This window comes from Micromonospora alfalfae, assembly GCF_022230925.1.
Lineage (GTDB): Bacteria > Actinomycetota > Actinomycetes > Mycobacteriales > Micromonosporaceae > Micromonospora > Micromonospora alfalfae.
Genome location: NZ_JAKKFH010000021.1, coordinates 57672 through 115342, shown reverse-complemented (window position 1 = coordinate 115342; position 57671 = coordinate 57672). Strand labels below are relative to the sequence as shown.

General features: G+C 70.2%; 50 protein-coding genes (2 of these 50 cut by a window edge). 25 read left to right on the top strand and 25 right to left on the bottom strand.

Features of this window, described 5'->3' with window-relative positions:
- The 4 genes from MED01_RS17785 to MED01_RS17770 all read right to left on the bottom strand — a co-directional run.
- Positions 1-509 carry the beginning of an ATP-binding protein gene (locus MED01_RS17785; protein WP_238669692.1) on the bottom strand. 2146 nt of this gene lie to the left of the window's left edge, so only the first 509 of its 2655 coding nucleotides appear in the window; its start codon is at positions 507-509; its stop codon lies beyond the left edge, outside the window.
- Between the two features lie 133 nt (positions 510-642).
- The gene (locus MED01_RS17780) at positions 643-1791 is read right to left on the bottom strand and encodes an acyl-CoA dehydrogenase family protein (protein WP_238669691.1); all 1149 of its coding nucleotides are present in this window, start codon (positions 1789-1791) and stop codon (positions 643-645) included.
- Between the two features lie 78 nt (positions 1792-1869).
- Complete coding sequence (locus MED01_RS17775) at positions 1870-3402, bottom strand: acyl-CoA carboxylase subunit beta (RefSeq protein ID WP_238669690.1); 1533 nt, start codon at positions 3400-3402, stop codon at positions 1870-1872.
- Between the two features lie 166 nt (positions 3403-3568).
- Entirely contained in the window at positions 3569-4387 is an 819-nt protein-coding gene (locus tag MED01_RS17770) for a basic amino acid ABC transporter substrate-binding protein (RefSeq protein WP_238669689.1), read from the bottom strand.
- Between the two features lie 451 nt (positions 4388-4838).
- Here MED01_RS17770 and MED01_RS17765 point away from each other — a divergent pair, with 451 nt between their 5' ends.
- The 9 genes from MED01_RS17765 to MED01_RS17725 all read left to right on the top strand — a co-directional run bounded on the left by MED01_RS17765 (position 4839) and on the right by MED01_RS17725 (position 18841).
- Positions 4839-7898 (top strand): amino acid adenylation domain-containing protein, encoded by a 3060-nt coding sequence (locus tag MED01_RS17765; protein ID WP_238669688.1) that lies wholly within the window; start codon positions 4839-4841, stop codon positions 7896-7898.
- Between the two features lie 28 nt (positions 7899-7926).
- Complete coding sequence (locus MED01_RS17760) at positions 7927-9480, top strand: B12-binding domain-containing radical SAM protein (RefSeq protein WP_238669687.1); 1554 nt, start codon at positions 7927-7929, stop codon at positions 9478-9480.
- 16 nt (positions 9481-9496) lie between these two features.
- Positions 9497-11071, top strand: a complete 1575-nt coding sequence (locus MED01_RS17755; protein ID WP_238669686.1) for a B12-binding domain-containing radical SAM protein — start codon at positions 9497-9499, stop codon at positions 11069-11071.
- Positions 11072-11082: 11 nt separating this feature from the next.
- Positions 11083-12345: an MFS transporter gene (locus MED01_RS17750; RefSeq protein ID WP_238669685.1), complete on the top strand. Its 1263-nt coding sequence runs from the start codon at positions 11083-11085 to the stop codon at positions 12343-12345.
- A gap of 56 nt (positions 12346-12401) precedes the next feature.
- Complete coding sequence (locus tag MED01_RS36140) at positions 12402-14603, top strand: ATP-grasp domain-containing protein (protein ID WP_238669684.1); 2202 nt, start codon at positions 12402-12404, stop codon at positions 14601-14603.
- Positions 14604-14663: 60 nt separating this feature from the next.
- Entirely contained in the window at positions 14664-15980 is a 1317-nt protein-coding gene (gene lysA / locus MED01_RS17740) for a diaminopimelate decarboxylase (protein WP_238669683.1), read from the top strand.
- Positions 15980-17221: a GNAT family N-acetyltransferase gene (locus MED01_RS17735; protein ID WP_238669682.1), complete on the top strand. Its 1242-nt coding sequence runs from the start codon at positions 15980-15982 to the stop codon at positions 17219-17221. The genes lysA and MED01_RS17735 overlap by 1 nt, the downstream gene beginning before the upstream one ends.
- Entirely contained in the window at positions 17178-18161 is a 984-nt protein-coding gene (locus MED01_RS17730) for an aldo/keto reductase (protein ID WP_238669681.1), read from the top strand. Before MED01_RS17735 ends, MED01_RS17730 begins: the two co-directional genes overlap by 44 nt.
- A 119-nt stretch (positions 18162-18280) precedes the next feature.
- Positions 18281-18841 carry a snapalysin family zinc-dependent metalloprotease gene (locus MED01_RS17725; RefSeq protein WP_238669680.1) on the top strand — a complete coding sequence of 187 codons (561 nt, stop codon included), beginning with the start codon at positions 18281-18283 and terminating at the stop codon, positions 18839-18841.
- Positions 18842-18914: 73 nt separating this feature from the next.
- Here MED01_RS17725 and MED01_RS17720 read toward each other — a convergent pair whose 3' ends face one another.
- From MED01_RS17720 to MED01_RS17700, 5 genes are all read right to left on the bottom strand, one after another.
- On the bottom strand, positions 18915-19835 hold the full coding sequence (locus tag MED01_RS17720) for a hydroxymethylglutaryl-CoA lyase (protein ID WP_238669679.1): 921 nt from the start codon (positions 19833-19835) through the stop codon (positions 18915-18917).
- A 142-nt stretch (positions 19836-19977) separates the two neighbouring features.
- A complete protein-coding gene (locus MED01_RS17715) occupies positions 19978-21345 on the bottom strand; it encodes an acetyl-CoA carboxylase biotin carboxylase subunit (protein ID WP_238669678.1) in 1368 nt (455 codons plus the stop codon).
- Between the two features lie 71 nt (positions 21346-21416).
- A complete protein-coding gene (locus MED01_RS17710; RefSeq protein ID WP_238669677.1) occupies positions 21417-22016 on the bottom strand; it encodes a TetR/AcrR family transcriptional regulator in 600 nt (199 codons plus the stop codon).
- A gap of 100 nt (positions 22017-22116) precedes the next feature.
- On the bottom strand, positions 22117-24996 hold the full coding sequence (locus MED01_RS17705) for a hypothetical protein (protein WP_238669676.1): 2880 nt from the start codon (positions 24994-24996) through the stop codon (positions 22117-22119).
- Between the two features lie 2 nt (positions 24997-24998).
- Positions 24999-26786, bottom strand: coding sequence for an HSP90 family protein (locus tag MED01_RS17700; protein WP_238669675.1), 1788 nt, complete (start codon positions 26784-26786; stop codon positions 24999-25001).
- A 120-nt stretch (positions 26787-26906) separates the two neighbouring features.
- Between MED01_RS17700 and MED01_RS17695 the strand changes: the two genes are divergently transcribed.
- Entirely contained in the window at positions 26907-28130 is a 1224-nt protein-coding gene (locus tag MED01_RS17695; protein WP_238669674.1) for an MFS transporter, read from the top strand.
- Here the strand turns inward: MED01_RS17695 and MED01_RS17690 are convergent.
- Positions 28127-29284, bottom strand: a complete 1158-nt coding sequence (locus MED01_RS17690) for an FAD-dependent oxidoreductase (protein ID WP_238669673.1) — start codon at positions 29282-29284, stop codon at positions 28127-28129. The two genes, MED01_RS17695 and MED01_RS17690, sit on opposite strands and share 4 nt — an antisense overlap.
- Before the next feature lie 106 nt (positions 29285-29390).
- On the opposite strand from MED01_RS17690, the gene MED01_RS17685 reads away from it, so the two are divergent.
- From MED01_RS17685 to MED01_RS17675, 3 genes are all read left to right on the top strand, one after another.
- Positions 29391-29963: a TetR/AcrR family transcriptional regulator gene (locus MED01_RS17685; RefSeq protein ID WP_238669672.1), complete on the top strand. Its 573-nt coding sequence runs from the start codon at positions 29391-29393 to the stop codon at positions 29961-29963.
- A 70-nt stretch (positions 29964-30033) separates the two neighbouring features.
- Positions 30034-30582: a SigE family RNA polymerase sigma factor gene (locus tag MED01_RS17680; protein ID WP_238669671.1), complete on the top strand. Its 549-nt coding sequence runs from the start codon at positions 30034-30036 to the stop codon at positions 30580-30582.
- Complete coding sequence (locus MED01_RS17675) at positions 30579-31772, top strand: hypothetical protein (RefSeq protein ID WP_238669670.1); 1194 nt, start codon at positions 30579-30581, stop codon at positions 31770-31772. Before MED01_RS17680 ends, MED01_RS17675 begins: the two co-directional genes overlap by 4 nt.
- 112 nt (positions 31773-31884) lie before the next feature.
- Here MED01_RS17675 and MED01_RS17670 read toward each other — a convergent pair whose 3' ends face one another.
- The 6 genes from MED01_RS17670 to MED01_RS17645 form a co-directional block, all read right to left on the bottom strand.
- The gene (locus MED01_RS17670) at positions 31885-32787 is read right to left on the bottom strand and encodes a sulfurtransferase (RefSeq protein WP_238669669.1); all 903 of its coding nucleotides are present in this window, start codon (positions 32785-32787) and stop codon (positions 31885-31887) included.
- Positions 32788-32806: 19 nt separating this feature from the next.
- A complete protein-coding gene (locus MED01_RS17665) occupies positions 32807-33253 on the bottom strand; it encodes an imidazolonepropionase-like domain-containing protein (protein WP_238669668.1) in 447 nt (148 codons plus the stop codon).
- Positions 33254-33255: 2 nt separating this feature from the next.
- Positions 33256-34023 (bottom strand): SGNH/GDSL hydrolase family protein, encoded by a 768-nt coding sequence (locus tag MED01_RS17660; protein WP_112583954.1) that lies wholly within the window; start codon positions 34021-34023, stop codon positions 33256-33258.
- A 172-nt stretch (positions 34024-34195) separates the two neighbouring features.
- On the bottom strand, positions 34196-35329 hold the full coding sequence (locus MED01_RS17655) for a TolB-like translocation protein (protein WP_238669667.1): 1134 nt from the start codon (positions 35327-35329) through the stop codon (positions 34196-34198).
- A gap of 217 nt (positions 35330-35546) precedes the next feature.
- Positions 35547-36740, bottom strand: a complete 1194-nt coding sequence (locus MED01_RS17650; RefSeq protein ID WP_238669666.1) for a TolB family protein — start codon at positions 36738-36740, stop codon at positions 35547-35549.
- Entirely contained in the window at positions 36737-37267 is a 531-nt protein-coding gene (locus MED01_RS17645) for a SigE family RNA polymerase sigma factor (protein ID WP_238669665.1), read from the bottom strand. The genes MED01_RS17650 and MED01_RS17645 overlap by 4 nt, the downstream gene beginning before the upstream one ends.
- Before the next feature lie 141 nt (positions 37268-37408).
- Between MED01_RS17645 and MED01_RS17640 the strand changes: the two genes are divergently transcribed.
- Genes MED01_RS17640 through MED01_RS17625 form a run of 4 tightly spaced genes read left to right on the top strand, consistent with a single transcriptional unit; the run spans position 37409 to position 40787 of the window.
- Positions 37409-39178 carry a proline--tRNA ligase gene (locus MED01_RS17640; protein ID WP_238669664.1) on the top strand — a complete coding sequence of 590 codons (1770 nt, stop codon included), beginning with the start codon at positions 37409-37411 and terminating at the stop codon, positions 39176-39178.
- A 57-nt stretch (positions 39179-39235) separates the two neighbouring features.
- A complete protein-coding gene (locus MED01_RS17635; RefSeq protein WP_110564859.1) occupies positions 39236-39661 on the top strand; it encodes a CBS domain-containing protein in 426 nt (141 codons plus the stop codon).
- A gap of 35 nt (positions 39662-39696) precedes the next feature.
- On the top strand, positions 39697-40125 hold the full coding sequence (locus MED01_RS17630) for a SufE family protein (RefSeq protein WP_238669663.1): 429 nt from the start codon (positions 39697-39699) through the stop codon (positions 40123-40125).
- Positions 40126-40145: 20 nt separating this feature from the next.
- Positions 40146-40787 (top strand): DsbA family oxidoreductase, encoded by a 642-nt coding sequence (locus MED01_RS17625; protein ID WP_238669662.1) that lies wholly within the window; start codon positions 40146-40148, stop codon positions 40785-40787.
- Between the two features lie 74 nt (positions 40788-40861).
- Here MED01_RS17625 and MED01_RS17620 read toward each other — a convergent pair whose 3' ends face one another.
- The 6 genes from MED01_RS17620 to MED01_RS17595 form a co-directional block, all read right to left on the bottom strand.
- The gene (locus MED01_RS17620; protein WP_238669661.1) at positions 40862-41410 is read right to left on the bottom strand and encodes a YbaK/EbsC family protein; all 549 of its coding nucleotides are present in this window, start codon (positions 41408-41410) and stop codon (positions 40862-40864) included.
- A 95-nt stretch (positions 41411-41505) separates the two neighbouring features.
- Entirely contained in the window at positions 41506-41700 is a 195-nt protein-coding gene (locus MED01_RS17615; protein ID WP_238669660.1) for a hypothetical protein, read from the bottom strand.
- A 37-nt stretch (positions 41701-41737) separates the two neighbouring features.
- A complete protein-coding gene (locus MED01_RS17610) occupies positions 41738-42520 on the bottom strand; it encodes an SDR family oxidoreductase (RefSeq protein ID WP_238669659.1) in 783 nt (260 codons plus the stop codon).
- A gap of 95 nt (positions 42521-42615) precedes the next feature.
- The gene (locus MED01_RS17605; RefSeq protein WP_238669658.1) at positions 42616-43269 is read right to left on the bottom strand and encodes a GAP family protein; all 654 of its coding nucleotides are present in this window, start codon (positions 43267-43269) and stop codon (positions 42616-42618) included.
- A gap of 51 nt (positions 43270-43320) precedes the next feature.
- Positions 43321-44709: an MFS transporter gene (locus tag MED01_RS17600; protein ID WP_238669657.1), complete on the bottom strand. Its 1389-nt coding sequence runs from the start codon at positions 44707-44709 to the stop codon at positions 43321-43323.
- Positions 44710-44768: 59 nt separating this feature from the next.
- On the bottom strand, positions 44769-45029 hold the full coding sequence (locus MED01_RS17595) for a hypothetical protein (protein WP_238669656.1): 261 nt from the start codon (positions 45027-45029) through the stop codon (positions 44769-44771).
- A 218-nt stretch (positions 45030-45247) separates the two neighbouring features.
- Here MED01_RS17595 and MED01_RS17590 point away from each other — a divergent pair, with 218 nt between their 5' ends.
- Positions 45248-49714: a cation-translocating P-type ATPase gene (locus tag MED01_RS17590; RefSeq protein ID WP_238669759.1), complete on the top strand. Its 4467-nt coding sequence runs from the start codon at positions 45248-45250 to the stop codon at positions 49712-49714.
- A 209-nt stretch (positions 49715-49923) separates the two neighbouring features.
- A complete protein-coding gene (locus tag MED01_RS17585) occupies positions 49924-50721 on the top strand; it encodes a hypothetical protein (RefSeq protein ID WP_238669655.1) in 798 nt (265 codons plus the stop codon).
- 186 nt (positions 50722-50907) lie between these two features.
- On the opposite strand, the gene MED01_RS17580 is transcribed toward MED01_RS17585, so the two are convergent.
- Both MED01_RS17580 and MED01_RS17575 read right to left on the bottom strand, forming a co-directional pair.
- Positions 50908-51234, bottom strand: coding sequence for a zinc finger domain-containing protein (locus MED01_RS17580; protein WP_238669654.1), 327 nt, complete (start codon positions 51232-51234; stop codon positions 50908-50910).
- Positions 51235-51280: 46 nt separating this feature from the next.
- The gene (locus MED01_RS17575) at positions 51281-52489 is read right to left on the bottom strand and encodes a DUF418 domain-containing protein (protein WP_238669653.1); all 1209 of its coding nucleotides are present in this window, start codon (positions 52487-52489) and stop codon (positions 51281-51283) included.
- 109 nt (positions 52490-52598) lie between these two features.
- Here MED01_RS17575 and MED01_RS17570 point away from each other — a divergent pair, with 109 nt between their 5' ends.
- The 6 genes from MED01_RS17570 to MED01_RS17545 all read left to right on the top strand — a co-directional run bounded on the left by MED01_RS17570 (position 52599) and on the right by MED01_RS17545 (position 56861).
- Positions 52599-53357 (top strand): TetR/AcrR family transcriptional regulator, encoded by a 759-nt coding sequence (locus MED01_RS17570; protein ID WP_238669652.1) that lies wholly within the window; start codon positions 52599-52601, stop codon positions 53355-53357.
- Between the two features lie 97 nt (positions 53358-53454).
- Positions 53455-54255, top strand: coding sequence for an MBL fold metallo-hydrolase (locus MED01_RS17565; protein ID WP_238669651.1), 801 nt, complete (start codon positions 53455-53457; stop codon positions 54253-54255).
- Positions 54256-54674: 419 nt separating this feature from the next.
- Complete coding sequence (locus MED01_RS17560; RefSeq protein WP_238669650.1) at positions 54675-54974, top strand: hypothetical protein; 300 nt, start codon at positions 54675-54677, stop codon at positions 54972-54974.
- Between the two features lie 67 nt (positions 54975-55041).
- Positions 55042-55248: a tyrosine-type recombinase/integrase gene (locus MED01_RS17555; RefSeq protein WP_238669649.1), complete on the top strand. Its 207-nt coding sequence runs from the start codon at positions 55042-55044 to the stop codon at positions 55246-55248.
- A gap of 30 nt (positions 55249-55278) precedes the next feature.
- Entirely contained in the window at positions 55279-55749 is a 471-nt protein-coding gene (locus tag MED01_RS17550) for a hypothetical protein (RefSeq protein WP_238669648.1), read from the top strand.
- Between the two features lie 551 nt (positions 55750-56300).
- A complete protein-coding gene (locus MED01_RS17545) occupies positions 56301-56861 on the top strand; it encodes a tyrosine-type recombinase/integrase (protein WP_238669647.1) in 561 nt (186 codons plus the stop codon).
- 341 nt (positions 56862-57202) lie between these two features.
- Here the strand turns inward: MED01_RS17545 and MED01_RS17540 are convergent, their stop codons facing one another.
- Positions 57203-57671: the 3' portion of a hypothetical protein gene (locus MED01_RS17540; protein WP_238669646.1), read on the bottom strand. 326 nt of this gene lie beyond the right edge of the window; 469 of the gene's 795 nt are visible here — the last part of the coding sequence; the start codon falls outside the window, past its right edge; the stop codon is at positions 57203-57205.

Sequence of the window (57671 nt, the reverse complement as noted above, 5' to 3'; positions counted from 1 at the left end):
GCCACCAGGTGCGCCACAGATGTCGCCAGGGCGGTCTTGCCGACGCCGGCCAACCCGACGAGGCTCACCAACCGGGGCCCCCGCTCCGCGGTCAGCATTCCGGCCAGCTCGGTGAGGTCGCGTTCCCGGCCGATCAACGCGACCGGCGGCGGGAGCGCTACCGACGGGTCGGCGGGTGCGGCCGCCGAGGCGGCGTTGCCGCCGACCGGGAACGCCGTCGAGGTGGCGTCCGACGAGGCCGATTCGACACCGGCGCCGCGGGCCGCGGCCAGGAACGCCGCCCGACTGGTGCCGGTCAGCGCCAGCGCACCGGCGAGCAGCTCGACAGTGGTGCGTTGTGGCCGGATCGACCGGCCACGTTCCAGGTCACGCACCGTACGCACACCCACCCCGGCCCGGGACGCCAGCTCGGCCTGGGTGAGGCCGGCTGCGCGTCGATGCCCGCGGAGCAGCTCCGGCAGAGTGGTACGCCCAGCCGGGCTCCGCGACCAGTCATGATCCGGAGTCATGGGCACGAAGAGTACGGATGGACTCCGACCGTCGGCAGTCGAACGTCGGGCTACTGACGCCCACTCGCCGAAACCCGACAGCCGTACGGGCAGTCCGTCCGGGACGACCGGCCGATCAGTTCGGCTGGACCACTCAGAGGCCCAGATCCCGAGCGATGATCATGCGCTGCACCTCACTCGTGCCCTCGCCGATCTCCAGGATCTTGGAGTCCCGCCAGAACCGGGCCACCGGGTACTCGTTCATGAAGCCGTACCCGCCGTGGATCTGGGTGGCCTCCCGGGCGTTGTCCACGGCGATGGTGCTGGCGTGCAGTTTGGCGATGGCGGCCTGCCGCTTGAACGGCTCGCCGGCCAGCATCCGTGCGGCGGCGTCGTAGTACGCCAGGCGAGCGGTATGTGCCTTCAGCTCCATGTCGGCGATCTTGAACTGGATGGCCTGGTTGGCGCCGATCGGCTGACCGAAGGCGTGCCGCTCCTTCGCGTACTTGATCGACTCGTCGACGCAGCCTTGGGCGAGGCCGACGGCGAGAGCGGCGATCGCGATCCGGCCCTCGTCGAGGATCCGCAGGAACTGTGCGAAACCCCGACCCCGGGCACCGAGCAGGTTGGCGGCCGGCACCCGGCAGTCGTCGAAGGTCAGCTCGTGGGTGTCCGAGGCGGTCCAGCCCACCTTTGAGTAACCGGGCGCGACGGCGAACCCGGGCGTGCCGGTGGGCACGATGATCGTCGACAGCTCCTTGGAGCCGTCCGGGTTCGTGCCGGTCACCGCTGTGACAGTGACCATGGCCGTGATGTCGGTCCCCGAGTTGGTGATGAACGCCTTCGAACCGTTGATCACCCACTCGTCGCCGTCCAGCACCGCCCGGGTCTGTGTGCCGGCGGCGTCCGAGCCGGTGCCCGGCTCGGTGAGACCGAAGCCGGCCAGTGCCTCGCCGCTGAGCAGCCGAGGCAGCCAGGTCGCCTTCTGCTCCTCGGTGCCGAAGCGGTAGATCGGCATCGCGCCCAGCGAGACCGCCGCCTCCAACGTGATGGCCACGCTGGAGTCGACCCGGGCCAACTCCTCCAGGGCCAGGCAGAGCGCGAAGTAGTCGCCACCCATGCCGCCGTGCTCCTCGGCGAAGGGCAGGCCGAACAGGCCCATCTTGCCCATCTGCCGGATCACCTCGTACGGGAAGGTGTGCTGCTCGTAGTGCTCGGCGATGACCGGGGCGATCACCTCGCGGGCGAATTCCCGCACGCTCTCGCGCAGCGCCGCTTGTTCGTCGGTGAGCCGGAAGTCCATCTCATCCTCCTGTAAGGACGGTCCGCCTCGGCGCTCGTGACGCCGGGAGCGGGTCGCTGTGCGGGCCTGAGTCGGTGATCAGACCGGGGTGACGCCGTGCCGACGGCGGGAGAAGTGCCGATCCTTGGTACGCGCCGCCGCGAAGCGACGGACCAGCTCGGTGCGCAGGTCGTGCGGCTCGACGATGGCGTCCACCACCAACTCGCTGGCCAGCCGGACGACGTCGATGTCCTGCTCGTACTCGGCCCGTTTGGCGGCGACGAAGGCCGCCCGCTCGTCCTCGTCCGCGATGGCGGCAATCTTGTTGGCGTAGACCGCGTTCACTGCCGCCTCGGCGCCCATCACGGCGATCTTCGCGGTCGGCAGCGCGATAGTGGCGTCCGGCTCGAACCCGGGGCCGGCCATCGCGTAGAGACCGGCGCCGTACGCCTTGCGGACCACCACGCAGATCTTCGGAACTGTCGCCTCGGAGATCGCGGTGATCATCTTTGCGCCGTGTCGGATGATGCCCTGCTTCTCCACAGCGCTGCCGACCATGAAGCCGGGCACGTCACTGAGGAACAGCAGCGGCACGTTGAACGCGTCGCAGAGCTGCACGAACCGGGTTGCCTTGTCTGCCGAGTCGACGAAGAGCACGCCGCCCTTGAACATCGAGTTGTTGCCGACCACGCCGACGACCTGCCCGTCGAGACGGCCGAAGCCGATGGTCAACTCCTTGGCCCAGAGCGCCTGGATCTCGAAGAAGGAACCCTCGTCGAGCAGGCCCTTGACGTACCGTCGCATGTCGAACGCCTGCCGCTCGCTGGCCGGCACCAGCGCGGCCAGGTCGGCCTTCGCTGGCGCGGCGACCGCCGGTGCGGTCGGCGGCGCTTGCGTCCAGTTCGCCGGCAGGTACGACAGGTAGGTCTTCACGACGTCGAGCGCGTCGGCCTCGGTCTTGCAGAGGAAGTGCCCCACGCCGGATTCGGCGGTGTGCACCTTCGCCCCGCCCATCGCCTCCAGGGTGGTCTTCTCGCCGGTGACCATCTCGACCATCCGGTCGGAGCCGAGGTACATGCTGGCGTTGCCGTCGACGAGCGCCACCACGTCGCAGAACGCCGGGATGTACGCCCCACCGGCGGCGCTCGGGCCGAACAGCGCGCAGACCTGCGGGATCGAGCCCGAGGCGCGGACCTGGTTCCAGAAGATCTTGCCGGCGCCACGACGGCCGGGGAAGAGATCGACCTGGTCGGTGATCCGGGCACCGGCCGAGTCGACGAGGTAGACCATCGGCACGCCGGCGCCGTACGCCCGCTCGATGATCCTGATGATCTTCTCGACGGTGCGGGCGCCCCAGCTGCCGGCCTTGACCGTGGAGTCGTTGGCCATCAGGCAGACCTGTCGGCCGTCGATGGTGGCGGTGCCGGTCACCACGCCGTCGGCGGGCAACCCTTCGGCCATCGTGTTGGCGTAGAGGCCGTCCTCGACGAACGAGCCCTCGTCGACCAAAAGCGCGACCCGCTCACGGGCGAAGAGCTTGCCCTTGGCCGCGTTGGCCGCGTGGTACTTGTCCGCGCCGCCGGACCTGGCCCGCTTGCGCAGTTGCTCCAGTGCCTCACCGTCGAGCGTCACGCCGACCCCCTACTGCCGCCACCCCGGCCGGTTACCGTGCGGGCACGCCAACCGCCTAAACGATCGTTAGGCTAACGTACCCGGACAGGTCCCGGCGACCCAACCGCCGGTTGCGACAGGGCCGGGGTGGAGCGCCAACCAGGGGCCGGAGCGGACGGGGGTCGGGTCAGACGGCCGGCTTCTTACCGATCCACTTCTCGTAGAGCGCGTCGTACGTGCCGTCCTGCTTCGCCTTGGCCAACTCCTCGTTGATCGTCTTGAGCAGTTCCGGGTTGCCGCCCTTCTTCACCGAGATCCCGTACTGCTCGCCGGTGTCGAACTCGGCCGCCACCTCGAAGCCACCCGGGTTCTCCTTGATGTACTCGGCCCAGACCGGCAGGTCGTTGATGGCGGCCTCGATCTGCCCGGTGGCGAGAGCCTGCTGCTCGGCGGCGAGGTCCTCGAACTCGACGAGCTGGAGGCTCTTCTCCTTCTCGAACCTGCGGGCGTAGTCACGGCCCGTGGTCGCCGCCTGCACGCCGACCTTCCGGCCCTTCAGGTCGTCCAGCGACTTGTACGACTTGCCGGTCTTGACCAGCATCGCCTGGGTCGCGTCGAAGTAGGGGGCGGAGAAGTCCATCACCTTCTGCCGTTCCTCGGTGATCGTCATGCCCGCGGCGGCGGCGTCACACTTGCCGGTGTTCAGGTCCTGACCGGACTTGATCCCCTCGAACGGCGTGTCGACTATCGCCTGCTCGACGCCCAACTTCCTGGCGACCAGATCCATCACGTCGACGTCGAATCCCACCACCTTGCCGCTGGCGTCCTTGGACTGGAACGGCGGGTACGGCAGGTGGGTGCAGATGGTCAGGGTGCCCGCCTTGATGAGCTTGACCCCGCTGGTCTGAACCTCGCCCTGATCCTTCTTGGCACATCCGGCACTGAGGGCAAGCGCACCGACAGTAAGAACAAGACCGATGACTCGGAACGGCTTATGGATATTCACAGTTATGCCCCTTTGTTTCCTCTAAGTAACGGGAGGACAGGGTGACGGCAGAGGGACCGTACCTGATTCCAGGATTGCAGACTAGATCCAGAGGCACTGAGCGGCGGGTCCGCTCGAACGAGGCGGCGACGCCCCGACCCGAAACCCAAGGTCGTCGATCCCGGTTGGTGAGAATCCCTGACAGCACTGGGATTTCCCTGCTAGTCGCCGGACGTTCACGCCCGCCCCCGGGGACCTGCCACCGGCGGCCGGTTCAACGCTGACCGATTTTGACGCTTCGCCCTGTTCTTCGGTGGTAAATCACCAGTATCGATGCATAGACAATTTCAAAAGCTCATAGTTACGATGCGATGCAGTCAACGGGGACTATCAATCGTGCCTACGGTGTCGCCGCTACGGCATATTGTGAACTGCTCGGGAGAGGTGCCTCCGTGGTGTCCTCAGAAAAACCTTGACCGTCACCAGAACAGAGCGCCTGCGGCCCAGTCCCGCCCAGGTCGGCGCTCTCCTCAACGGGCCGGTCCGGCCACGTCCGATCCACCAGACAGTCGTCGACCTCATCGACGAGACGATCCGCCGGCATCCCGACGCCACAGCGGTCGTCCATCCCACCGGCACGCTCACCTATCGGGACGTGGATCGGCTGGCCGACGCGGTCACCACCGATCTGCTCGCCGTTGGCGCCCGGCGGGGTGACTTCGTCGCGCTCCTGCTCGACGACCGGGTCGGGCTCCTCGTCGCCATGCTCGGCACCATGCGGTCCGGCGCCGCGTTCGTGCCGTTCGACCGGGCCTGGCCGGCGCTGCGCCAGGTCCGGATGCTCGACGGCCTCAACCCGGTCGCCACCGTTGGGTCACCACCGAACGGCGCACCCGCCCTGCCGGTGATCGACGTGCGGACGGAGCCGACCGCAGCCCGCAGCCCCGCGCCCGCCACCGACCGACCCCGGCCGGAAGACCCCATCTACGCCTTCTTCACAAGTGGTTCCACCGGTCTGCCCAAGTGCGCTGTCAACCTGCACCACGGGCTGGTCAACCGCTTCCTGTCCATGACCGAACGGTTCGCCGCCGATGGTGCGGTGGTGCTCCAGAACTCCGCGCACACCTTCGACTCGTCGATCTGGCAGCTGCTGTGGCCGCTGACCCGCGGTGGCACCGTGGTCATCCCGGACCGCACCGGCATCCTCGACTTCGACGCGACGCTGGCCCAGATCCACAGGCACGGCGTCACGATGACGGACTTCGTCCCCAGCATCTTCGACCTGCTCGTCGAACGCCTCGAACACCGGCCACAGGACTGGCACCTGCTGGCGTCGATGCGCCAGGTCTTCATCGGTGGCGAAGCCGCGAAACCGCACACCGTCCAGGCCTTCCGACGGATGTTCGCCGACATCCGGGTGACAAACACCTACGGTCCGACCGAGGCGTCGATCGGCGCGGTCTTCCACGCCGTGCACGACGACGACAGCCAGGTCATCCCCCTCGGTCTGCCCCTGCCCAACACCTCGGTGCTGCTCCTCGACGAGCACGGTCAGCCGACCCCCCGGGGCGAGATCGGCGAGATCCACCTCGCCGGCGTCTGCCTGGGCGCGGGGTACCACTGCGACGCGGAGCGGACCCGACAGGTATTCGTCCCGAACCCGTTCGACGAGGTCGTCGGCGACCTGCTCTACCGCACCGGGGACTTCGGCTGGGTGCGCGAGGACGGCCTGCTGATGTTCAGCGGCCGCCGGGACGCCCAGGTCCAGATCGCCGGGATACGGGTCGACCTGGGCGAGATCGAGCACGCGCTCACCACGCTGCCCGGCGTACACCAGGTGAAGGTGATCGTCGACGAGGCCGGCGCGGCGGCGACAATGGTCTGCTTCTACTCGGCCGAGCGGGCCGTCACCGAGGAGGCGCTGCGCGAGCACGCCCGGACCGCGCTACCCGCCGCGTTGGTGCCCGCCAGGTTCGTCCGCCTCGCCACCCTGCCGCTGCTCTCCAACGGCAAGGTCGACCAGGAGCGGCTGCGCCGCCGACTGGCGGGCGCCGCACCGAAGGCCGCCGACACCGACGCCGCCTACCCGGTGGGCAGCGTCGAGGCGCGGATCGCCGAGATCTGGACGCGGGTTCTGGGCTTCAGCGCCAACGACGACGACTTCTACTGCCTCGGTGGTACGTCACTCGGCGCGGCCCGGCTCGCCGTGGAGATCGAACGGGCATTCGCGATCCGGTTGGACGTCCGCGACCTGATCCGGTCCCCCACCATCGCGGCACAGGCCGAACTGGTCCGCCGGGGCAGCCCGCTGCCTCCGCCCGTTGTCACGCCGCACGAACTGGCCGACGATCTGCGCCTCGGTGAACTGGGCCGGGTGCGGGTCCGGCGGCCCGCCGACCCGGGGGCGATCCTGCTGGTCGGCGCGACCGGCTTCATCGGTTCGCACGTGCTGGCCGCCCTCACCGCGCAGGGTGGTCGAACGATCGTCTGCCTGGTCCGCGCCACCGACGACGAGGCCGCCCGACACCGGGTCAGGTCAGCGCTGTCGGCCGCCGGCTACGGGCCAGCGGAGCTGATCGGATGGTCGGCCCTCGCCGGTGACCTGGACAAACCCCACCTCGGGCTGGTGGCCGCCGACTGGCGGCGGCTCTGTCGACAGGTCGGCACCATCGTCGACGCCGGCGGCCGGGTCGACACTCTCCGCGACTACGTCGACCTACGGGCCACAAACGTGCACGGCCTGCGTACCCTCATCCACCTCGCCGGCACCCACGTCCGCAAGCGGATCATCTCGCTGTCGACGACCACTGTGCGCCACGCCCCCGGCACACCGCTCGCCGAGTCGTTCCTGCCGCCCTGGTCGGCGTTGCCACCCGACGGTTACAGCCAGTCCAAGTGGGTCGGCGAACAACTGCTACGGGCGGCCACCGAGCAGGGTGTCCCCGCCGCCGTCGTCCGGCTCGGCGAGGTCGCCGCCCACTCTCGGACCGGCCACGCCAACCCCCGGTCCTCGGTCACCATGATCCTGCGGCTCTGCCTCCGGCTCGGCGTACGGCCACCGACCCGCCTGCACGTGGACTGGACACCGGTCGACCTGGTCGCCCGGGTGGTCGCCGCGCTGACCGACCCGCACCAGCCGGTGCCGCCGGGCACCGTGCTGAACGTGGTGGCGCCGACGTCGGTGCCGGTGACCGACCTGCTGTCCCGGCTCCGCGCCGAGGCGGGCGCGCTGCCGGAGGTCCCGTACGACCGGTTCCTCGACCGGGCCGCCGACCTTGTCGGCGATGACGAGACAGCCCGCTGTCTCGCTGTTCTTCGGCCCCGCAGCGCCGCGGCGACCGACGCACTGACCGGGGTGTGCCACGACGCCCTGGTCGGCACCGACACGGTCCACGCCGCCCGGCTGGCTCGGGACCTCGGCCTCAACTGGGGCACGGGTCGGGACGTGCTGGTCGACACGATGGTCGACCGCCTCGCGAGGACCTTCCTGTCAGTGAACCGTCCGCACCTGTCCACCGCGACAGCCCAGTGAACCGCGACCGACCGGCCCAGGAGACGCCATGAAGGTGAACCTCTACTACGCCCCGTTCCCCTCGCAGATCTTCCAGGGGGAGAGCGAGCCGATCAACACCGAGCGGCCACTCAACCCGAAGAGCGCGCTGACCACAATCGCCGCCGGGCTGCGGGCGTACGCGCCGCACTTTGGCTACTCCTGCGACATCGAGATCATCGACCTTCAGCTCGGTGGGCAGCGGGTGAAGTACAAGTCCCTGCCGTACGGCCCCCGGATCATGGACTGTTTCCGGTACGGCACCCCGTTCGAGGAGGCGGACGAGAAGATCCGCTCGGCCGAGGTGCACGGGATCACCTGCAACTTCACCAACAGCGCGCACATCGTCAGTGACCTCGCGCAGCACATCAAGCGGGTCAACCCGAAGGCCATCGTCGTCGTGGGCGGTGTCGACTGCACCGCCCGCCCGCAGTACTACCTGTCCCGTGGCGCGGACGTGGTGGTGCGCGGCGAGGGCGAGCTGACCTTCGCCCGGATCATCGACGCGCTCAACCGCAAGCAGGATTTGGGCACCGTGCCGAACATCTCGGTGCGGGGCCGGCTGATCCCCACCAAGGTGGACACCGGCGAGACCATCCCGATGGATTCGATCGAGCCGATGGCCCTGGATCTGATCCCCGACCTGTCGGTCTACACGGACACGGCGGAAGGGCCGCCGCCGGAGGGCGTGCAGGGCAGCTTCATCTGCTGGGAGACGTCCCGCGGCTGCGCGTGGCGGTGCTCGTTCTGCACGGCCCCGTCCCGCGGCGGGTACCGCTACATGAGCCTGCCGACGATGGAGAAGCACCTCAAGACGTTCCAGGAGTACGGCATCAGGACGATCGTGTGGCAGGAGGACAACCCGCTGTCCCGGATCCAACAGAACGGCACCGGCCGCTACCTGTACGACTCCGGGCGCGAAGACGTGCTCGCGATGTTCCACATGTTCCGGGACTACGGCTTCGCCTGGGAGTTCGCCAACGGCATCGAGTTCGGCAAGTTCATGCAGAACGGCAGGTTCGACCACGAACTCGCCGACGCGCTGCTCGGCAGCAAGATGGTCGACGGTCGGTGGGTCGGTTGCTACCGGGTGCAGATCCCGCTGGACAACATGAACGTCAAGAAGCGCCGGTTCCCCAAGCTGCTCGGCTTCGACGAGCAGGTGGACGTCCTGGCGACGATGCTCACCGACCACGGCGTCGGCCACCAGACGTACGACCTGTTCATCGGCTATCCCGAGCACGACCGCGAGGGCATCGACATGTTCACCGACTACTGCCTGCGGTTGAAGGAGGAGCTGACCGCCGTCGGGCGGGGGAAGTACAAGCCGTACTTCAACGTGTTCAACCTGTCGTTGCTGCCGGGTGCCCGAGACTGGACCACCCTGCACTCCCTGCTCCAGTTCGACATCGACGAGAACCCGGAGGTCATCGGGATCTTCCTGTCGGCGATCAACACCGATCACTTCACCTACTGGGACATCTACCAGAAGCGTCTCGAGATGACGACCATGCTCAACGATCGCGAGATGCACCGTCTCTACGACGGCATCTACGCGGGCTGACCAGGAGGTTAGGGCCATGCGTGTCACCCTGTTGTACGCCCCGTACCCCGGGCAGTCGTTCCGCGACGAGGACACCACCATCAGTCCGGTGCGGGTCCGCAACCCCAAGAGCGCACTCGTCACGTTGGCGGCCGGCGCGCGCGCCTACCTGCGCGAATGGGGGGTCGACGCGGAGTTCAAGATCGTCGACACCCAGGTCGACGATGGCGAACCTGAGCACTACGCCTCGTTCCAGTACGGGCCGCGCACCATCGACTGCCACCGCTACGGCGGCCCGTTCGAGGCGTACGCGGACGAGGCGCGTGCCGCCGACATCATCGGGATCTCCAACAACTTCACCAACTCCGCCCGGGTGGTGACCGAGTTCGCCACGTTCCTCAAGCAGGTGAACCCGAACGCGCTGATCGTCGGCGGGGGGATGGACGTCACCGCCCGACCGGACTGGTATCTGGCCAACGGCTTCGATGTGGTCATCCAGCTTGAGGGTGAGCTCACCTTCGCCAAGCTGATCCAGGCCCGGGCGACCGGCCAACCCATCGAGGGGATGGTGATGACGCGGCGGGTCGGCGACGGGCTCGTCATCATGGGTGGCGCGCAGCTCAACCTGGCCGAACTGCCGCCGATGGCGCTCGATCTGATCGACGACCTGTCGGTGTACGACGACACCGGCGAGGGCCAGCCGCCGATGACGGTGCGGGCCCCGTTCACCTGTTTCGAGACCTCGCGCGGCTGCTACCGGACCTGCTCGTTCTGCGCGACCCCGATGCGCGGGCACTACCGCTACATGAAGCCGGAGGTGGTGCGGCGGCACTTCGAGTACCTGAAGTCGATGGGGATCTCGAACATCCTGTTCCAGGAGGACAACACGCTCTCCCGGATCCAGCGATCGGGTCGGGGGACGCTGCTGCACGACAGCGGCCGGGAGGACACTCTGGAGATCTTCCGGATGGCCCGTGAGATGGGCTTCTCCTGGGAGTTCGCCAACGGACTGGAGTTCGGCAAGTTCCTCGACCTGGGTGAGGTCGACCGGGAGTTGATGGAGACCCTGTTCTGGAACGACACCAGCGGGGACCGCTGGATCGGCTGCTACCGGGTGCAGATCCCGCTCGAATACCTCGGTGACGAGCCCACCAAGAAGTTCAACAAGCTGCGGCCCTTCCAGGAGCAGTTGCAGATCGTCACCTCGATGCTGGATCTCGGCGTCCGCTATCTGACCTTCAACATGCTGATCGGGCATGACGACGACGACCAGGCGATGATCGACATGTACCTCGACCGGTGCCTGCAGCTGAAGGCCCGGCTCAACGAGGCGAGCACCGAGGCAACAAACTACTTCAATGTCTTCAACCGGACCCTGCTCCCCGGCACCGCGGACTTCCGGAAGAAGGCGGATCGACTATCGTTCGACATCGAGAAGACGCCGGAAGTGATCAGCGTCTACCTCTCGCCGATGCCGTCGAACCACCTCTCCTACTACCAGCTGTTCGAGCAACGCCTGCGGCTCACCGAGGCGTTGAACGGCTCGCTGATCGACCAGTACGACGGCATCTACCGGCCGCGCACGCAGAAGGAGTCCGTCCCCGTTGTCTGAACTGGTGACTGATGTCGCTGGGTGAGGCCGTCGGGCGTTACGCCGCACTCTGGCGTACGCCCGGCGTTCCCCGGGTGATGTTGCCCGCGATGCTCGCCCGGCTACCGGTGGCCATCGAACCGCTTGCGATATTCCTGCACATCAGCGCCAAAACCGGTTCCTACACGGCCGGCGCGACGGCCCTCGGCGTCTTCTCGGCGGCGTTGGCCGTCGCCTGGCCGCTGCACGGCCGGCTGATCGACAGACGCGGTCTGCGGGTGGTGCTGCTGACACTGGCAGCGCTGCATGCTGTGGCACTGGCCGTCTTCGTCGTCGCGAGCAGCGGCCCGGCCTGGTTGCTGGTGGGCTCGGTCGCGCCCGTCGCGCTCACCATGGCACCGGTGGGCTCGACCGTCCGCGCGGCCTGGGCGTTGATCCTGCCGCCCGGGCCGGCACTGAACACCGCCAACGCGTTGGAGGCGGTGCTGATCGAGGTCTTCTTCGTGATCGGCCCCGCAGTGACCGGCCTGTTGACAGGCGTCTTCAGTGCACTCACCACGACGCTGCTGGCCGGCGGAATGCTCGTTGTCGGCTCCCTCCTGTACGGCACCGCACCCGCCGTGGCGACGATGCGCAGGGAGGCCGACGACGCCGAGCCGGGCGCGACCGACGGTGCAAAGAGCCATCCCCGGGGCGGGCGGAGGCCGTGGCGCATTCCCGGCGTGGTGGCGATCCTGGTGGCCGCCGGCGGGGCGGCCGCGGCGTTCGCCGTACTCGAGGTCACAGTGCCGGCGACAGTGTCGGCGCACGGGAACGCCGCGGCGACCGGCGTCGCGCTGCTGTCCCTGCCCCCGGCGGCCAGCGTCCTCGGCGGGCTGGTCTACGGCGCGCGACACCACACCCGACTGCCGGTCAACCGCTACCTCGTCCTGCTGGCGGTGGCGTTCGCGTGCATGGTCCCGCTGGTCTTCGCCACGTCGGTCCCGGTGCTCGCGGTGTGCCTGTTCCTCGCGGGTCTACCCCTGGCGGCGCTCAGCTCGGAGGAGTTCGGCCTGCTCGGCAGCCTGGTGCCCAAAACGGTGATCAACGAGTCGTTCGCCCTGGCGGCCACGATGATGGCGGTGGGCAGCGCGGCCGGGACGCTGGCGGCCGGCGCCGTCCTGGGCTGGCTCGGCCCCACCGAGGCGCGGCTGCTGTCCCCGACGGCCGCCCTGATCGCGTTCGCGGCCGTCTTGTCGATGCGGGCTACGCTGAGCAACGTCGATTCATTGGCCACAGCCGACAGCGGAGCGTGACGGGACAGCGCGGTCGAAGAACGCCCGGGGTGGGGATCGGAAAAGCGGGGGGACACGTGTCCGGAAACGGCGCGGAAGATTACTACGGCCTGCGCAGATGCATGGTGACGGCGCAGGAGGCACTGGACAGACGGTGGGCGGACGACGCGGACGTGGTCGTCGTGACCGACCCACCCCGGGAGCACTGGGCGGGTCTTCAGGCCGCCGGCTTCCGGATCAAGCCACGGTGGGTGACCTGGGGGCAACCCACCCCGCCCAGCACTGAGGACTTCCTCGCCGGGCTCTCCAAGGCGGAGCGCCGCAACTTCAGGGATGTGCGGCGGTACGTCGACACGCAAGGGCTCGCCATCGAGGTGCACGCCCGGCTCACCCCGGAGCTGTTCACCGAGTTCCTGGCCGTGTATGACGCGCAGATCGCCGCCATGCCGCACGGCCTGCCAACGGCGCACTGGGTCGACGCCACAGAGACCGGGCTCGCCGACTTCTTCCTCGTCGCGGCGCGCGCCGGGAACGAGTTGATCGCCGGTGTCGTCTGCCGCGTCGCCGCGTCCGACCCGGCCATGCGGATCGCCTTCTCCGCCGCGCGGCCGCAGGTCCGCCAGGCGATGATCAGTCGAGCGCTCTATCTGGCCGCGTTCGAGGAGGCCCGCCGGCGTGAGTTCGCCTGGATCTCACTCGGCACCGACCCCACCCTGTACGGCCACATCGCCCAGGCCGGGCTGTTCACCTTCAAGAGCCGACTCGGGTTCGTGCCGGTGCCGCTGCACCACCTCGACCCCGACGACGACGGCTGCGACGAGGCGGAACTGGTCCTCAACACGGAACGGCTCAGCGAGCCGGCGCTGAGCCTCTGCTACGCCCAGCCACCGGATCGACCGGGCACCTGGGCGGATCCGCTGCCGATGCGGCTCGACGTACTCAGCCCGGCGCACGGCCTCGATCTGCGCCCGTACCGGGCCTCCTTCGTCACGGAGACCGTCGTGGCTCCACCGGGCGTCGGGGTGGCCGCGGACGGGGTCGTCGTGATCGTCGACCCGTTCTCGACCGGCGCGCTGCTGGCACCCGCCCTCAACCGGCAGGGTCGGCGCTGTGTCGCGGTCCTCACCGGAACCATCAACGAGCGGTACGCCGCCGGTCTTCGCCGCGACGACTTCCTTGCCGTGTTGACAGTGCGCGGCGAATCCCCGCAGGCCCTCGGCGCCGCCGCCGAACTGCTCGCACCGATGCGGCCGGTCGAGGTGATCGCGGGCAGCGAGTGGGGCGTCAACGTCGCCGACGACCTCGCGGAGCTGCTGGGGCTGCCCGGCAACGTCCGCTCGGCGGACCGTCCCCGGCGGGAGAAGCCCGCGATGATGAACGCGGTCGCCCGTGCGGGTCTGCGGGTGCCGCTCGGCGCGCGGGTGGGCAGCGTCGAGGAGTTGGACGACTGGCTCGCTACCAGCCGGGTGTTGCCGGTGGTGGTCAAGCCGGCCGCCAGCGCCGGCTCGGAAGGGGTGTACTTCTGCGCGGACGAGGCCCAGGCGCGGGCGGCGACGGCGAAGCTGCTCGGCGCGACCAACGCCATGGGCCAGCCGAACGACTCGTTGCTGGTGCAGGAGCAGCTCGTCGGCCAGCAGTACTTCGTCAACAGCGTGAGCCTCGACGGCCGCCACCACATCCACGAGATCTGGCGCGACGACCGCTTCTTCATCGACGGCCGCCCTGTGTACGACAGGCAGGTCCTGCTGGACGGGACCGGTGCCATCGAAGGCGTGCTCCGCCCGTTCGTCGAGGGGGTGCTGGACGCGCTGGGCGTGCGTACCGGCCCGGCGCACACCGAGCTGCTTGTCGACGACCGGGGGCCGGTCCTGATCGAGTCCGGGGCGCGGCTTGAGGGTGGCGTCACCCCGGCCGGGCCCGAGCGGGCCACCGGGGTGAGCCAGTTGTCGCTGACCGTCGAGCGGTACACCGACCCGGCCCGTTTCGCCCGGCGGATCGGCGCCGGCTACCAGCGGCAGCGGGCCCTGATGGTGGTCTGCCTGGTGGCGCCCTACGACGGCGCGGTCGCCGAGGGCGCGGCCCAGCGACTTGCCGAGATCCCCTCGGTCTTCTGCGGGTCGGCGTTGGATCTGCTGCCCGGCACCCCGGTGCACCGGACCATCGACCTGTTCACCTCGCCCGGTCATCTCTACCTGATCGCGGATGATCCGAGCCGGCTGGAGGAGGACTACCAGCGGATTCGTGCTCTCGAACAGAAGGATCTGTACGAGTACAGATAAGGGGTAGATCTTCGTTGGGTGGGCTATATCCTGAGCGCTGATCTCCCGAATGAGGATTTGATGGATGAGTTCACCTATCGCGACGGTTCCCTCTGGTGTGAAGGGGTGTCGCTGACCTCGGTTGCCGAGCGGTACGGCACACCAACATACGTCTACTCCGCGAGCACCCTGATTGATCACTACCGCCGATTCGCCAAGGCCTTCGACGCGGTCAGCCCATTGGTCTGCTTCTCAGCGAAAGCGCTGGGTAACGTACACCTGCTCAGGCTGCTGGGCCGGGAGGGCGCCGGCATCGACGCGGTCAGCGGAGGCGAACTGCACCGGGCGATGGTGGCGGGGATCGACCCCGAGCGGACGGTGCTGGCCGGGGTGGGCAAGTCCGAGACCGAGCTTCGGGAGGCGGTCCGCCGCAACATCCGCTGCATCAACGTCGAGTCCGAGGCCGAGGTCGAGTTGCTGTCGCGGATCGCCCGCGAGGAGGGCGCACGTCCTCGGCTGGCGATCCGGGTCAACCCCGATGTCGCGCCTGACCAGCGCACCCCGGCCCGGACGACCACCGGCACCCGGGGCGGCAAGTTCGGTGTCGACATCGATCGGGCCGGCGCGCTGTTCGCGCGTGCCGCCGCCGACGAGGCGCTGCGGGTCGAGGGCTTCCACATCCACCTGGGCAGCCCGATCTTCGACCCGCAGGTCTATGCCATCGCCCTGGACCGGCTGCTCGCCCTCGTCGCCCGGATGGAGGCGGCCGGGCACCGGATCACGACGCTCAACCTGGGTGGCGGTTTTCCGGCCGAGTACATCGACCGCACCGCGCCGAGCTGGGACGATTTCGCCGAAGTGATCGTGCACCGGCTCACCGGGTTCACCAGGCAGGGCGGTCAGGTCATATTCGAGCCGGGCCGCACCATCGCCGCCAATGCCGGAATTCTGCTCAGCACGGTCCGCTATCTCAAGCAGGCCGGTGACCAACAACTCGCGGTGATCGACGCCGGCATGACGCACATCGCCCGCGCGGCGATGTATGACAGCTACCACTTCATGTGGCCTGTGCAGCCACCCGCGGAGGCGATCCCCAGTTCACGCGACGTGTCCGGCGTCGAGGGTCTGACGACGTACGACGTGGTGGGCCCGATCTGCGAGTCGAGCGACTACCTGGCCCGGGGTCGGTCGTTGCCGGCGCTGAAGGCCGGCGACCACTTCGCGATCTTCACGGCTGGCGCCTACGGCATGACGATGACCAGCAACTACAACAGCCAGTTGCGCCCAGCCGAGGTGCTGGTGCACGGCGACCAGGTCTCGTTGATCCGTCGGCGGGAGACGTACGACGACCTGGTGGCGCTGGAACTACTCGACGACGGTAGCGACCAGGACGGCTGATGAAGGACGACGTGTCGGTCACGGCCCTGCGGTCGGTCCGCGAGATCGGCGAGCAGGTGTGGAACGGCCTCGCCGAGGGTGAGGGGTTCTACCTCGGTTACCCGTGGATGGCCTGGGCCGAGACCGACCCGTCGTTCGTCACCACCTATCTGGTGGCCCGGGACGCCACGGGCGCCACGGTGGCGGCGGTGGCCACCTATCTCTGGGCCGGCGCGAGCGTGCCGTCGATGAACCTGGCGTACAGCCCGGGTCACATCGCTGAGGAAAATCTGGACCGGCCGCTGTCGGCCGAGGAGCACGCGGCGTTCCTGCCCGCGTTGCTGGTGGGTTCGCGGGCCGGCTACCACGGCGCTGTCGCGATCTCCAAGGAGTTGACCGGCGACCGGCGGGACGCCGTGCTGACCGCGCTCTTCGCCGAGGTGGAGGCACTCGCCGGGCGGCTCGGGGCAGCCAGTGTCGCGTTGCTCTACACCCCTGCGGAGCACCTGGCCGCGTACCAGGCGGCCTGGCATCGGGCGGTCGGCCCGGCCGGCCGCGGTCCGGTGGCGGCGATGCTGTCAGCCGAGGCGGTGTTGCCCGCGCCAGGCGGCGAGGTCTCCGACCGGGCCGCCGAGGCGGCGGACCGGCGGGAGTGGCGACGCGAACGCCGACGGTACGACGACGCAGTGGACCGGGTGGAGACGGTCCGGCTCTCCGAATGCGTGGACGTGATCGCGCCACTGCTCGGCGCGACCCAGCGCAAGTACGGCGGCCCGGACACCGACGCCGACATGCACAGCTACTTCGCGTCCCAGGTGCCGGCGCTGGACGCGTACAGCCTGGTGCTCCTGGAGTTCGCCGGCGACGACGTGGTCGGGTTCAGCCTCAACTACCTGTGGCCTGACGGGGTGTACGTCCGCGCGGCCGGCTTCGACCAGTTGGCGGCGGCGTACTCGTACTTCAACCTGACCATGTACCGCCCGCGCGGTCTGGCGGCTGAGCGCGGGCTGCCCCTGGTGCACCTCGGTTCGGGCACCTACGGCGCCAAGCGCGCCCGGGGTGCCGAGCCGAGGTGGACGGCAGGCCTGGTCCGGCCGCCGGTGGGCATCCCCGACGAGTTGGCGCGCGCCTTCGCGATCGACGGCTCGGACTACCGGCAGGCGGTGCGGACCTGGGGCGGACCCGTCCCCACCATCCCCTCGCAGCAGGAAGGTGACCATGCACTATCGCAGGTTCGGTCGGCTGGGCTGGCAGGTCAGTGAGATCTCGTACGGCATGTGGGGGGTCGGCGGCGGCCTCCACGGCTGGACCGGCGTCGAGGACGACGAGAAGTTCGCGGCCCTCCAGCGCGCCGTAGACCTCGGCTGCAACTTCTTCGACACGGCCTGGGTGTACGGGCGCGGGCACAGCGAGCAGGTGCTCGGCGACCTGGTGCGGGCCAACCCCGGCACCCGGCTGTACGTGGCCACGAAGGTGCCGCCGAAGGACATGCGGTGGCCATCGACCCGGGACTCCACCCTCGATGACGTCTTCCCCCCGGAACACATCGAGGAGTACGTGCACAAGAGCCTGGACAATCTCGGGCTGGAGTCGATCGACCTGCTGCAACTGCACGTCTGGGAGGATTCCTGGACGGACGACCCGCGCTGGCGGGACACGCTCACCCGGCTGCGGGACGCCGGCCTGATCGGCGGGATCGGCATCTCGGTCAACCGGTGGGAGGCGTGGAACGGCGTACGGGCGATCGAGACCGGGCTGATCGATGCCGTCCAGGTCATCTACAACATCTTCGACCAGGATCCCGAGGACGAGTTGTTCCCGGCGGCCACGGCGCATGACGTCGCGGTCATCGCCCGGGTTCCGTTCGACGAGGGCACCCTGACCGGCACGTTGACGGTGGAGTCGACGTGGCCGGAGGGAGACTGGCGCAACTCGTACTTCGTGCCGGAGAACCTGGCCGAGAGCGTCGCCCGGGCCCAGGCGCTGAGCGAGGACCTGCCGCCCGGGATGCCGATGCCGGAGGCGGCGCTGCGCTTCATCCTGGCGGACCCCAGGGTCTGCACCACAATTCCCGGGATGCGACGGATCGCGCACGTCGAGAGCAACATCGCGGTGAGCGACGGGAAACCCCTGGAGCCGGAGGTGTTGGCGACGCTGCGCCGGCACCGCTGGTCTCGTCAGCCGACCTGGTGGTCGCAGTAGCGGCTCTGCGTCAGGCACTGATCGGGGTGGGCGGTGACCAGGAGTTGGCAAAGTAGACATTGATATTTACAGATGTCTATGGCTAGGCTCCTGGCACCCCTCTCAGATCGGAGTCAGCGATGACCTCACGACTCAACCGGCTCGCCGTCGCGTTGCTCGCGACGACACTCGCCACCCTCGGCATCACGGTCGCCAACCCGTCGCCCGCGTCCGCCGCCATGACCATCTGCTACAACACCAGCCAGGCGGGAAGCTACGCCAGCGTCGCCAACCAGGCCGCCTCGATCTGGAACAACGCCACAGTCAACCTGACGCTCTCCGCCAACTGCGGCTCCAACCTGCGCATCTACCGGATCACCGGCGGCGGCTCGTACGCCCAGCGGACCAGCCTCGGCAACGGCCGGGTCTACATCGACACCCAGCAGGCCGCCCAGTACAGCGTGCTGCGGATCATGACCCACGAGATCGGGCACATCCTCGGCCTGCCGGACAACTACAACGGAAACTGCGCGCTGCTGATGTCCGGCGGCAGCGCCGGCACCAGCTGCACCAACGCCTACCCGAGCACCGCCGAGGCGAGCCGGGTGAGCAACCTCTTCGCCGGCACGTTCAGCGCCACCGACCGCAGCGCGGACATCTTCCGCGACAGCTGGCCGAGCGTGCTCACCTCCGTGAGCTGACCGCCCTGGCACGTGGAAGGGGCCGGCGCGCGTGCGCCGGCCCCTTCGTCGCGTCCTCAGCTCGGCATCGTCCTCAGCTCGGCATCGGCGTCAGCCGGGTACGCGGACCGGCCCGCAGCACACCCGACGGCAGCTTCTTGCCGAGCAACTCCTCGGCCAACTCCGCCACCTCGATGAGCGCCGGCAGGTCGATGCCGGTGTCGATGCCCATGTCGTGCAGCATGTGCACTGCCTCCTCGGTGGCCAGGTTGCCGCTCGCCCCCGGCGCGTACGGGCAGCCACCGAGGCCACCGACGCTGGCGTCGAACTCGGTCACCCCCAGCTCCAGCGCTGTCAGCAGGTTGGCCAGCGCCGTACCCCGGGTGTTGTGGAAGTGCAGCAGCACCGGCACGTGTGCGTTCCTGTCGCGTACCGCGCTCAGCAGCTCGCGGACCCGACGTGGGGTGCCCATGCCTGTGGTGTCGCCGAACGCGACCCGGTCCGCGCCGTCGCGGACCACCCGGTCCACGATCCCGGCCACCCGTTGCGGGTCGACGTCCCCCTCGTACGGGCAGCCGAAGCTGGTCGCCACGATCACCTCGACCCGCGCCGACGCGCCGTGCAGCAGGTCGATCAGCTCGGCGATGTCGTCCAGCGACTCGTCCGTGGACCGGTTGACGTTGCGCCGGTTGTGGGTGTCGCTGGCCGAGACCACCACCTCGATCTCGGTGAACCCGGCGGCGAGGGCCCGCTGGGCGCCCCGGGTGTTCGGCACCAGCGCGGAGTACCGCACCCCGTCGGCCTTCATCGCCCGCTGCCACACCTCGTCGGCGTCGGCCATCTGCGGAATCGCCTTGGGGTGCACGAACGACACCGCTTCGATGCGGCGTACGCCGGTGCCGGAGAGGCCGTCGAGCAGCCGCACCTTGGCGTCGGTCGGGATCGGGTCCTCGTTCTGCAGCCCGTCCCGCGGCCCAACCTCACGGATCGAGACGAAACTCGGCAGGTCCGCCATAAGGGGTCACCTCACTGTGACGAAAGCAGTGCTTGGGGGTCCTCCCAGCATGCCACCCCGCTGTTGATCAAGAGGTTTGCGTCATTCGCGGCGCAGATCCTGACGCAAACCTCTTGATCACCGGGGGTGGGCACCGGGGCGGTCAGCGCATGCGGGAGACGATGCCGGTGTCGTAGGCGCCGGAGAGGAACTCGTCGTTGGTGAGCAGCTCGGCGAAGAAGGGAACGTTGTTCTTCGGGCCCTCGATCTGGAACGCCGCGACGGCCGCCTTCGCGCGGTCGAGCGCCTCGTCGCGGGTCGCGCCGCTGACGATCAGCTTGGCCAGCAGGCTGTCGTAGAACGGGGTGACAGTGTTGCCACCGGTGTAGCCGGAGTCCACCCGGACACCCTCACCGGTCGGCTCGACCCACGTCCTGATCACACCCGGACCCGGCAGGAAGCGCTTCGGGTCCTCCGCGTTGATCCGCATCTCGATGGCGTGCCCACTCGGGGTCAACGCGTCCGGGTCGAACGTCGGCGCCAACCCGGAGGCCACCCGCAACTGCTCCTCGACCAGGTCGATGCCGTAGACGTACTCGGTCACCGGGTGCTCCACCTGCAACCGCGTGTTCATCTCCAGGAAGAAGAAGTCTTCGGAGCCGGGAGCAGTGCCAGCAGCGTCCCGCTCACGCGGGACCATCAGGCACTCGACAGTGCCCGCGTTGCGGTAGCCGACCGCCTCGCCGGCCCGCACCGCCGCCGCCAGGAGCCGGGACCGCAGCTCCGGCGAGACCGCCGGCGACGGGGACTCCTCGACCAGCTTCTGGTTGCGCCGCTGCACCGAGCACTCCCGCTCGCCGAGCGCCACCACCCGGCCGTCGGCCAGGCCGAGGATCTGCACCTCGACGTGTCGCACCCGGGGAAAGTACCGCTCGATCAACACCGAACCGTCGCCGAACATCCGCTCGGCGAACGCGCGCACCTTGTCGTACTCGGTGCGCAGCGCGGCCTCGTCGACCGCCACGCCCATGCCCATGCCGCCACCGCCGGCGGCGGCCTTGACCATCACCGGGTAGCCGATCTCGGCGGCGGCCGTCACCGCAGCGTCCAGGTCGGCGGCCGGGTCGGTGGTGCCCGGTGCGACCGGCACACCGGCCGCCGCCATCAGGTTCCGGGCGTTGATCTTGTCGCCCATCGCGGTGATCGCGTCCGCGTCGGGTCCGACCCAGATCAGGCCACTCGCCTCGACGGTCCTGGCGAACTCGGCGTTCTCCGACAGGAAGCCGTACCCGGGGTGAATGGCCTGCGCACCCGTCGCCTTCGCGGCGGCGAGGATCGCCTCGGTGTTGCGGTAGCTCAGCGCCGGGTTCGGTGGGCCGATGAGGACCGCCTCGTCCGCCTCCGCGACGAATGGCAGGTCGGCGTCGGCCTCCGAGTGCACAGCGATCACGCGGATGCCGAGCCGCTTGGCGGTCCGGATGATCCGGCGGGCGATCTCGCCCCGATTGGCGACCAGCAGTGACTCGATCATGTTTCCTCCCGGCGTCCGGATGGTGGGACGATGTCAGGGAATCATGACCGGCACGGTTCTGACGAGTCGGCTCAGGCGAGCAGCGCGGCCAGGGTCGCGCCGCGCAGCAGCTCGGCGCGGCGTCGCCGGTCCACCTCACCACCGAGGAACGGCGTCGAGTTCATCAGGCCGAACGCGGCGTGCGCGAGAACCCGCGCCTCACCGTCGGGCATCCCCGGGTGCAGCGCGGTGAGCACCGTCACCCACTCCTCGACGTAGAGCCGCTGCAGGCGACGGATCCGGCGCCGTGGCTCCTCGGGCAGGCGGTCCAGCTCGTGCAGGTGCAACGCGATCACCGCCGGATTGGCCAGCGCGAACTCGACGTGGAAGTCGATCAGCGACTCCAGCACGCCGCGCGGGTCGTCCGAACGCCCGACGGCGCGTTCCCGCCCACCGGCCAGCAACCCCTCACTGACCGGAATCAACGCGGCGGCCAGCATGGCTTCCTTGCCGGCGAAGTGGTGGTAGAGCGCCGGACCGGTGACCCCGGCGGCGGCGCCGATGTCGTCCATCGACACGCCGTGATAGCCGCGCGCCGCGAACAGACCTACCGCGATCTCCAGGATCTCGTCCTTGCGGGACCTGCGCCGGCCCGCACCTGCCGCACCCCGTGCCTGCTGCTCCACCGTCACCGGGCAAGCCTAGACCGCGAGGAGCCCGCGATGGTTGCCGGTTACTTCCGTCCGCCCCGGGCCGGGCCGCCCCTGAACTGGCCAGGGGCGGCCGGCGAGGTCAGTCGTCCTCGTCCAGGTCGTGCTCCGCGCGCAACGCGGCGGCTTCCCCGGGTCGATCGAGCAGATCGAGCACCCGGGCCAGCAGCCAGGCCGTCTGGCGGACCTGCCGCGAGGCGGCCGGCAACCCGCCGAGTACGCGGCGCAGCAGCGGCTCCGCCTCGACCGGCCGATCCAGGCGCAGCAGCAACTCACCGATCAGGGTCTCCACCTGGGCGGCCTCGCCGAACGCCTCGATCGACCGCAACCGGTCCGGCACCCCGGTGAGCCGACCCAGCGCCTCGTCCAGTCGCTCCTCCCCGGTGAGCACCCGCGCTCCGGCCTCGGCCGCCATCGCCAGCTCGTACAGCACCGGCGGATCGGCCTGCTCGGCCAGCTTCGCCGCCAACCCGTCCACCACCTCGACGGCGCGCAACGCCGCGTCCCGGTCGTCGGCCCAGAACCAGGCGTACGTCTCCCGTCGGCGAGCACGCAGCTCGTCCAGCGGCAGGTCGCCGAGCCGGTACGCCTCGGCCGCGGCGGCGAACCGCTCGCCCGCCGCCGCGTCCCGGTCCGCGTCGTAGAGGATCCCGCCGGCCTCCTCCAGCACCTGCGCCCGGTGCGGAAGGTTGTCCGGTCCGTCCAGATTGCTGGCCAACTGCTCCAACAGCGCCAACGCGGGATCGATCTCGCCAAGTCCGGCGTAGACGCCGGCCAGCAGGTGCCGGCAGCGGTCCGCCTCCGCCTGGGCGCCCAGCCGATCCAGACCGAGCACTGCCTCCTCGGCGACCTCGGCGGCCTCGGCGAGCCGGCCCACCATCCGGTACGCGTTCGCCAGCTCCCACCGCAGGAACGCGTCCCCCTCGGCGCCCCGCTCCACGCACAACGTCACCGCCTCGACGAAGTCGTCGACCGCGTCCGGGGCCCGGCCGGCCGCCAGCAACGCCCGGGCGCGGGCGACCCTGGCGGGCAGCTCCGCGTCCGCCGGTGCCGCCTCCAAGGCCTCGTCGCAGGCGGCCACGGCATCCGCCGGGTCGTCGACCAGCCGCGCGTACGCCAGGCAGGCACCCGTGACCACCTCGCCGACACCCAACTCCCGGCCGATCCGGCGTGCCTCGTCGACGGCGGCGCGGGCCTCGTCGACGCGGTCGGTCTGCTCCAGCAGGTGCCCCCGGTGCAGTGCGATCCGGGCCGCCAGGTGCCGATCGCCGCCCGCATCGGCCGGTACCCGGTCGAGCGCGGCGAGCGCGTCCGCCCAACGCTCGCGGTGCAGCAGCGCCAACGCCACCCGGTCGTGTCCGGCGGCCCGCTGCTGGGCGTCGCCGAGCCGGTCCAGGACCTCGGCCGCCTCCCGGACCAGCAGCAGACCCTCCTCGGTCTCCTCGTCGGACCGGGTCAACAGCACCCCGAGCCGCCCGGCGACCGTCTGGGCCGCCACCTCTTCGTCCGCCTCCCGGTACAGCTCCAACGCCGCCCGATTCAGCTTGATCGCACCCTCGATGTCGTCCTCGTCGCCACGCTCCGACGCCCGCAGCGCCAGCCGGTGCGCGGACGTGCGGGCGGGCAGCTCGGCGGCGCCGAACCGGTCGTCGAAGGCAACAAGCGCCGCCCGGAAGGTGCCCCGGTCGTGCCGGCCCCAGCTCTGTTCCGCGAGGTCCAGCAGCTCGTCCGGGCCGGCGTCGGCGGGCACTGTCGCGGCGGGTCGTTCACCCTTGGCGAGGGGTCGCACGCGCTCGGTGGACGACGCCGACGTGCCCGGCCTGGCGGCCGGCTCGTCCCCGACCGGTTGGGCCGGGCGACGGCGGACGCTCGCCGACAGCGGCACATGCTCCCCGCTCGCCTGCACGGCCAGCCGCCTGGCGATCCACTCCGACTGGTGGCTCGTGCCGTTACGGGCGTCGAAGCGGGCGGCCAGACCGGCAGCGGTCTCGGCCAGCTCGTCCGCCAACGATGCCGCCGACACCGCGGCGGCCGGCCGGCCCTCGGCGGCCCGGCGGTAAACGGCAGACGAGCCGGCCTGACGCAGCGCGGCGGCGGCCGCCGCCGCGAAGTGCATGGCGGCGGCCGGCGACGGCGGTCGGTCCAGCCAGTCCAGGTGCCGCTCGACCAGCTCGACCGCCCGCGCCTCGTTGCCGGTCAGCGTGCAGAACTCGACGTGGTCCGCGATGTCCCACAGGTTGGCGAGGTTGCCGCGCAGCCGGCGGTAGGCCTCCCGGTGCGCGTCCCGCGCCTCCTCGGCCCGCCCGGTCCGCAGGTACGGCAGGAGCAACGCGGTGAGGATCGACTGCGGCTGCTCGTTGCAGTTGAGCCGACCGGCGAGCACCGGCTCGGCCAGCTCCACCGCCTCCACGTCCCGCCCGGTGTCGGCGAGGTAGCCCACCTGGCTCGTGGGGTCACAGCCGGCGCAGTCGGACAGGCCGTCGCGCGGGGTGGTCTGCCAGAGCCGGTACCAGTGCGCTGCGGCCTCGACGTCGCCCACGTGGTCGGCGACCCGGAACCGGTGCTTGTGCACTGCCTGCAGGCTGTGCCCGCCGGCCCGATAACGGCGTTCCATGTCGTCCAGCACGGCGTACGTGCGGTCGAGCGGCACCTCCGGGAAGTTCAGCAACCCGTTGATCATGTACTTGAAGTGCCAGAGCAGGTTGTGCAGGTGACGCTGGTGGTACGGCTGGGGGTCACTGTCGAACTCGGACAGACACCAGGAGAAGGTCACGAAGGACTTGGCCGGCTCACCGCCGTAGATGTAGCCGGTGGTGGCCTGCATCCGGGTCACGAACGCAAGGTGCCTGTCGTCGGCGGCGTCCACCCGGCGCAGCAACTGCTCCAGGGCCGCGATCTGCCCCGCCCCGTACGGCATGTCGGAGATGCCACGCAGCACCCGCCACAGATCCTCGTCGCTCATGCTCACTCCCGTCCTGGAACAGCCCGGCCGAGCAGGCCGAGGAAGGAATCGTTCAGCAGCGCGGCGTCGGCGGCGCGGATCGGATGGTGGCCGAGCAGCAGCGCCTGCCCGTACAGCGCCTCGATGGCCAGACCGACCAGCTCCGGATCGCTCAGCATGGTCACCCGCCGTACCAGCGGGTTGCGGTGGTTGAGCACCAACTGCGGACGGTCCGGCGGGGCGGTGGCGGCGAGCGCGTCGAGCACTCCACCCCACAGCTCGTCGGCCCGGTCCCGGCTGGCCGCGAGCTGGTCGTTGAACGCCGCCGACCGGCTGACCAGGTAGAGCGCGGGCAGCGAGACCGGGTCGTACGCCCGGATGACCACCTCGCAGCCGGAACGCTCGACGGCCCGTTGCGCCGCCGCGAGGAACTGTCGCAGCGCCAACTCCACCTGCGGGTCGAGCGCGTCGAACCGGGTGGTGAGGTCGCTCGGCTCCAGCCGCTCGATGAGCACCGAGCGGTCCACCACCGGCAGCCGCTCGATCAGCTCGGTGTCGTACGTGTAGCCGGCGTTGACCACCGCCAGGTCCTGCGCGGCGGCGACGGCGGCGAGCTGGCGGAACTCGTCCAGGCTGGCCGCGTAGCGGACCACGCCGTAGCGCTCCCGGAACTCGGCGAGGGTGAGCGTGCCGACGTTGGTGTCCATCGGCCACCACCTGTCGACCAGCCGGAGCATCTCGTCGTCGTGCAGCGCCAGGGCCTTCACGCCGAGGTGGTGCACCTGGAGGAACTCGGCCAGCCGGCGCGGGTCGTGCCGGGCCAATCGGACCAGCCAGCCGCGCACCTGGTCGCCGAGCGCCTCCCGGGTCGCCGTCAGCAGGGTGTCCTCGTAGAGGGCCTCCCGGCTGGCGGTCGGGCGCAGTTCGGTCGCGTCCACCACGCAGTGCGCGAAGAACGCCCACTCCGGCAGCAGCCCGTCGGCGTTCTCGGTGAGCAGCATCCGCTTGAGGTAGACGCGGTGCCCGGCCCGGGCCGCCGGGTTCACCGGGGTCGGCAGGATGACGGCGACACCGGTCAGCCCGGCCTCCGGCACGGCCAGCGGCAGGACGTCGAACGGGTCCACGCCGAGTGTCTCCCGGGCGTACCGGACCAGCGCTGCGCGGTCCAGTGGCGCTCCCGGCGTGGTCGGCCAGGGCGGTTCCCCGGTGGTGGTGACGACGTCGCCGACGCGGACGGTGACCGGCAGCAGCGCGCCGAAGAGCCGGGCCAGGTCGGTGACTGTCGCAGTGGTGAACCACTGGTCCGCGTCGCGGCGGGGCACCAGCGTGACAGTGGTGCCTGGCTCGGCGCGGGCCGCCTCCGGCGGGGCCACCGTCACCGCGTAGCGGCCGTCGGCGTACCCGGTCCAGCGAACAGTGGGGTTGTCGCCGTGCCGGGTGAGCACCTGGATCTCGTCGGCCACCAGGAAGCAGGAGAGCAGACCGATGCCGAACTGGCCGAGGAACTCGTGCCGGGAGAAGCCCAGCTCGTCGCGCTTCGAGCTGCGGCCGATGGTGGCCAGCAGCTCGTGCACCTGCGCCTCGGTCAGGCCGATGCCGGTGTCGTGCACCCGTAGCGTGCCGTCGCCGGTGCTGTCCGGGGGTTCGATGCGTACCAGCGTCGGCGCGTCCGGCTCGGTCCTGCGTCGGGCGGTGATCGCGTCCACCGCGTTCTGGAGCAGCTCGCGGACGTAGACCCGCGGGCTGCCGTAGAGATGATGACTGAGCAGGTCAACCACGCCACGTAGGTCGACCTGGAAAGTGTGGTCCACGCCTGTTGTCTCCCCGGTCCCGGTGCCGGCGCTCACCGTACCCATGATCACCGACAGGCGCGGTCCCCTTCTGCCCGGCGGCTTGACCCTCGACCCGGTCGAACCGGCACGGTCGCCGGCATGACTTCCTCCGCTCTGGGCCGGGACTTCCGGCTCCTGTGGTCCGCGGCCGTCTCGTCCCGGTTCGGGGACGCGCTGCGTACCCCGGCGCTGGCCCTGCTGGCCGCGACCGCGACCCGTGATCCGCGGGTCATCGCGGCGGTCACGGTGGCCGGGCAGTTGCCGCCTCTGCTGTTCGGCCTGCTCGGCGGCGTGTACGCGGACCGCTGGGACCGCCGTCGGACGATGGCCCTGGTCGACGGGGTACGCGCTGGCGTGGTCGCGGCGCTGGCAGTCGTGGTGGCGCTCGACCAGGTCAGCGTCCTGGTGCTGCTGGTGGCGGCGTTTCTGCTCGCCACGTTGGGCACTCTCTTCGACTCCGCCTCGTTCGCGTTGCTCCCCGCGTTGGTGCCGCCGGACGCGCTGCCCCGGGCGAACGGCCGGCTCCAGGCGGGGTCCGCCGTGGCCGGTGGCTTCCTCGGAGCGCCCGCCGCCGGTGTCCTGTTCGCCGTCGCCCCGGCCCTCCCGTTCGCCCTCGACGCCGTCACCTTCGCGGCGGCCGCCCTGCTCGTGCTGGCCCTCAGTCCGCCTCCCGCCGGCACCCCGGGGACGACACGGCGGCGTGGCTCGGTGTGGAGCGAGATCGTCGAGGGGCTGCGTTGGCTGCGGGCGCACCGGACCCTGTGGCGGGTCACGCTGCTCACCGCCGCGAGCAACCTGGCGATCAGCGGAATCATGGCGGTGCTGGTGCTCTACGCGCTGGACGTGCTGCGGGTGCCGCCGGCCGGCTACGGGCTGTTCGCCGCCGCCGCCATCGTCGGGGGCGTGGCGGGGGCGCTCGGGGCGGGGCGGCTCGCCGCCCGGTTCGGCACGGTGCCGGCGCTGCGTGCGGTGCTGGCCGTGGAGACCGTGGCGCTGACCGGTTTCGCGTTGGCTCGGCATCCGGTGTCCGGCGGGATCGCGCTTGCCGTCTTCGCCGCCGGCACTGTGGTGTGGAACAGCCTGTGGGCGTCGTACGGGCAGCGGAACGTGCCGAGCGAGTTGCTGGGTCGGGTCGGCGCGGCCCAGCGGATGGTCGGTCTGCTCAGCGCGCCGCTCGGGGCGGCGCTCGCCGGGTTGGCCGCCGCGGCGTACGGCACGGTGCCGGTGACGGGCGCGGCGGCGGCGACGTTCGCGCTGGTCACCGTCGTCGCGTGGCGGACGCTGCGGCCGGCCGCGCCCGCTGTGTCGATCCGCGCGGGCTAGCCCGGCGTCCGCTCCCGGTGCGACAGCCCGGACAGGCGCAGCGCGATGCGTCGGCGGGCCGGTGGAACGGCACCGAGCAGCCGGAGCAGCACGTCGCGGGCGGGCCGACGAGCCGGGGAGACACCGGCCATCCTGGTCAGCCCGGCGGCGAAGCTCAACACGTCCTCGGCCATCGGCCGCTGCCGGGCGGTGTAGTCGTCGAGCAGCGTCTCCGGGCCACCGTCGAGCACGTCCGCCACTGCGGTGCCGAGCGCGACAGCGTCGCAGATGCCGAGGTTCATGCCCTGCCCACCGGCCGGGCTGTGCACGTGCCCGGCGTCGCCGGCCAGCAGCACCGGCCCGGCTCGGAAGGTGTCGGCGATCCGGTGGTGCACCCGGAACCGGGAGCCCCAGAGCACCTCGGTCACCCGGTCGGGTCGTCGCGCCGGGCCGCGCTCGTCGAGCAACGCCTGGAGGTAGGCCGCATCCGGTTCGGCCGGGGCGCTGGCCACGGCGGCGACCAGCCGGACCACCCCGCCGGGCAGTGGCGCCCAGACCAGCGGCCCGGGGCGGGCGAGGAAGAGCGCCGCCTCGTCGCGCGGCAGCACGCTGCGCACCCGCACGTCGGCGAGCACGAAGGACTCCTCGTCGCTGCTGCCGGTGAAGCCGATGCCAGCCAACTGTCGGACAGTGCTGTGCAGGCCGTCCGCACCAACCACGAACCGGGCCCGCAGCGTCTCGCCGTCGACCTGCGCGAGCATGCCGTCACCGGCTCGGCTCAGCCCGGTGAGCTGGCACGGCCGTCGCACCTGGACGCCACGTTCAGCCAGCTTCTCGGTGAGCACGGCCTCGGTGACCGCCTGGGAGACCAGCAGCGCGTAGGGGAAGCGGGACGGCAACTCGTGGAACGGCACCGACAGCAGCACCCGGTCCCGGTCGCGCACTGTGAAGCGCGGCGTCCGCACCGCCTGGGCGATCAGCGGCTCTGCCGCGTCGATCCGGTCCAGCACCTCAAGTGTGTACGCGTGCACGACGGCCGCGCGGGAGGTCGTGGGCGGTGCGGTCAACCGGTCCAGCACTGTCACCTCGACCCCGCGCCGGGCCAGCGTCAACGCGGTCGCGAGACCGGTGGGGCCGGCGCCCACCACCAGGACGTCGGTGCTCGTGGGCAGCATGGCCACCTCCAGGTCGACTGGGCCAACGGCCGTTGGCAAACGCTTGTTGGCAACGCTAGGGCCCTCCCAATTGCGTGTCAACAGGTGTTGGCATACGGTCGTTGGCATGACCAGCCCGACGCGCTCCCGCCGCTCCGACGCCACCCGGGCGGCGATCCTGCGAGCGGCCCGGGAACGGTTCGCGGCGGACGGCTACGAACGCGCCACGATCCGGGCCATCGCCGCCGACGCCCAGATCGACCCGTCGATGGTGATGCGCTACTACGGCAGCAAGGAAGGGCTCTTCGCGGCGGCGGCCGAGTTCGACCTACGCCTGCCCGACCTGACCTCGGTGCCACCCGCCCACCTCGGTGAGGTGCTGGTCCGGCACTTCCTCGCCCGCTGGGAAGGCGACGAGACACTGGTGGCGCTGCTGCGGGCCGCCAGCACCAACCCCGGCGCCGCCGAACGCATGCGCGGCATCTTCGCCGACCAGCTCACCGCCGCCGTCGCCACGTTCGGCAGCGACCCGGCGCTGACCGCCCGGCGGGCCGGCCTGGTGGCCAGCCAGATCCTCGGCCTCGCCTTCACCCGATACATCGTCCGCCTGTCACCCATTGTGGACACCACGCCGGACGAGCTGGTCGCCTGGATCGCGCCGACCCTCCAGCGCTACCTGACCGGAACACCACCAGGCTGACCCAACCTTTTCCCACCTCCCGTGCGTCTGCCAGATGACGCGTACTGCGCGACGGCCGGGAGGGGGGCGGATGGCGCCGACGACTGACGACGGACGCGACGGCTACCTCGCCTTCGTGGAGAACCACCAGCACCGGCTGCTCCGCGCGGCCTACCTGATCTGCGGCAACCAGCATCAGGCCGAAGACCTCCTCCAGGACGCGCTGCTGAAGCTGGCGCTGCGCTGGTCCTCGGTCCGCAACGGCGACCCGTCCGCGTACGTGCGCGCCATCCTCTACCGGGACTCGGTGTCGTGGTGGCGTCGCCGACGGCGGGAATGGCTCAGCGCCGCGCCGCCGGACCAGGTCGCCCACGACCGTGACGGCGCGTTACGGCTGACGATGCACGACGCGCTGGGCCTGCTGCCACCGCGGCAACGGGCCGTGCTGGTGTTGCGCTACTACGAGGACCTGACCGAGGTCGCCACCGCCGAGGCGCTCGGGGTGACAGTCGGCACCGTGAAGAGCCAGTGCCATGCGGCGCTGCGCCGACTCCGCGAGGTCGCCCCGGACCTCGCCCGCGATGCCCGGCCGAGCCGAGGCTCGGCCGATCTGGCCAGCGGCTTGGAGGTGAACCCGTGAACGAGCAGGAACTGCGCCGACTGCTGACCGTCAGCGTCGAGGACGTGCTCCCCAGCCAGCCGGCCGCCGCCGGATGGGAGCGGGCTCGCCGTACCCGGCGGACCCGGCGGGCCGTCGGAGTGGTCGCCCTGGCCGTGGTGCTGGTTGGTGGCGGCACGGTGGCGGCGCTGCGACCACCCACCGACCCGGCACCGGTCCCTCCGGTCGGCCCCACTGTCACCCCGACCGTCGACCCCACCCACGCGGGTCCGGTGCAGCGACCACCCGCCGAGCTGACCTACCCGCCCGATCCGTTGGCCAAGCTCGGCGACCCGGCGACAGTGCCGCTTTCCGAGCGACCGGTCAAGCGGGCACTGGCACTGTTCCAGCCGCTGGACGAGGAGTACCACGCGAACGGCCCGGTCCGGGTACTCGGCAACGACGGCGTGACACGCAGCCTGGACGTGGTGACGCTGGCGCCGACCCGGGACGCGAGCGGCAACGAGGCGCCCGCGCTGAAGCCGGGGATGCTGTCGCCGGACGGCCGGTCGGCAGCGTTCGCGCAGACCAAAGAGCTGATCCTGATCGACCTCACCACGGCGGCCGTCCGCCGGATACCGCTCGACGGCTACCTGGAGTTGGTGGTGTGGGCGCACGACCGGGTGCTGGTCGGGGGCGACGACCGGACGTACGCGGTGGACCTTGTCACCGGGGCGGCCAGCACGATCGACGTGTCGACCTGGGAGTTGATCGCACCCGACCCGGCCGCCGGCCGGGAGGCCCCGTTGATCGACGTGTACGGCGAGCGGACCAGCCTGACGCTACGCAGCCGGACCGCCCGGGAGGGCGAACTCCGCTCCGAACAGCCGGTCAACGCCTCGGCGCTGCCCTCGCCGTACCAGGTCAACGAGTTCTACGGCCGGGGCTGGCTGCACGGCGAGCGCCTGGCGCGGGCAGCCTGGATCATCAACAGCGAGATCGACGGTGCCGAGGCGGCGGCCGTGCTGGACGCGCGGACCGGCGCCGTGCTCCACCTGCTCGACCTGGGCCGGGAACGCGGCAAGGGCTGCTGCGAGGTGCTGGGTTGGGACAGCAGGGGCGCGGTGCTGCTCCGACTGGAACCGGCCGCCCTGGCGCGCTGGCACCCGGAGACCGGCGAGATCACCGGCATCGTCCGCGACCTGCGTGGCGTGTTAGCACTCGCCAGCTGACAACTGTCGCGTCGTCCCGACGTGATCGACTCGGGTTCATTGATATCGCGGTGTCCGAACGAGCGGGACAGCCCGGCATCAGGAAACCCGAGTCGATCACATGATGACCTGGTCAGACGGCCAGGCCGCCGGGCTGGTCGCCCTTGACGACGGGTGCCCGGACCAGGTTGCCCCACTCGGTCCACGAGCCGTCATAGTTGCGCACCTGCGGGTAGCCCAACAGGTACCGCAGCACGAACCAGGTGTGGCTGGACCGCTCGCCGATGCGGCAGTACGCGATCACGTCGTCGTCCGGGCTCAGCCCGAGCTGGTCGGCGTAGATCGCCTTCAGCTCGTCGGCCGACTTGAACGTGCCGTCCTCGTTGGCGGCGGACTTCCACGGCTTGCTGACCGCGCCCGGGATGTGTCCGCCGCGCAGCGCACCCTCCTGCGGGTAGTCCGGCATGTGCAGCATCTCACCCGTGTACTCACCCGGCGACCGGACGTCGACAAGTGGCCGGCCGGAGGCTACGTGCGCCATGACCTGCTCACGGAAGGCCCGCAGCGGCGCGTCGTCGCGCATCGGCACCGGGTAGTCGGCGCGCGGGCGGGCCGGCTTGTCGCGGGTCACCTCGCGTCCCTCGGCGATCCACTTCTGCCGGCCGCCGTCGAGCATCCGCACGTCGGCGTGGCCGAAGAGCGAGAACACCCAGAGGGCGTACGTCGCCCACCAGTTGAAGTTGTCGCCGTAGAAGACGACGGTGTCGCCCCGGCCGATGCCCTTCGCGGCACACATCTCGGCGAAGCTCTTGGCGTCCAGGTAGTCCCGGGTCACCTGATCGTTCAGCTCCAGGTGCCAGTCGACCTTGACCGCACCGGGAATGTGACCGGATTCGTAGAGCAGCACGTCCTCGTCGGACTCGACGACGACGAGGCCCTCGTCGCCCAGATGCGCAGCCAGCCACTCGGTGGTGACCAGGCGCTGCGGGTCCGCGTACGACTGGAGGCGGGGATCGGGATCGTTCGGCACAGACATGATCCCCAAGGTACGCCGTTCAGGCGCGACGGTGGGCGATCCGACCAGCGACCACTGTCACCAGACAGGCCCCGTCGACGCCGTGCACCGCGAGGTCGGCCCGCCCGGCCGACCGCAGCGTCGGCGCCACGGCGGTGGCCAGCACCAGCAGGTCGCTGCGCTCGGCGGCGGCCCGCAGGGCGGGGTCGGCCAGGTGTTCCGCCAGCACCGCCGTCACCCCGGTACGCAGCAGCGCGTGCACCCGCTCGCGCGGGGTCGGTGCGGGCGGCAGCGGACCGTCGTGCAGCAGACCCGGCCCCAGAGTGCCGGGCCAGCGGCGAACCCGGGCGTTGGGGTACGCCGAACTCAGCTCGGCAAGTGGGCCGACGGCCTCGATCCGGTCGCCACTGACGAGTACGGCGTGGTCGGGCAACGACTCGCCGTCCCGGTCGCGGCGCAGCAGGGCCGACGCGTGCAGGGTGATCATGCTCAGTCGACGAGCGGGCCGAGTTGCGGGCGCTTCGCCGTCACCGTGTCGCCGGACGACCGACCAGTCAACCGCCGCTTCACCCAGGGGGCGAGGTACTGGCCGGCCCACCGCAGGTCGGAGGCGCGGGCCGCCAGCCACGGCGACGGCGCCGGGTGCGGCGGAACCATCAGCCACTCCTCATCGCAACCAACCCCGAGGGCGTTCAACACCTGCCCGGCGACCCGGCGATGCCCGGCCGGGGAGAGGTGCAGCCGGTCGGTGCTCCAGAGCATGGGATTGAGGAACGTGTCGTCGGCGTACAGGTCGACCATGATGGCGCCGTGCCGCTCGGCGGTCTCGCCGACCGCCTGGTTGAGCAGCTGCACCCGGGGGGCGACGAGGCGTTGGCCGGGCAGTCGGGCCATCACGTCAGCGAACCGGAAGAGGAGCACGTCCGCGCCGCCCGAGCGCAGTTGCCGGACCACCTCGTCGAAGCGGGCGACCAGCGTGTCCGGATCGAAGGTGCGCCGCAGCACATCGTTGCCACCGGCCGCGAAACTGATCAGATCCGGCTTCATCGCCACAGCGGAGGGCACCTGCTCGGCGACCACGCTGGGGAAGAGCCGGCCCCTGATGGCCAGGTTCGCGTACCGGAAGTCGGGCCCCGCGTCGGCGGCGAGCCGGGTCGCCACCAGGTCCGCCCAACCCCGGAAGGTGCCGTCCGGGTACGCGTCATCCATACCCTCGGTGAAGCTGTCCCCGACCGCGACAAAACTGCGCCAGCGCACCCGCGCCCCCTCACGCCTTCGTTGCCTGCGGCGACCAGTCTGGCACCGGAGTCGCGACGCGTGGTGCCCCGATCCGCAGACGTGTCGGACGTCATGGCGCGCACAACAGGCGGGACCGGCCACCCCCGTGAGTGGCCGGTCCCTCGTACCCGGTGCCCGCTGCACCGGGAGCTCAGCCCAGCAGGCCACCCCACGGCTGGCCGGCGGGCACCGACGCGGTGGCCAGCACCCGGCCACTGGCCGCGTACCGGACCAGCCGGTACGCCGGCGCGCCGTCGGCCGGCGTCGCCGCGTTGACCTGCACCACCAGACCGCCGTCGGCCAGGACGAGCCCGTCGATGGCTTCGCCGTGCCCGGTCGGCTGCTTCCACGCCGGGTCCAACGGCGCCAGCTCGGTGACGGCCCCGCTGGCGGCGTCGAGCCGGTAGTTGCGGAACCGCTCGCTGCACCCACATCCGCCAGGGCTGGTCGTGTGGGCGCTGATCACCAGCGTCCGGCTGTCACCGGAGATCGCCGCCACTCCGCCGATGACGAGGCCGGCCGGGAGGCGCGGGCTGACCGCCCGTCGGACGCCTCGCTCGTCAGAGATCGCCACGGTCTGCTGGCCGACCTGGGCGATCCATCCACCGGACACCGTCGGGCACTTCGGGTGGTGGGTGGCGAGCACCTTCTGCCCGGTCCCGTCGGCGTTGACCGCGATGAGCGTTAGCTCCTTCTCCCGCCCCAGGCCGTACAGCACCCGCCCGGAGTCGAGCCAACTCGGCGCGCACGTCTGCTGACCCTGGGTCGGAATGACGTGCCGCTTCGTGCCGTCGAACCCGCTGATCACCAGGCGGCGGGCGGACCCTTCCATCCAGGCCACCCGTCGCCCGTCCGGCGAGACGGCGAGCGGGCCGGCGTCCATGCTGTTCCCGAGACGGCCCGAACGCACCACCTGCCAGGCCCCAGCAGTGGTACGCCGCCAGATCCGGGCCGGGTCGTTCTGCTTCTGGCCGTGCTCCTCTTCGGCGTACCAGGTCAGCTGCGGCCACTGCGTCGAGCCGGCGGCCGGGCGGGCCGGCGCGACAGCCGGAGCGGCATCCACGGAGCCGCCAGTGCCGGCGGCCGAGGTGTCGTCGGTCGCCGGACCGGGGGTGGCGGTGGCCGTTTCGGCCGGAGCGGGCGCGGCCTTCGGGTCGGCGGTGCCGCAGGCCGCGGCGCCGAACGCCAGGAGCAGCAGGGCGGCGGTACCGGCGAGCGCGCCGGAGCGGCGGGACGAGGCGGAGCGGGTGGTGTGGGTGAACGGGCCGAGATTCATCGTCTTCATCCCTTGTGGAGGCTCACAGTGCCTGACACCACCCAAGACGAGCCCCTGGCCCTGGCGAGTTGCCGCCGCGACGCGCTACTACCTGACAGTCGGATCCGCTCACACCGGCAACCTTTTCCGCAGTTCACCGACCGTGATCAACACCGACTCGCCGGCGTTGCCAGACGCAGAAAGGGCGGGCCACCCGAGGGTGACCCGCCCATCTCACGCTGATCGTTCAGTCGACGACGGCCAGGATCTTCATGCCCTTCAGGCTCGCCGGCTCGGCGGTCTCGGAGACCTTTTTCCCGTCCTTGTCCACGAGCAGCACGGCGTATCCGCTGCCGACCTGCACGCGCACGATCATCGAACCGTCCGACTGGAAGTAGACCTGCCGCGACTTCCGGCCACCCAGGGGTAGGCGCACCTCCTTGCCCGTCTGGGTATCCCGCACTGCGCCGACCCTAGGAGTTTGAACGTCGTCCTCCCTGCCCTCAGTGCCAGACTCGGGACGGTCCAGGGCGATGCGATCACCATCCGGGGAGAGGCTCATTACGTCACCGTTTGCCCAGGTGCCTCGTGGGTCCAGCCCTGGCATGTCGCGCTTCCGATTGCCGCTGCTATCGAACAGCGTCACACCGGCATGGGTGTCCATCGCGATGGTGGCGCCATCGGACGACCAGAGCGGATGGCACCCGACAGGTTTGCTGGCCCACCAGCGAACCGTCAGTTTCGCTGAGTCCGTGTCCAGCACTCCAAGACGGCCAGGCCCATCATCCGTCCACTCTTCGAACAGCAGGTGCCGTCCATCCGGCGACCAGGTCGGCTTGACGCAGATAGAATTCACATTCGTGCGCATCCGCTGCCTGTCGGAGCCGTCGACGTCGGCCGTGTAGAGGTTTGTACCGCCCTCTTGGTCACCCTGCACCCACGCAATCCGGCGCCCGTCCGGGGAGATACTTGCCCGGAATATCAACGCCGCGGGTTCGGGCAGAGCCGCCAGCCGTACCGGACTTTCACCCGGACGCCATGATCGTAGGTTCGCGGGCTCGCCCTTCGTCATCTCAGTGGGGCCGTAGAAGAGCTTGCCGAACTGCACGGACGGCGTGTTCGTGCTGGAACCGTTGCTGGGTGGGGCGCCGGGTGTGTCGCCGGCGCTGTTGGACGGCGTCGGGGTGGGCGTCGGAGTCGGCGTCGGCGTCGCGGTGACCGACGGGGTGTCGGCCGGCAGCGGGGGCGGAGACTCGTTCGGCCGGATGGCGAAGGCGGTGCCGGCCGCCGCCGCGATCAGCACCAGCGCGGCGGCCGATGTGGCCACCGCCCGTTGGATACCGAGCCGCCGGGACGTGCGCAGCGTACGGTCCCGCAGGTCGACGGAGGTGACCTCGTCGGCCAGGGCGGTCAGGTCGAGCCGGAGGCGCTGGTCGTTCATCGGGTACTCCCTTCCAGGACGTACAGCTCGGCGAGTTCGGGCGCGACGGTGCGCAGCCTGGCCAGTGATTTGGCCGTCTGGCTCTTCACGGTGCCGATCGTGACGCCGAGCAGGTCCGCCGCCTCCGCCTCGGTGCGGTCCTCGAAGAACCGCAGCACCAGCACGGCGCGTTGCTTCGGGGAGAGCTTCGCCAGTGCCGCCCGCAGGGTGAGCCGCAGACTGGTCTGGTGGGCGTGGTCCGGGGCCGAGTCGCCTCCGCGTGGCTCGGGCAGGTCGCCCGGCATCGACTCGGGTACCCGGCGCCGTCGCCACCAGGACACCTGTAGGTGGTACATGGTCTTGCGGGTGTACGCCTCGGCGTTGCCGCTGTGGTGCAGGCGGTTCCAGGAGCGGTGGGTTCGGGCCAGGGCCGACTGGACGAGGTCCTCGGCCAGGTGCTGGTCGCCGGTGAGCAGGTAGGCCGAGCGCAGTAACGCCGGCGTGCGGGAACGGACGAACGAGTCGAACTCACTCAGCAGAGGGTCCACACGGGCCAATCCTTCAGTTTGGGGTGCGAGGGCCTGGTGTCATTGCAGACGTCGGGAACGGCATCGATGGTTGCCGGCGACGGGTGCGGCTCAGATCGAAATGGATCGCTCATTTTGCCGCACCGGCCGTAGGCTGCGCGGATGCTGCTACGCATGTCGACCCTGTTGCTGCGGACCCTGCGCGAGGATCCGGCCGACGCGGAGGTGCCGAGCCATCGGCTGCTGCTGCGCGCCGGCTACATCCGTCGTGCCGCACTGGGCGGCTACACCTGGCTGCCGCTGGGCAAGCTGGTGCTTGATCGGATCACCGAGGTGGTACGCGCCGAACTGCTGGCGATCGGCGACCAGGAGGTGCACTTCCCGGCGCTGCTGCCCGCCGAGCCGTACCGCACCAGCGGCCGGTGGACGGAGTACGGCGACGACATCTTCACCCTCGCCGACCGGCGCGGTGCCGAGCACCTGTTGGCGCCCACCCACGAGGAGATGGCGGCGCTGCTGGTCAAGGACGTGTTCACCTCGTACCGGGACTTCCCGGTGACGCTGTTTCAGGTGCAGACGAAGTTCCGCGACGAGGCGCGGCCGCGCGCCGGGTTGCTACGCGGCCGGGAGTTCCTGATGAAGGACGCGTACTCCTTCGACCTGGACGAGGCGGGGCTGCGGGAGGCGTACGGGCGGCATCGCGCCGCGTACCAGCGGATCTTCGACCGGTTGGGGCTGGACTTCACGGTGGTGCAGGCGATGTCCGGCGCGATGGGCGGCTCCGCGTCGGAGGAGTTCCTGGCGGCGACACCGGTCGGCGAGGACACCTTCGTCGGCTGCACCTCCTGCGACTTCGCGGCGAACACCGAGGCGGTGGCCACCCGGGTGCCGAGCGCCGGTGACCCGGGCGCGCAGCCGGCCGTCGAGGTGCACGACACTCCGGAGACGCCGACGATCGCGAGCCTGGTGGAGTTGGCCAACGCGCGCCGGTTGGGCGGTCGGGACGGCTGGACCGCCGCCGACACCCTGAAGAACGTCGTGCTGTCAGTTCGTCAGCCGGGTGCCGACCGGACCGAGCTCCTGGTGATCGGGCTGCCCGGTGACCGGGAGGTCGACCTGAAGCGGGTCGGTGCCGCACTGCACCCGGCACAGGTGACCGTCTTCGAGGAGTGGGCAGAGCATCCGGAGCTGGTTCGCGGCTACATCGGACCGCAACTGTTCGACAAGCTTGGCGTCCGATACCTGGTCGACCCTCGGGTGGTGGCCGGGTCTGCCTGGCTGACCGGGGCGAACGAGCCGGGCCGACACGCGACCGACGTGGTGTGCGGACGGGACTTCACCCCCGACGGCACCATCGAGGCGGCCGACGTCCGCGCCGGCGACCCCTGCCCGGAGTGCGAGGCGGGTGAGCTGACCATCCGGCGGGGCATCGAGATCGGGCACATCTTCCAGCTCGGCCGCCGCTTCACCGACGCCTTCGCCGTCGACGTGCTCGGGCCGGCCGGCAAGCCGGTCCGGCCGACGATGGGCTGCTACGGCATCGGGGTGTCCCGGGCGGTGGCGGCAGTGGCCGAGCAGCACCACGACGACCGGGGACTGGTCTGGCCGGCGGCGGTCGCGCCGTGTGACGTACACCTGGTGGTTGCGGGCAAGGGCCCGCAGCTCGACGCGGCGCTGGAGCTCGGCGGGCGTCTCGCCGCCGCCGGCCTGCGGGTGCTTGTCGACGACCGCACGCACGTCTCCGCCGGGGTCAAGTTCACCGACGCCGAGCTGATCGGCATCCCCCGGGCCGTCGTGGTCGGCCGCCGGCTCGCCGAGGGGTACGTCGAGCTGCGCGAGCGGGCCGGCGACGGGCGCACCGAGCTGCCGCTGGACGGTCTGGTGGATCGACTCGTCCACCAGGTACGCCAGGAACGTGCGAGCCTGGTGTAGCTGCCGCGTCACGGGGTAGTGCTGTCGGATCGGGTGGAAACGTCTTCGGAGGCTCTCATGACCGGTTACCGGGTCAGCGACGTGATGACCAAGCAGGTCGTGTACCTGCCGGCCGAGACCAGCCTGGACGAGGCGGCCAGGGTGATGAAGGAGGCCGACATCGGTGATGTGGTGGTCACCGACGGCGCCAGCCTCGCCGGCATGCTCACCGACCGGGACATCGTGGTGCGGGCCGTGGCGGAGAACAGCTCCCCTGCGGCCACCACCATCGGCTCGATCGTCACCCGCGAGGTCGTCATGATCGAGCAGCACTGCACTGCGGGTGAGGCGGCGGCGCTCATGCGGGATCGAGGCATCCGACGGGTGCTGGTCTGTGACAGTGACCGCAAGCTGGTGGGGATCGTCTCGCTCGGCGACCTGGCCATGCAACTCGACCCCACCAGCGCTCTCAGCGAGATCAGCGAGCAGTCGCCCACCGTGTGACAGGGGCCCCGGCACGACGGCGGTAACCTCGACACATGGCTGACATGCCGGCCCGACTGGCCGAGATCGTCGACGAGTTCGCCGCCGCGCCGCGCGACCTGGTTCTGGAGATGCTCCTGGAGTACGCCGATGTCATCCCGGTGCTGCCCGAGGGGGCCGTTGAGCGCGAAGGCATGGAGCAGGTGCCGGAGTGTCAGACGTCGTTCTTCCTGCGCGCCAAGGTGACACCGGAGGGCACCGTGGCGACGATCTTCGACTGCCCGCCGGAGGCGCCGACCACGCGGGCGTTCGCCGGGATCCTCGCCGAAGGGCTGGCGGGCGCGAGCCCTCAGCAGGTGCTGGACGTGCCGGACGACCTCTACCAGCGGATGGGTCTGGCGCAGGCGATCAGCCCGCTGCGGATACGCGGCGGCACCGCGATCCTGGGCCGGCTCAAGCGTCAGGTGCAGGAACAACTGGGCTGACCGCGAGGTTGCCACCGATCATGGAGATCGAGATCTACGCGGACGTCATCTGCCCGTGGTGCTACATCGGCAAGCGCCGCCTGGATGAGGCCCTCGCCCGTTACGAGGGCGAGGTGACGGTCCGTTACCGACCGTTCCAGCTCGACCCGTCACCGGTGTCCGAGCCGCTCCCGCTGGTGGAGGCGCTGGCCGGCAAGTTCGGCGGCCCGGAGCGTGCCCGGCAGATGGTCGACCACGTGACCCAGGTCGCGGCGGCCGACGGGCTGCGGCTCGACTACGACCGTGCGGTGATCGCCAACACCTTCGAGGCGCACCGGTTGGTCGCCTGGGCGACCGATCAGGGCAGGGCGGCCGAGATGGTGGAGGCGCTCTACCAGGCGCACTTCAACCACGGGGTCGACGTCGGCTCGCGGGAGGCGCTGGCCACAGTGGCCGGCGAGATCGGCCTCGACGCGGCCGACGCGCGCCGGTTCCTCGACTCCGACGAGCGCGTCGCCGACGTCGCCGCCGGGCTGGCCGCCGCCCGGGATCTGGGCATCACCAGCGTGCCGACCTTCGTGTTGGCCGGAAAGTACGCGGTCTCCGGTGCGCAGGAGGTGCAGACGTTGCTCGCCGCGTTCGCCGAGGTCGAGCAGCGCGAGTCCGCAGCGCACTCACACTGAGTCACCGGCGACCGGGCGTCCGGCATCGATGATCACGATGTTTCACGTGCAACAACATCGATGCCGATGCCTGGTCAGACCGGCCTGGCCAGCCCTTCCACCACCTGGGCTCCGGGCAGCGCGCCCAACGCCGGCCCCGGCAGCGCGATCTTGCTGTGCCGTACGCCGGACCCGACGATCACGTGCGGTGTGGCGATGACCCGCGCGTCCACCAGGATCGGCCACTGCGCCGGCAGCCCGATCGGGGTGATGCCGCCGTACTCCATGCCGGTCAACTCGACAGCGTCGTCCATCGGGGCGAAGCTCGCCTTGCGGACGTCCAGCGCCCGGCGAGCCACCCCGTTCACGTCCGCCCGCGTGGTGGCCAGGATGATGCAGGCCGCGTAACGCACCACGCCCTCGCGCTTGCCGGCCACCACGACACAGTTGGCCGACACGTCCAGCCCCACCTCGTACGCCGCGCAGAACGCCGCGGTGTCGGCGAGATCGGCGTCGATCGGCGCGACCAGCACGTCGTTGACGTCCACCGGCGCGTCGACCGGCCACTGCGCGATGGCCTCCGCAACCGGCGGGGCGAGCAGATCCAGGCGGGCGCGGGCCGGTTCGGTCTTCAGCGTTCCCATCACGGGTGCGATCCTCGCATCCGCGACACTGAACCGCCCAGCGGCTCCCCGGCCCCCCGGCGACGCGACCGGCCCGGGCCGGATCGACCCGGCGCTCAACTGCCCGCGAGGAAGGCGTTGTCGCGCATGAAGGAGCTGTCGCGGGCAGCCGCCAACTCCTCCTCGCGCTGGGCCTTGGCCCGTTGCAGCTCCAGATCCTCGAACGCGTGCCGGACACCCAGCCGGATCACGCCGTAGAGGAAGACGAAGCCGAAGACGTAGAGGATCACAGTGGTGACGACAGCGAACATGGCGTCACGGTAAGGCGAACGTGAACCGGTGTTGCTCTCATTTCCGGCTGGTTCCCCCGTACGTGTCGGCCAGGTGCTCGGCCCAGGTACGCACACCCCGGGGCAGCGCCTCGGTGGTCAGACCACCGGCCCGCAGCTCGCTACCGAGTCGGCCGGGAATCCGCACCGGCAGCAACGGTCGACGCGAGCCTCGGGCCGCTCGCCACGCCCTGGCGGCCTCGTCGAAGCGGAGCACCTGCGGCCCGCCCAGGTCCTCGATGCCGCCCAACGGGCCGGCGACCAGTCGAGCCGCCAGCCGCGCCGCCACCTCGTCCGGGTGGACCGGTTGGGCGAGCACCGCCCGGTCCCCGATCACCGGGCCCAGCCGCGCGCTGGCGGTCAGCATGTCGTCCAGGAACTGGGGAAACTGGGTGGCCCGCAGCACCGACCACGGCACCGGACCGGCCGCGATCACCTGCTCGGCGGCGAGCTTGTGGCGGTAGTACGGGAACGGCACCCGATCAACCCCGACGATCGAGATGTAGACGATGTGCCGCACACCGGCCGTCCCGGCGGCCACCACCAGTCGGCGGGTGCCCAACACGTCCACCTGGTAGGTCTGCCGACCCCGAGGCGCGGACGCCAGGTGCAGCACGGCGTCCACCCCGGTCACCGCCTCGGTCAGCCCATCCCCGGTGGCCAGGTCGGTCACCACCCACTCCACGTCCGAGTCGGCGGACGGCCGGCGGCTGGTGGCCCGGACGCTGATCCCGTCGTCGCGCAACCGGCTCAGCACCGAACTGCCCAGATTGCCGGACGCCCCGGTGACCAGAACCTTCATTTCGTCCTCCCCACTCGTCACGAACCACAGTCCACCGACTCGGCCGACCTGGCGTTGACGAAACAACGCGACAACCCGTGACGGCGAGCGGCCACTCACCCCGATCGGATCAGGTCCAGCACTGTGAGCAGCGCGAAGAACGCGATCACGATCTCGTTGACGATCCAGGCGTGCCCCTGTGCCCACTCCCGCATCCGGGTCAGCACCCGCGAGGCCCTGTTCCCCAGCAGCAGCAACGCGAGCAGAGGCAACGCGAGCAGGAGCACGGTGAGCAGCACGAACGGCACCAGGTGCCACCACGGCAGATCATGTCGGGCCACGCTCGCCCCGACGGTGGCCATGGTCAGGTCGTCGGTCGGCGTCGCCACGAAGAGCAGCGCACCCAGCCGCAGCGTCTGCGGCGGACCGGCATGCTCGATGCTCCCCAGCCAGCGCGGTGGTCCGGAGCGGCCCCGGCGGATCCAGATCAGCACGGCCAGGCACACCAGCAGGGCCAGCACCACCAGGTCGATGGCGGGGCCGCGATCGACCTTCCCGGCGACGGCGCTGGCGTCGGCGGCCACCCCACCCACCAGCTTGGTCAACAACCAGGCCACCGTCACCCCGGCGGCGACCACCAGCCCCGCGCCGGTGAGGAAGCCCAGCGACGCCGCCCGGGGCCGATCCGACGAGGCCAGGAAGACCGCCACCACCAACTGCGTCCCGGCGACCATGACCACGGCGAGCGGCAGAATGGTCAGGAGGTTCATCGCCCGCCATCCTTCCGGCACGAGCAGGTGGGACGCGGCGGAATCCGCTGATCACCCGGTCTGTCGCACACCCCCGCCCACCACCACCCGGCCGGCCAGCAGCGCCCCGAGCAGCGCCAACCCCGCGGTCACCACGAGCGTCGTCGTGTAGCTGGCCGGGCCCGGCGCGTTTCCTGCCGCCAACACGGCCCCGGTCAGCGCGAGCACTGTCGCCGCGAAGAGGGAGTCGCTCAGTTGCAGTGACGAGCTGTTGCGGCCCTGCTCACCCGGCGCGGACAACTCCAATGTGAGCACCGACAACGGCGGATAGAGCAACCCCATGCCCAGGCCGGCGATCGCCCAACCAGCCACGGCGACGGCCACCGGCACCTCGGGCCGGACGGCCAGCGCCACAGTGGCGGTGCCGACGGTGATGCAGGTCAACCCGGCGCGCGGCAGGCTGGCCCGCGACGCCGGCACCGGAATCCGGCCCTGCAACCAGGAACCCGCCGACCAGGCCAGCGCGCCGACGGTGAGGACCAACCCGGCCGCGGTCGGCGACAGGCCCCGTTCCCGGGAGAGCATCAACGGGATGACCACCTCGCTGCCGACGAAGGCCGCCGACGCCAGGCCACGCAGGCCCACGACCGTGGGCAACCCTCGTGCGGCCCGAAGGAACCCGGCCGGCAGCAGGCGCGGGGCACAGATCAACAGGCCGGCCACGGCGAACGCGACAAGCACCAGGGCCGTGGCGCCGCGCTGCTGTCCCCCGATGTGCAGCAGTGCGGCACTCACAGCGGCCCCGCACGCCCAACCGATCCGTGCCGCCGCACCCGTCGGCGGGCTCGTCGCCGCACTCCGGCCCAGCGACAGCAGGCCGGGGTGGATCAGCAGCCCCGCCGGCACCGCCACGGCCGGCACCGCCAGGAAGACCCACCGCCAGCCCAGGTGCTGCACGATCAGGCCGGCAACCGCCGGCCCGACCAGCGACGGCACGACCCACGCCGCCGCGAACGCCGCGAAGATCCGCCGGTGCAGCTCCTGCGGGTACGCGTGCCCGACGATCACGTAGAGCGCCACCGATAGCAGCCCGGAGCCGAAACCCTGCACGACCCGCCCGACGACCAGCGCGCTCATCACGGGCGCGGTCCCGGCGATCAGCAACCCGACCACGAACCAGGCGACGCCGTGCCACATCGGCCCCCGAGGACCCCGCGCGTCGCACCAGATCCCAGAGACCACCATGGCCAGCACACCGCTGGCGAACGGGCCACCGAAGGCGATCCCGTAGAGCGCCAGCCCGTCCAGGCTGCGCGCGACGGTCGGCATCGCCGTGCCGACCGCCAACGCCTCGAACGCGAGGAGTGAGATCAGCGCGACGCTGCCCACCGTCATCGCGCGCAGCCGGGGGGCGAAGAGTCCGGGTACGGCGGGTGCATCGGTGACGGCGGCGCTCGGCATCGACCGAGCATGCGACCTGAACCCAGATTCATGTCAACAGTCGGGTGATCCGGCTCTCGTCAGGCGTCCTGCAGCACCTCCCCGACTCCGCGCGCCAGCCCGGAAAAATGCTGGTCTGCCAGCAGGTGGCCAGCGGTGATCACCACAGCGATCGGCCACTCCATGACCTGTAGCGCGGCGAGCGCCCCGAGCCCGGCGTAGTAGATGACCTTGTCCGGTGGCGGCACCGCCATCTCACCCAGCATCGGCAGATGCACCCGCCGGTTGTACATGTTGACGTTCTCCCGCGCACCGTTGAGATGTCGCGTCAGCGTGCTCATGCCGGCCTCCCCATGTCCGGTGATGATGGTCGGGTTCCACGGCCCATCCCGTCCATGCGCCAGCGACGGCGGAAAATTCCGCCACCCAGGGGGCATAACGGATGGCAGGTCGGGAAGCCAGGCCGCCGGACGTGAGTGCGGTGGGAGGACGACATGGCCAAGGTCAGGACGAGCGGCAACAGGGAGCCGGGCCGGCGCCCGTCCAGCCGTACGCCTCGATGACGGCGGCGGGTCGCGCTGCCGGCCGCATCCTGCCGTCCTTCGGCGTGCCGCACCTGGTCGGCGAGGCGTCCCGGTCGGTCAGCTCGGCCGCGGTCCGGCTGGCCCGGACGGTCGGGCTCACCCGGCGTCGGGTCTGGTCCCGGCCGGGCCGGCACCACATCGAGGTGCACGGTGTCTGCCAGGAGGGCGGCGACCAGCTCGCCCGCCAGGTGGAGGGCGCGCTGGAGCGGATGCCCGGAGTGGCCTGGGCCCGGGTGAACGCTCCATCCGGGCGGGTGGTGGTGGCCGTGCGGGCCCCCGAACCAGATCTCGATGACCTCATCGCCACCATCGGCCGCGTCGAGCGGACCTGCGACCACGAGCCCGACCCGGAGATCCCGCCCCCGCACCCGCCCGAGGAGGGCCCACACAACCCGCGCACCCTCGGCGCGCTCGCCTCGGACGCGCTGGGTCTGACCCTCTGGGCGGCCACCCGGATCCTGCCGTTCGCGCCGTTGCCCGGTGAGGTGGCCGGTCTGCTCGCCGCGGTGGATCTTCAGCCGAAGCTGCACGCGTTCCTTGGCAGGACGTTGCGCTCCGACCCGCGCGCGGAGGTTCTCTTTCCGCTGGCCGAAGCCGTGGTGCAGGGCCTGACCGGCCGCTGGACGGGCATCGTCCTCGACGGCGCCCAACGGCTCGTGGAGTGGGGCGAGGACCGGGCCCAGTTCTCCGCCTGGGTGAGCGCCGAACCGCGGTTGACCGGCGACCCCGAGCGTGCCGTCGCCCGGTGGCCGATCGCCGACCGTCCCCGCCCCAAGCCGCACGGCCCGGTCGAGCGGTACATCAACCGGGCGCTCGCCGCCGGTACGGCGGCCGGCGTTGCGGCGGTGCCCTTCGCCGGGCGCAAGCGGGCCGCCGCGCTGGGCCTGTCCGCGCTGCCGAAGGCACCCGGCAGCGGACGCGAAGGGTACGGCGCCCAGCTCGGCCGGATGCTGGCGCGGCGCGGGGTGATCGCGATGGACCGCAGTGTGCTGCGGGAGTTGGACCGGGTCGACACGCTCGTGCTGGACGCTGCGGTGCTCGGCTCGGACCGGGGCGTACTTGCCGATCTGGCGCCCGCACCGGACACGGACGTCGACCAGGTGGTCGAGCGAGCCTTCGCTTTGTTCGACCCGGACGACCCGGCCGCCTCCCGTGCGTCCGACGGCTGGCGGCTCGGACCGTTGGACCAGATGCCCGCGAACGACCCGGACGCCATTCCGGACGCGGCCCGGCTGCGCTCGGCCGGCGGTCATCTGCTCGGCCTCGCCCATGGTGACCGACTTGCGGCAGTGTTGCGGGTCGAGCCGGAACCCGCACCCGGCGTCGACGGGCTGCCGGCCGCCGCGCGGCGGGCCGGCCTGCGGCTGGTCGTCGCCGGCGGTGACGAGCAGCGGTACGGCTTCGCCGACGCGATACTGCCCGGCGGGGACCGGCTGGCCGAGTCGGTACGCGCGTTGCAGCGCGACGGGGCGGTGGTGATGCTGGTTTCCGCGGACCGGAAGGCGCTCGGCGCGTCCGACTGCGGCCTCGGGTTCGCCGCGCCGGAGGAACTGCCGCCGTGGGGTGCGCACCTGCTGGTCGGCGCCGACCTACGGGTGGTGGCGCTGGTGATCGAGGCGACCGGGGTGGCTCGGCGTACGGCCCAGCAGAACATCCGGCTGGCCATGGCCGGCACCGGCCTCGGGGCGCTGGGCGCGTTCACGGCCCCGCCGACCGAGCTGCCCGGCCGCTCGCTCGTCGCGGTGAACGGCGCGGCGGGGTTGGCCTTCGCCAACGGGGTCTGGCAGGCCCGCCGGTTGCACGACCGGTCGGACACCCCGGCACCGGTCACGACCGCCTGGCACCTGATGCCCGTCGGCACCGTGCTCGACCACGTGCGCTCCACGCCGGACGGTCTGACCAGCGCGGAGGCGCAGCGCCGGCACCAGGGCGCTGGCGGGAACGGCAATGCCGCACCGGGGAGCGGGGGGCTGCTGCGTGCCTTCGTGGACGAGTTGTCCAACCCGCTCACCCCGGTGCTGGCCGCCGGGGCGGTGCTCTCCGCGTCATTCGGTTCGCTTGTCGATGCCGCGCTGGTGGGCAGCGTCGTCGGTGGGTCCGCCCTGATCGGGGCGGTGCACGAGCGCAACACCGAGCGGTCGCTGGCCGAACTCCTGTCCCGTTCGGCGGTGACCGCACGGGTCCGCCGGGACGGTGCCGAGCAGGTTCTCGCCGCCGAAGACCTGGTCCTCGGGGACGTCATCGCCCTTGAGCCCGGTGACTCGGTGCCGGCGGACTGCCGCGTGCTCGAGGCGGTGGGCCTGGAGGCCGACGAGTCGTCGCTGACCGGCGAGTCGCTGCCGGTCGCCAAGTCCAACCGACCGGTGGTCGCTGCCGCACTCGCCGACCGGCACTCCATGTTGTACGAGGGCACCACAGTCGCCGCCGGGCACGGCACCGCCGTGGTGGTGGCGACCGGGTCGGACACCGAATCCGGTCGCAGCCTCGCCCTGGTCAAGCAGGACCCACCAGCCAGTGGGGTGGAGGCCCGGCTCGGCTCGTTGACCAGCGCCGCCATCCCGTTGGCGGCCGGTTCCGCTGTGGCGGTGGCCGGCGCCGGCCTGCTTCGAGGCGTACCCCTGGCCGAAACGGCGGCGACCGCCGCGAACCTCGCCGTGGCGTCGGTGCCGGAGGGGCTGCCGTTTCTGGTCAGCGCGGCACAGCTGGCCGCGGCCCGGCGGCTGGCCGAGCACGGCGCGTTGGTCCGCAACCCGCGCACGATCGAGGCGCTGGGCCGGGTGGACGTGCTCTGCTTCGACAAGACCGGCACCCTCACCGAGGGCCAGTTGCTGCTTGCCGGGGTCGGCGACAGCGTCGGTGACCGGTACGCCCCGCTGGACCGGTTGGACGACCGACTGCGGATGACGTTGGCCGCGGCGCTGCGGGCCACCCCCGCCGCGAAGAATCCGGAGGAGTTGGCGTTGCAGACCGACCGGGCGGTCCGGCGGGGTGCGGGTGAGGCCGGGGTGGTGGAGCAGACCGGCGCCGCCGGTTGGCACGCTGCCGGGGGCCTGCCGTTCGAGCCGTCCCGCGGCTACCACGCGAGCATCGGACAGACCGACGGTCACCTGTTGTTGAGCGTCAAGGGTGCTCCGGAGACGGTGCTGCCGCGCTGTTCGTCCCGACGCGTGGATGGTCGTCGGGAGCCACTGGACGACGCCGGCCGTGCGGAGCTGGAGCGGATGCTCGCCGACCGGGCCGGTGCGGGAAATCGGATCCTGGCCGTCGCGGAGTGCCCGGTGAACGACCCGAAGGTGACCGATTCCGACGTTCGAGGGCTGACGTTCGTGGGTTTCCTGGCCCTCTCGGACGGTGTCCGGGAGAGCGCAGCCCCGGCGGTACGCCGGATCCGGCAGGCCGGCGTGCACACCATCATGATCACCGGTGATCACCCGGCCACCGCGGAGGCGATCGCCGCCACCATCAGTGAACACGACGAGCAGCGGGTGGTCACCGCCGCTGAACTCGACCAACTGGACGACGACGCGCTCGCCGAGCGGTTGGCAAACACCGACGTGGTGGCCCGCTGCACCCCCGCCCACAAGGTGCGGATCATCCAGGCGTTGCAGAAGTGCGGGCGGACCGTGGCGATGACCGGCGACGGCGCCAACGACGCCCCGGCGATCCGGCTGGCCGACGTCGGCATCGCCCTCGGTCAACGGGGCACCCCGGCTGCCCGCGCCGCAGCCGACCTGGTGGTCACCGACGACCGGCTGGAAACCATCATTGCCACCCTGATCGAAGGGCGGGCCATGTGGTCGTCGGTGCGGCACGCGCTCAGCATCCTGGTCGGCGGCAACCTCGGCGAGATCGCGTTCAGTGTGCTCACCGCAGCGGCGACCGGCCGTTCCGCGCTCACCGGACGACAACTGCTGCTGGTCAACCTGCTCACCGACCTGGCGCCGGCGCTGGCCATCGCGGTCCGGCCACCCGCGTCGGACCGCACCGACGCGCTGCTGCGGGAGGGCCCGGACACTGCGCTCGGCGAGAGCCTCACCAGGGAGATCGGGCTGCGGGCGGCAGCCACCACGCTGGGCGCGACAGCAGGCTGGACGTTGGCCCGCTACACCGGACGCCGGCAGCGGGCCGGCACTGTCGCCCTGGTCTCCCTGGTCGGCACCCAACTCGGGCAGACCATCCTGGCCGGCGGCACCAGCCCGACCGTGCTGGCGTCCACCGCGGCGTCACTGGGCGTCCTGGTAGTGGTGGTGCAGACCCCGGGGGTGAGCCAGTTCTTCGGCTGCACCCCGCTCGGGCCGGTGGGCTGGACCATCGGGGCCGGGTCGGCGCTCGGCGCGACCTTCGCCAACGGGGCGCTCACGAAGCTGATGGAGCACGTGCCGCAGGCCCGCCCCCACACCACCACTGCGGGCAGCGACGGCGCGACCGCCTCCAAGGACTGAGCACCGGGCGGTCACCACATAGCTGTCACCGCTCTTCCGGATGGAACGGGTCCCGGGCCGAACCGTGCTCGGCGCAACAGTGCTGATCCGGAGTCTCTCTGCCGGGCCGCTCGGCTCGGTACGAAAGGACGATCGGATACCAGCTGGTCTGCGCTAGCATCCTCCAGCCCGCCTGATGATCATGGCCGGAGAGAGCGCGAGGAGATTTCTTGAGTAAGGCGAAGGCATGGGTGGGCGGTATCGCAGCACTCGGTCTCATTCTCTGTTGCGGCCGGGTCTTCTCCCAATCCGAGCAGGCTGCACCTGCCCCGACGCCCACGCCAGTGCGGACGTCGGCACCTCCCGCGACGCCCTGGGCCAAGCCGTCGCCGCCACCGAGGGCGTTAGCCCTGCCGACCGGGCACAAAATGACGCCGGCCAGGTGGTGCACAAGCTACGCCCAGGTCTTCCTTCAGCTTGACGCGAAGCGGGACAAGATCACCGGCCTACGCAGGAACCAATACAAGAACGGCGTTGCGCTCGATAACACCGGGCGCGAGGCGCAGGCTGACGCAATCTGGGCTGAGGTGGAGGCGTTCGACCCCGGGCAGGCGATCGCTGACGCGCTCTTGTCGCTTCCGCACGCCAGCTACGAAGAGGCGGCGCTGGCTGCCCCGGACGGCGCGAACAACAACCCGGTCAACGTCGATATGTGGCACGCCTATGACAAGGTCGGGCGGGCGCGAGATTACTACGTGGAAGAGTGGAACAGCTCCCTGTTGGGGCCGGATGACGCCGGCGAGGCCCGCAGCTACGCATCGAACACGCTCGTTGACGCTATCGGCGAGCCGCCGAACGGGAAGCCCGGATCGGGCAAGACCGGCCTCTGCTACGTCCAGCAGCCGTACAAGGACGAGCCGGGTGGCAAAGGCACCGGCAGCGCAGGCAGTGGCAGTGCTGGCTGCGAATATCACGGCCGCCCGAGGGCCACGTGGAAGGTCTGGCGCTGGGGTGACTGGAGCTGTTGAGTGTCACCGGAGCGGTACCCGGCACTGAAGGGTGCGGGCCGGTGGGCGTGCGGTCGGTGACTGTGGGCCGGCCGGCATGCTGCGTGGAGCGTTATTCCTCAGAGTCATATGCGTAACTCAGAGTCATGACGCTCCACGCAGGACCACACTCCAGCCGTCCGGCGGAAAGACCCGCCGCCCGGGTCGTCAGGCAAAGGGCTTGGGGAGTGGAACCTCCCCGCTCATCGCCTTCTCCGCCAATTCCGTTCGCTCCGGGTGGAGCCTGCTCTCGTTCAACGGGTGACGAGGCGTGTTGATGCATTGTTGGCCGCTCTGGGCACTACAGACCGGACACCAGAGGAAGAGGCCGCCAGATGGCACCAGCTCGACACCCTGAGCCAGAGCCGACTTGCCGATCTTGATGATCGCCTCGTACAGGCTGTAGTCCCGGTGCCGTGCCGCTGCGGCGGCCGCATCCCGCATCCCGACCCAGAACTGTTCGGTTGCATCCGGCTCGTCGATATTGATCTGCACATTCGAAGATCCCCGTCCTCGAGTGACCCAAACCATCATCAAACCGTCACTGGGCTTCCGTTCGTGGTCCGTAGGTCAGCCGACGCAGGACGATCTCGGCCGGACCGGGTTGCCGGCGCTTGTCGAGCTGACGGGCGATCAGGACGGTGGTGAGCCAGACGGCCACCGCGACGATCAGACCGGTCACCGTGGGGCTGCCGAACCTGTCGCCGAGGGCGAGCGTGAAGGGCGCCAGGAGGACGAGCCAGGCCACGGACTGGAACAGGTATCCCGACAGGGAACGCTGACCCAGGGCTGAGAGAGCGCCGACGACGGGACCGGATCGGCTGGCTCGCATGGCGATCAGGCCGAAGACGGCCACGTAGCCCGGTCCGGCGAACATGCCGCTGACCCCGTGGAGCAGCAGCATCAGACCGGCGGCCGACTCGTCGACGTGCAGCCATCCGGCACTGACCAGGGCAGCCGGAAGGCCACCGGCAACTGCGGCGCCGAGGCCGAGGACGGCGGTCCACGTGAGCAGGGTCCGGTGCCGGGGCAACTCTTCGAGGACGCGGCGACGAGCGGCCCACATGCCCAGCCAGGCAATCATGATGAAGGGCAGGACGGTCAGCGTGTGCACCGGCCATTCGCCGATGCGATCCAGCATGGACGCGACGTAACCGGGTGCGGCGAGAGAGTCGACGTGGCCCGACGGCAGCGGTGCCGCTCCGCCCGACCCCCCGAGGATGCCGCTCACCACCATCGCACCGATGACCAGCATCTCGACCGCCGACAGCGCCCAGAGCACCAGCACGACGCGGTGGAACCTGTCGCCGCGGCGCAGCAGCAACAGGGTCATCGCGATCCCGACGATCCCGTACGCGCCGAGGAAGTCGCCGTAGTACAGCAACGCGGCGTGCGCGAACCCGAACACGACCAGCCAAACGTTACGACGCAACAGCACGGCGCGGACCTGCTTCGGGGTGGCACCGGAGGCGTCCTGGCGGCGGGCGAGTTGGACGAGGCCATAGCCGAACATCACGGCGAAGACCGGATAGCCGCGGGCATGGACGAGCTCGAAGAGCAGGAAGTTGAGGCCGCGATCGACGCCTTCCGGGGTGGCGTCGAGGCCCGGCTCGCCGGCGAAGACGACTCCGGCGACGTTGGCCAGCGCGATGATCAGCAGCATCGCTCCCCGGGCCAGGTCCGGCGCGAGGGCACGCTCGGTGCGCAGCACCGGCCCTCTCGAAGTTTGCGGTGCGGTGTCGATGCCCATGGTCGTCTCCCCGTGACTCGGCTTTAGTTTCAGAGAGAAAGTATCAGACGTACACTAATGCTGTCTGTCATGATGTGGACGTAACCTTCCGGGGCGAACGTGGGAGCCCATGACCAGCGACGATTTCGTTCCGGCGCCGCTGCGCCGGCTGTGGGGAATGTCAGAGCCGGCGCGTCTCGGACGACCCGCGTCCCTCGACGTCAACGTGGTCGTCGCCGCCGCGGTGAAGATCGCCGACCGGGACGGGCTCGACGGGGTGACACTTCCCAAGGTCGCCAAGAGCCTCGGCTTCACGAGCATGTCGCTCTACCGGCACGTCGGCTCCAAGGACGAGCTGCTCACTCTCATGGCCGACGCCGCACTGGGCCCACCGCCGGACATCGCCGCCCCCGACTGGCGGGAAGGGCTACGCCGTTGGGCCTTCGCGCAGCGCGCGGTGTTCCAGCGTCGGCCGTGGCTGACGCGCGTGCCCGCCGCCGGTCCACCCTCCGGGCCGCACCAGATCGCCTGGATGGAGGCCGCGCTGGCGGTCATGTCCGGCACCCTCCTCGACTGGGCGCACCGGATCGGTGCGATGTCGCTGATCAGCGGCTACGTGGTCCAGTCGGTACGGCAGTACAGCGAACTCGCCGAGGGCAGGGCCGACGGCCAGGGCCAGGCCGACGCCGAACGCGACTACGGCCGGGCGCTGGCGCGACTCGTCAACCCCGACCGCTTCCCCGAGGCAGCCCGGCTGTTCTCCTCGACGCTGTTCGAGGCACCACCGTCCGACACCCCCGACGAGGCGATCGCCGACGCGGACTTCTCGCTCGGGCTGGAGTTGATCCTCGACGGCATCGCCGTCCGGATCGCGCGCTCCGACCCCTGACCCACCCGCATGCTCTGGTCGGCCCGTCAGCGGCGCCGGGAGGTGAACCGCATGCCGGCGGCTCACCGGGGTACCGGAGCCGCAGGAGGTGGGCACGATGGCGGAGCAACCGCAGGTGACGTTCATCGGTACCGCGACGACGGTGCTGCGGATCGGCGGCTTCACCCTGTTGACCGACCCGAACTTCCTGCATCGGGGTCAGCGGGCGTACCTGGGCAAGGGGTTGTGGTCGCGCCGACGCACGGACCCGGCGCTGCGGATCGCCCAACTCCCAGAACTGGACGCGGTGGTCCTCTCCCACCTGCACGGTGACCACTTCGACCGGGTGGCCCGTCGGGAACTGGACCGCGAGCTGCCCATCGTCACCACCCCCGCGGCGGAACGCAAGCTGCGCCGCTGGGGCTTCCAGGCCGCCCAGGGCCTGCCGACCTGGTCGTCCCGAGAGCTGCACCGCGACGGTACGACAGTGCGGCTGACCTCGATGCCCGGGCAGCACGGCCCGGGCGCACTGGACCTGCTGATGCCCGACGTGATGGGCACGATGATCGACGTGGAACGCTCCGGGCGGCGGGAGTTCCGGCTCTACGTCACCGGCGACACCCTCAACCGGCCACAACTCACCGCCATCCCCGAACGCTACCCGGACATCGACGCGATGCTGATCCATCTTGGCGGCACGAAGATCGCCGGGATCCTGCTCACCATGGACGCCCGCCAGGGTGCGGACCTGGTGGAGCTGATCAGTCCGCAGCTGACCGTGCCGATCCACTACGACGACTACCCGGTCTTCCGCTCCCCGCTGGCGCACTTCGTCGACGAGGTCCGCCGTCGTGGCTGGGCACAGCAAGTACGCACCATCGCCCGTGGCGAGACCGTCCCGCTCACTCCGCCGGCCTGACCGCGCTGTCGGCTCCGGGTGCTCCGGCCCGGCTCCGGCGGCTCCGGGGGCAGACGCCAAAGAGCGGTATACCTCAGAGTCATATTCATACCCCAGAGCCATAGCGCTGGCGCCGACACCTCGGCGCCTTGCACTACTTCTATCTGCCATTTGATTGGACTGTCAACCGACGGCGAATACCGACAGCTGTCCGTGTCGCGCTGATGATCTGCCAACGCATTCACCACCCAAGGCAGGCACCGCAGTGCGCTCTGCTGACCCGTTGAATCGCGCACAACGCCGAGTGGCTGATCAGCTACCGATGAAGTAGGTGTCGTAGAGGATTCCGCTGCCTCCGCTGGTGCCGGACAGCCGAACACAGACCATGAAATAGCGGGCACTAGGAACACTGAAGTTCTGAGTGAAGGGGTGGAACCACCATGCCGAGGATCACCGTTCGTCGCGCCTTGGACGCTGGTGGCCTTCTGCGCCGCATCAAGGTCGAGATTGATGGGCAAGTCGTGGCACGCCTGAAGCGTGGAGCCGTCCAGAGCGTCGACGTAGCGCCCGGCCGGCATGTGGTACGGGCTCATCTGGACTGGCAGAGCAGCGCGCCGGTTGAGGTGCACCTCGCCGGCACGGAGACGATTGCTGTGGAAGCAGCCATAGCGGAACGTTCGATGACGTTCACGGCGACGTTCCTACGGCCCGAGAGCGGGCTCGATCTACAGGTCGTCTGACCGGCTCGCCGCCGCGGATGTGTGGTCGGATCTGGGCCCGGTCTTCGCCAGCACCATCGGCACCGCGATGGAACCGCTAAACGTCAACCGGCGCTTCGAGCAGCTCCGCGCTGCGGCCGGGCTGGACTGGCTGCACCTGCACTACCTGCGGCACGCCTTCACCACGTTCCTGCTCGACCAGGGCAAAATGCGAACAGTGATGGAACTGCTTGGGCACTCCACGATCCGGATGCCGGCCGACACCTACGGCCACGTCTTGCCGTCGGGCTCGTAAGGCTGCCTCAGCCATCGATCGGGTGTACGGATGGCTGTACAGTCGATCAACGTCACCGAGGGAGAGGCGGGTGAGAGTGCCAAGATGGCCGACATTTACACCGCCTCATCGCTAGAAGCGCCAGATCGGCTCTTTCAGATCACCCGTGTTGCGAGGACGCACACGCAGGTGTGGCTCCAGTCAGACCGATCCCAGATGACGGGCCAAAACCGCCTGGAGGTGCTGTTCCAGTCGGTTCAGTACGTCTGCATGCCGTTCGTGTTGCGTGGCCTCTCGCTACGCCGCGCCCCGCAGGATGACTGGGCCCGACTGAGCGAGCTGCACCAGCTGGAGCATGATCCGCGATGGAGCCTCTACATGCTTTCCCGCAGCCATGACTGGTTCATCGTGTCCGCAACGCCGTTGTGGGCGGAGACCGACCTGAGTTACAACGACGCGACGGCGATCTGGGGCCTCCCCGAGCATGATGACCGGTTGGTCTCAAGGGGGACTCTGGAGTAGAGCGCGTTCGTGATGCTGTGGTGAGAGCAGATCACATTGCTGTCGCGGCGCGGCCCGGCCCGCTCTCGACCTTCGACCCGCCGCATACCCGTCCGTCTGGTCCCAGGGAGCGGCTAGGGCGTATCCCAGTCGGAGGAAGCCGAGACCTCGTAGGGAATTGTCGCCAATATCTCGGCAGGCCCCTCCAAGTTCCAGGCCCGGACGCAGCAGCCGCAGCCGCCTTCCTCTTCGGCGTAGGCCAGTGAGTCTCGGTTGGCGTTCAGCCAAGCCTCAGCCGCCTCGACCTCGCTCGGCTTATCTACGGAGGCCGCCATGGTTTGCCGGATCACAGCGAGCACCGTAGCGCACGGGGAAGGGTGAACCGCTCCTCTGCCTGAAGCCCATCTCTGTCGAAGATCCCCGCCGGAGGAATCGGTCTTGGGTCCTGGCGCAGTCTGCGACTATCGGCCGGCGCGCCGGCCGATGCTGGCGCTTGCGCCGCCAGCCCGCCGACCCTCTGCAGGACCGAGCGACGTGCCCTGACGCCCGAGGAAGCCAAGACGCTGCTGTCGGTGCTGACCGGCGACCGGTTGGAGTCGCTGTTCGTCCTGGCGCTGGCGACCGGGCTGCGGCGAGCTGAACTGCTGGGCCTGCGGTGGTCGGATGTCGACCTGCCGGGCAGGGCGCTGTTCGTTCGGCAGACGCTCCAGCGAACGGATCACGGGTTGGCGTTCGTGCCACCGAAGATGCACCGGTCGGCCCGTCCGCTGCCGCTGCCGCTGTCGGCTCTGGCCGTCCGGGCGTTGGAGGCACAGCACGTGCGCCAAGCCAAGGAACGGCTCACGGCCGGGAGGTGTGGTCGGATCTCGGCCTGGTCTTCGCCAGCACCATCGGCACGGCTATGGAGCCGCGGAACGTCAACCGGCGCTTTGAGCAAGCATGACGAGCCCGCGGTCCGCAGCTCCTCGCCCTGGTCCAGGAGGAACGTGGCGAAGGCGTGCCGCAGGTCGTGCAGATGCGGCCAGTCCAGCCCGGCTGCCGCGCGGAGCTTGCCTCAGCCATCGACCGTGTACTGGGCGAGGAGGGGACGGTGTGACCGCCTTGGCTGTACTCGGACCGAGATCAACCGGTGAAAGTGCTGGTGGAGCCCAGGGGACTCGAACCCCTAACCCGAGACGTCACGGAGAAGCCAACCAAGACGGACGTATCGGCGCGTTGACCTGGCCTACATCCCTCGACAACTCTCGACGTTTCACACGCTTTCTCGCTGCCGTATGTGCCGAACTTGTGCCCGATGATCTTCGGGTGACTGCTCCCCAGCCCGTGAACTTGATCTTTACGCGCTTGCTACCGGCGCTCCTGACGTCGGGTACTACTTGAAGTCTCAAGAGATCAGCAAGTGAAACCCGCGAATATTTAGAGCGGTTTTCGCTTCGGTGGCGCTGAATCAAACCCGCCCGCGTACTTCTAGCGCTCAATCGGGAGGATTCACAGAGAATGGAAAGCTTCGCTCGTCGTCGTAAGGATGGCCATGATTTTCTCGATGAAAGCGACCGTCGGTTCTTATACGCACACTTAGTACGAAGCTTTCACTGACGTCATCTTCAGTAACCACATAATCGAATTCCACAGTGTCCCCTGAGGCGAAGACAGGAACTTTCTCCCCGTATGGAATGTAGCCAGTCTTGATCTCCCAGATAACGCCTTTCTTCTTCGCGTCAAATGCCCTCCCGGAGAATCGAATAACATCTCCCACATCCAGGCGGGGCACATCATCTTGAAAATACGGCATCCCAGTAAGACCTTCGCGCCCGAAACTATCGACCACGCTTTCTATTAGCGGATAGTAAGCGGACGACGGTGTGTGCTGGCCCCGGAAGAGGGATATTTGATTACGGAACTGTCCCGCGATCCCGGATAAAAGATCGCGTTCGAACGGAACT

Excerpts from the sequence above, each read along its gene's own strand:
- MED01_RS17780 (WP_238669691.1), bottom strand. The coding sequence starts at position 1,791 with ATGGACTTCCGGCTCACCGACGAACAAGCGGCGCTGCGCGAGAGCGTG.
- MED01_RS17760 (WP_238669687.1), top strand. The coding sequence starts at position 7,927 with ATGAAGGTGAACCTCTACTACGCCCCGTTCCCCTCGCAGATCTTCCAG.
- MED01_RS17755 (WP_238669686.1), top strand. The coding sequence starts at position 9,497 with ATGCGTGTCACCCTGTTGTACGCCCCGTACCCCGGGCAGTCGTTCCGC.
- MED01_RS17750 (WP_238669685.1), top strand. The coding sequence starts at position 11,083 with ATGTCGCTGGGTGAGGCCGTCGGGCGTTACGCCGCACTCTGGCGTACG.
- lysA (WP_238669683.1), top strand. The coding sequence starts at position 14,664 with ATGGATGAGTTCACCTATCGCGACGGTTCCCTCTGGTGTGAAGGGGTG.
- MED01_RS17735 (WP_238669682.1), top strand. The coding sequence starts at position 15,980 with ATGAAGGACGACGTGTCGGTCACGGCCCTGCGGTCGGTCCGCGAGATC.
- MED01_RS17730 (WP_238669681.1), top strand. The coding sequence starts at position 17,178 with ATGCACTATCGCAGGTTCGGTCGGCTGGGCTGGCAGGTCAGTGAGATC.
- MED01_RS17725 (WP_238669680.1), top strand. The coding sequence starts at position 18,281 with ATGACCTCACGACTCAACCGGCTCGCCGTCGCGTTGCTCGCGACGACA.
- MED01_RS17720 (WP_238669679.1), bottom strand. The coding sequence starts at position 19,835 with ATGGCGGACCTGCCGAGTTTCGTCTCGATCCGTGAGGTTGGGCCGCGG.
- MED01_RS17715 (WP_238669678.1), bottom strand. The coding sequence starts at position 21,345 with ATGATCGAGTCACTGCTGGTCGCCAATCGGGGCGAGATCGCCCGCCGG.
- MED01_RS17705 (WP_238669676.1), bottom strand. The coding sequence starts at position 24,996 with ATGAGCGACGAGGATCTGTGGCGGGTGCTGCGTGGCATCTCCGACATG.
- MED01_RS17695 (WP_238669674.1), top strand. The coding sequence starts at position 26,907 with ATGACTTCCTCCGCTCTGGGCCGGGACTTCCGGCTCCTGTGGTCCGCG.
- MED01_RS17690 (WP_238669673.1), bottom strand. The coding sequence starts at position 29,284 with ATGCTGCCCACGAGCACCGACGTCCTGGTGGTGGGCGCCGGCCCCACC.
- MED01_RS17685 (WP_238669672.1), top strand. The coding sequence starts at position 29,391 with ATGACCAGCCCGACGCGCTCCCGCCGCTCCGACGCCACCCGGGCGGCG.
- MED01_RS17680 (WP_238669671.1), top strand. The coding sequence starts at position 30,034 with ATGGCGCCGACGACTGACGACGGACGCGACGGCTACCTCGCCTTCGTG.
- MED01_RS17670 (WP_238669669.1), bottom strand. The coding sequence starts at position 32,787 with ATGTCTGTGCCGAACGATCCCGATCCCCGCCTCCAGTCGTACGCGGAC.
- MED01_RS17665 (WP_238669668.1), bottom strand. The coding sequence starts at position 33,253 with ATGATCACCCTGCACGCGTCGGCCCTGCTGCGCCGCGACCGGGACGGC.
- MED01_RS17655 (WP_238669667.1), bottom strand. The coding sequence starts at position 35,329 with ATGAAGACGATGAATCTCGGCCCGTTCACCCACACCACCCGCTCCGCC.
- MED01_RS17650 (WP_238669666.1), bottom strand. The coding sequence starts at position 36,740 with ATGAACGACCAGCGCCTCCGGCTCGACCTGACCGCCCTGGCCGACGAG.
- MED01_RS17640 (WP_238669664.1), top strand. The coding sequence starts at position 37,409 with ATGCTGCTACGCATGTCGACCCTGTTGCTGCGGACCCTGCGCGAGGAT.
- MED01_RS17635 (WP_110564859.1), top strand. The coding sequence starts at position 39,236 with ATGACCGGTTACCGGGTCAGCGACGTGATGACCAAGCAGGTCGTGTAC.
- MED01_RS17630 (WP_238669663.1), top strand. The coding sequence starts at position 39,697 with ATGGCTGACATGCCGGCCCGACTGGCCGAGATCGTCGACGAGTTCGCC.
- MED01_RS17625 (WP_238669662.1), top strand. The coding sequence starts at position 40,146 with ATGGAGATCGAGATCTACGCGGACGTCATCTGCCCGTGGTGCTACATC.
- MED01_RS17620 (WP_238669661.1), bottom strand. The coding sequence starts at position 41,410 with ATGGGAACGCTGAAGACCGAACCGGCCCGCGCCCGCCTGGATCTGCTC.
- MED01_RS17615 (WP_238669660.1), bottom strand. The coding sequence starts at position 41,700 with ATGTTCGCTGTCGTCACCACTGTGATCCTCTACGTCTTCGGCTTCGTC.
- MED01_RS17610 (WP_238669659.1), bottom strand. The coding sequence starts at position 42,520 with ATGAAGGTTCTGGTCACCGGGGCGTCCGGCAATCTGGGCAGTTCGGTG.
- MED01_RS17605 (WP_238669658.1), bottom strand. The coding sequence starts at position 43,269 with ATGAACCTCCTGACCATTCTGCCGCTCGCCGTGGTCATGGTCGCCGGG.
- MED01_RS17600 (WP_238669657.1), bottom strand. The coding sequence starts at position 44,709 with ATGCCGAGCGCCGCCGTCACCGATGCACCCGCCGTACCCGGACTCTTC.
- MED01_RS17595 (WP_238669656.1), bottom strand. The coding sequence starts at position 45,029 with ATGAGCACGCTGACGCGACATCTCAACGGTGCGCGGGAGAACGTCAAC.
- MED01_RS17590 (WP_238669759.1), top strand. The coding sequence starts at position 45,248 with ATGACGGCGGCGGGTCGCGCTGCCGGCCGCATCCTGCCGTCCTTCGGC.
- MED01_RS17575 (WP_238669653.1), bottom strand. The coding sequence starts at position 52,489 with ATGGGCATCGACACCGCACCGCAAACTTCGAGAGGGCCGGTGCTGCGC.
- MED01_RS17570 (WP_238669652.1), top strand. The coding sequence starts at position 52,599 with ATGACCAGCGACGATTTCGTTCCGGCGCCGCTGCGCCGGCTGTGGGGA.
- MED01_RS17565 (WP_238669651.1), top strand. The coding sequence starts at position 53,455 with ATGGCGGAGCAACCGCAGGTGACGTTCATCGGTACCGCGACGACGGTG.
- MED01_RS17560 (WP_238669650.1), top strand. The coding sequence starts at position 54,675 with ATGCCGAGGATCACCGTTCGTCGCGCCTTGGACGCTGGTGGCCTTCTG.
- MED01_RS17555 (WP_238669649.1), top strand. The coding sequence starts at position 55,042 with ATGGAACCGCTAAACGTCAACCGGCGCTTCGAGCAGCTCCGCGCTGCG.
- MED01_RS17550 (WP_238669648.1), top strand. The coding sequence starts at position 55,279 with ATGGCTGTACAGTCGATCAACGTCACCGAGGGAGAGGCGGGTGAGAGT.